This window comes from Wenzhouxiangella sp. YN9 (assembly GCF_056324165.1).
In genome coordinates this window covers 1-56,764 of the sequence record NZ_JBJNIP010000089.1, presented here as the reverse complement: position 1 = coordinate 56,764, position 56,764 = coordinate 1, and the positions used below count along the sequence as shown (strand labels likewise).

The 56,764-nt window shown below is 63.8% G+C and carries 51 protein-coding genes and 1 tRNA gene; 37 read left to right on the top strand and 15 right to left on the bottom strand.

The features are described 5' to 3' along the window. Nucleotides 1-33 precede the first annotated feature (33 nt). Nucleotides 34-1,956 carry a threonine--tRNA ligase gene (thrS, locus tag ACEWQ0_RS06420; RefSeq protein ID WP_476484873.1) on the bottom strand — a complete coding sequence of 641 codons (1,923 nt, stop codon included), beginning with the start codon at nucleotides 1,954-1,956 and terminating at the stop codon, nucleotides 34-36. A gap of 480 nt (nucleotides 1,957-2,436) precedes the next feature. Next, a tRNA-Val gene (locus ACEWQ0_RS06415) sits at nucleotides 2,437-2,513 on the bottom strand. A 179-nt stretch (nucleotides 2,514-2,692) separates the two neighbouring features. Here ACEWQ0_RS06415 and mfd point away from each other — a divergent pair. Both mfd and putP read left to right on the top strand, forming a co-directional pair. Then, nucleotides 2,693-6,115: a transcription-repair coupling factor gene (gene mfd, locus ACEWQ0_RS06410; RefSeq protein ID WP_476484872.1), complete on the top strand. Its 3,423-nt coding sequence runs from the start codon at nucleotides 2,693-2,695 to the stop codon at nucleotides 6,113-6,115. A gap of 369 nt (nucleotides 6,116-6,484) precedes the next feature. Then, on the top strand, nucleotides 6,485-7,999 hold the full coding sequence (gene putP, locus ACEWQ0_RS06405) for a sodium/proline symporter PutP (RefSeq protein WP_476484871.1): 1,515 nt from the start codon (nucleotides 6,485-6,487) through the stop codon (nucleotides 7,997-7,999). A 225-nt stretch (nucleotides 8,000-8,224) separates the two neighbouring features. On the opposite strand, the gene ACEWQ0_RS06400 is transcribed toward putP, so the two are convergent. From ACEWQ0_RS06400 to ACEWQ0_RS06390, 3 genes are all read right to left on the bottom strand, one after another. Beyond that, on the bottom strand, nucleotides 8,225-9,199 hold the full coding sequence (locus ACEWQ0_RS06400; RefSeq protein ID WP_476484870.1) for an HlyD family secretion protein: 975 nt from the start codon (nucleotides 9,197-9,199) through the stop codon (nucleotides 8,225-8,227). A 68-nt stretch (nucleotides 9,200-9,267) separates the two neighbouring features. Then, entirely contained in the window at nucleotides 9,268-10,527 is a 1,260-nt protein-coding gene (locus ACEWQ0_RS06395) for a glycosyltransferase family 2 protein (protein ID WP_476484869.1), read from the bottom strand. After that, nucleotides 10,511-11,479: a TackOD1 domain-containing metal-binding protein gene (locus ACEWQ0_RS06390; protein WP_476484941.1), complete on the bottom strand. Its 969-nt coding sequence runs from the start codon at nucleotides 11,477-11,479 to the stop codon at nucleotides 10,511-10,513. The genes ACEWQ0_RS06395 and ACEWQ0_RS06390 overlap by 17 nt, the downstream gene beginning before the upstream one ends. Here ACEWQ0_RS06390 and ACEWQ0_RS06385 point away from each other — a divergent pair. After that, on the top strand, nucleotides 11,366-11,998 hold the full coding sequence (locus ACEWQ0_RS06385) for a hypothetical protein (RefSeq protein WP_476484944.1): 633 nt from the start codon (nucleotides 11,366-11,368) through the stop codon (nucleotides 11,996-11,998). The two genes, ACEWQ0_RS06390 and ACEWQ0_RS06385, sit on opposite strands and share 114 nt — an antisense overlap. 112 nt (nucleotides 11,999-12,110) lie before the next feature. Here ACEWQ0_RS06385 and ACEWQ0_RS06380 read toward each other — a convergent pair whose 3' ends face one another. Then, nucleotides 12,111-13,475: an FAD-binding oxidoreductase gene (locus tag ACEWQ0_RS06380; RefSeq protein WP_476484868.1), complete on the bottom strand. Its 1,365-nt coding sequence runs from the start codon at nucleotides 13,473-13,475 to the stop codon at nucleotides 12,111-12,113. 43 nt (nucleotides 13,476-13,518) lie between these two features. On the opposite strand from ACEWQ0_RS06380, the gene serA reads away from it, so the two are divergent. The 17 genes from serA to ACEWQ0_RS06295 all read left to right on the top strand — a co-directional run bounded on the left by serA (nucleotide 13,519) and on the right by ACEWQ0_RS06295 (nucleotide 30,905). Continuing rightward, nucleotides 13,519-14,751, top strand: coding sequence for a phosphoglycerate dehydrogenase (gene serA, locus ACEWQ0_RS06375; RefSeq protein WP_476484867.1), 1,233 nt, complete (start codon nucleotides 13,519-13,521; stop codon nucleotides 14,749-14,751). 13 nt (nucleotides 14,752-14,764) lie between these two features. Then, nucleotides 14,765-15,055 (top strand): GNAT family N-acetyltransferase, encoded by a 291-nt coding sequence (locus ACEWQ0_RS06370; RefSeq protein ID WP_476483086.1) that lies wholly within the window; start codon nucleotides 14,765-14,767, stop codon nucleotides 15,053-15,055. 99 nt (nucleotides 15,056-15,154) lie between these two features. Further along, entirely contained in the window at nucleotides 15,155-15,610 is a 456-nt protein-coding gene (locus ACEWQ0_RS06365; protein WP_476484866.1) for a c-type cytochrome, read from the top strand. Nucleotides 15,611-15,628: 18 nt separating this feature from the next. Beyond that, nucleotides 15,629-16,990, top strand: a complete 1,362-nt coding sequence (locus ACEWQ0_RS06360; RefSeq protein ID WP_476484865.1) for a cbb3-type cytochrome c oxidase subunit I — start codon at nucleotides 15,629-15,631, stop codon at nucleotides 16,988-16,990. After that, on the top strand, nucleotides 16,983-17,789 hold the full coding sequence (locus ACEWQ0_RS06355; RefSeq protein WP_476484864.1) for an AAA family ATPase: 807 nt from the start codon (nucleotides 16,983-16,985) through the stop codon (nucleotides 17,787-17,789). The genes ACEWQ0_RS06360 and ACEWQ0_RS06355 overlap by 8 nt, the downstream gene beginning before the upstream one ends. A gap of 10 nt (nucleotides 17,790-17,799) precedes the next feature. Next, nucleotides 17,800-19,740 (top strand): nitric oxide reductase activation protein NorD, encoded by a 1,941-nt coding sequence (locus ACEWQ0_RS06350; RefSeq protein ID WP_476484863.1) that lies wholly within the window; start codon nucleotides 17,800-17,802, stop codon nucleotides 19,738-19,740. 101 nt (nucleotides 19,741-19,841) lie between these two features. Beyond that, a complete protein-coding gene (locus ACEWQ0_RS06345) occupies nucleotides 19,842-20,228 on the top strand; it encodes a hypothetical protein (RefSeq protein WP_476484862.1) in 387 nt (128 codons plus the stop codon). Between the two features lie 105 nt (nucleotides 20,229-20,333). Beyond that, nucleotides 20,334-21,659, top strand: coding sequence for a TolC family protein (locus tag ACEWQ0_RS06340; protein ID WP_476484861.1), 1,326 nt, complete (start codon nucleotides 20,334-20,336; stop codon nucleotides 21,657-21,659). Then, nucleotides 21,656-23,098, top strand: a complete 1,443-nt coding sequence (locus ACEWQ0_RS06335; protein ID WP_476484860.1) for an efflux RND transporter periplasmic adaptor subunit — start codon at nucleotides 21,656-21,658, stop codon at nucleotides 23,096-23,098. The genes ACEWQ0_RS06340 and ACEWQ0_RS06335 overlap by 4 nt, the downstream gene beginning before the upstream one ends. After that, nucleotides 23,095-26,226: an efflux RND transporter permease subunit gene (locus ACEWQ0_RS06330; protein ID WP_476484859.1), complete on the top strand. Its 3,132-nt coding sequence runs from the start codon at nucleotides 23,095-23,097 to the stop codon at nucleotides 26,224-26,226. The genes ACEWQ0_RS06335 and ACEWQ0_RS06330 overlap by 4 nt, the downstream gene beginning before the upstream one ends. 30 nt (nucleotides 26,227-26,256) lie before the next feature. Beyond that, nucleotides 26,257-27,270, top strand: a complete 1,014-nt coding sequence (locus ACEWQ0_RS06325) for a c-type cytochrome (protein WP_476484858.1) — start codon at nucleotides 26,257-26,259, stop codon at nucleotides 27,268-27,270. Then, entirely contained in the window at nucleotides 27,260-27,763 is a 504-nt protein-coding gene (locus ACEWQ0_RS06320) for a DUF411 domain-containing protein (protein WP_476483076.1), read from the top strand. The genes ACEWQ0_RS06325 and ACEWQ0_RS06320 overlap by 11 nt, the downstream gene beginning before the upstream one ends. A 3-nt stretch (nucleotides 27,764-27,766) precedes the next feature. Beyond that, nucleotides 27,767-28,087: a P-II family nitrogen regulator gene (locus ACEWQ0_RS06315; RefSeq protein ID WP_476484857.1), complete on the top strand. Its 321-nt coding sequence runs from the start codon at nucleotides 27,767-27,769 to the stop codon at nucleotides 28,085-28,087. 105 nt (nucleotides 28,088-28,192) lie between these two features. After that, nucleotides 28,193-29,128, top strand: coding sequence for a cation diffusion facilitator family transporter (locus ACEWQ0_RS06310; RefSeq protein ID WP_476484856.1), 936 nt, complete (start codon nucleotides 28,193-28,195; stop codon nucleotides 29,126-29,128). After that, nucleotides 29,128-30,063, top strand: a complete 936-nt coding sequence (locus ACEWQ0_RS06305; protein ID WP_476484855.1) for a DMT family transporter — start codon at nucleotides 29,128-29,130, stop codon at nucleotides 30,061-30,063. The genes ACEWQ0_RS06310 and ACEWQ0_RS06305 overlap by 1 nt, the downstream gene beginning before the upstream one ends. Nucleotides 30,064-30,115: 52 nt before the next feature. After that, entirely contained in the window at nucleotides 30,116-30,559 is a 444-nt protein-coding gene (locus tag ACEWQ0_RS06300; protein WP_476483072.1) for a hypothetical protein, read from the top strand. Between the two features lie 115 nt (nucleotides 30,560-30,674). Continuing rightward, nucleotides 30,675-30,905, top strand: coding sequence for an SHOCT domain-containing protein (locus ACEWQ0_RS06295; protein WP_476483071.1), 231 nt, complete (start codon nucleotides 30,675-30,677; stop codon nucleotides 30,903-30,905). A gap of 78 nt (nucleotides 30,906-30,983) precedes the next feature. Here ACEWQ0_RS06295 and ACEWQ0_RS06290 read toward each other — a convergent pair whose 3' ends face one another. Continuing rightward, complete coding sequence (locus ACEWQ0_RS06290; RefSeq protein WP_476483070.1) at nucleotides 30,984-31,379, bottom strand: DUF302 domain-containing protein; 396 nt, start codon at nucleotides 31,377-31,379, stop codon at nucleotides 30,984-30,986. A 152-nt stretch (nucleotides 31,380-31,531) separates the two neighbouring features. On the opposite strand from ACEWQ0_RS06290, the gene ACEWQ0_RS06285 reads away from it, so the two are divergent. The 8 genes from ACEWQ0_RS06285 to ACEWQ0_RS06250 are packed head-to-tail and all read left to right on the top strand — an operon-like array spanning nucleotide 31,532 to nucleotide 39,324. After that, complete coding sequence (locus ACEWQ0_RS06285) at nucleotides 31,532-31,876, top strand: NADH-quinone oxidoreductase subunit A (RefSeq protein WP_476483069.1); 345 nt, start codon at nucleotides 31,532-31,534, stop codon at nucleotides 31,874-31,876. Beyond that, a complete protein-coding gene (locus tag ACEWQ0_RS06280) occupies nucleotides 31,873-32,745 on the top strand; it encodes a hypothetical protein (RefSeq protein WP_476483068.1) in 873 nt (290 codons plus the stop codon). The genes ACEWQ0_RS06285 and ACEWQ0_RS06280 overlap by 4 nt, the downstream gene beginning before the upstream one ends. Next, nucleotides 32,742-33,635 carry an NADH-quinone oxidoreductase subunit H gene (locus tag ACEWQ0_RS06275; RefSeq protein ID WP_476483067.1) on the top strand — a complete coding sequence of 298 codons (894 nt, stop codon included), beginning with the start codon at nucleotides 32,742-32,744 and terminating at the stop codon, nucleotides 33,633-33,635. The genes ACEWQ0_RS06280 and ACEWQ0_RS06275 overlap by 4 nt, the downstream gene beginning before the upstream one ends. Further along, nucleotides 33,632-34,234, top strand: coding sequence for an NADH-quinone oxidoreductase subunit J family protein (locus tag ACEWQ0_RS06270; protein ID WP_476483066.1), 603 nt, complete (start codon nucleotides 33,632-33,634; stop codon nucleotides 34,232-34,234). Before ACEWQ0_RS06275 ends, ACEWQ0_RS06270 begins: the two co-directional genes overlap by 4 nt. A gap of 10 nt (nucleotides 34,235-34,244) precedes the next feature. Further along, nucleotides 34,245-34,550, top strand: coding sequence for an NADH-quinone oxidoreductase subunit NuoK (gene nuoK / locus ACEWQ0_RS06265; protein ID WP_476483065.1), 306 nt, complete (start codon nucleotides 34,245-34,247; stop codon nucleotides 34,548-34,550). After that, nucleotides 34,550-36,445 carry a proton-conducting transporter transmembrane domain-containing protein gene (locus tag ACEWQ0_RS06260; protein WP_476484854.1) on the top strand — a complete coding sequence of 632 codons (1,896 nt, stop codon included), beginning with the start codon at nucleotides 34,550-34,552 and terminating at the stop codon, nucleotides 36,443-36,445. The genes nuoK and ACEWQ0_RS06260 overlap by 1 nt, the downstream gene beginning before the upstream one ends. Before the next feature lies 1 nt (nucleotide 36,446). Further along, nucleotides 36,447-37,925: a complex I subunit 4 family protein gene (locus ACEWQ0_RS06255; protein WP_476484853.1), complete on the top strand. Its 1,479-nt coding sequence runs from the start codon at nucleotides 36,447-36,449 to the stop codon at nucleotides 37,923-37,925. 1 nt (nucleotide 37,926) lies between these two features. Further along, nucleotides 37,927-39,324 carry an NADH-quinone oxidoreductase subunit N gene (locus ACEWQ0_RS06250; protein WP_476484852.1) on the top strand — a complete coding sequence of 466 codons (1,398 nt, stop codon included), beginning with the start codon at nucleotides 37,927-37,929 and terminating at the stop codon, nucleotides 39,322-39,324. A gap of 377 nt (nucleotides 39,325-39,701) precedes the next feature. Here the strand turns inward: ACEWQ0_RS06250 and ACEWQ0_RS06245 are convergent, their stop codons facing one another. After that, nucleotides 39,702-41,042 (bottom strand): HNH endonuclease signature motif containing protein, encoded by a 1,341-nt coding sequence (locus tag ACEWQ0_RS06245; protein WP_476484851.1) that lies wholly within the window; start codon nucleotides 41,040-41,042, stop codon nucleotides 39,702-39,704. Between the two features lie 220 nt (nucleotides 41,043-41,262). On the opposite strand from ACEWQ0_RS06245, the gene ACEWQ0_RS06240 reads away from it, so the two are divergent. Then, a complete protein-coding gene (locus ACEWQ0_RS06240; protein ID WP_476484850.1) occupies nucleotides 41,263-42,714 on the top strand; it encodes a phospholipase D-like domain-containing protein in 1,452 nt (483 codons plus the stop codon). 66 nt (nucleotides 42,715-42,780) lie between these two features. On the opposite strand, the gene ACEWQ0_RS06235 is transcribed toward ACEWQ0_RS06240, so the two are convergent. Continuing rightward, a complete protein-coding gene (locus ACEWQ0_RS06235; protein WP_476484849.1) occupies nucleotides 42,781-42,915 on the bottom strand; it encodes a hypothetical protein in 135 nt (44 codons plus the stop codon). Here ACEWQ0_RS06235 and ACEWQ0_RS06230 point away from each other — a divergent pair. From ACEWQ0_RS06230 to ACEWQ0_RS06220, 3 genes are all read left to right on the top strand, one after another. Then, on the top strand, nucleotides 42,915-43,388 hold the full coding sequence (locus tag ACEWQ0_RS06230; protein WP_476484848.1) for a lysoplasmalogenase: 474 nt from the start codon (nucleotides 42,915-42,917) through the stop codon (nucleotides 43,386-43,388). The genes ACEWQ0_RS06235 and ACEWQ0_RS06230 overlap by 1 nt on opposite strands. Continuing rightward, on the top strand, nucleotides 43,385-44,854 hold the full coding sequence (locus ACEWQ0_RS06225; protein WP_476483058.1) for an SLC13 family permease: 1,470 nt from the start codon (nucleotides 43,385-43,387) through the stop codon (nucleotides 44,852-44,854). Before ACEWQ0_RS06230 ends, ACEWQ0_RS06225 begins: the two co-directional genes overlap by 4 nt. 87 nt (nucleotides 44,855-44,941) lie before the next feature. After that, nucleotides 44,942-46,993, top strand: a complete 2,052-nt coding sequence (locus ACEWQ0_RS06220) for a M13 family metallopeptidase (protein WP_476484847.1) — start codon at nucleotides 44,942-44,944, stop codon at nucleotides 46,991-46,993. A gap of 49 nt (nucleotides 46,994-47,042) precedes the next feature. On the opposite strand, the gene ACEWQ0_RS06215 is transcribed toward ACEWQ0_RS06220, so the two are convergent. Then, nucleotides 47,043-47,954, bottom strand: coding sequence for a LysR family transcriptional regulator (locus ACEWQ0_RS06215; protein ID WP_476484846.1), 912 nt, complete (start codon nucleotides 47,952-47,954; stop codon nucleotides 47,043-47,045). A 120-nt stretch (nucleotides 47,955-48,074) separates the two neighbouring features. Here ACEWQ0_RS06215 and ACEWQ0_RS06210 point away from each other — a divergent pair, with 120 nt between their 5' ends. From ACEWQ0_RS06210 to ACEWQ0_RS06195, 4 genes are all read left to right on the top strand, one after another. Continuing rightward, nucleotides 48,075-48,770: a pirin family protein gene (locus ACEWQ0_RS06210; protein ID WP_476484845.1), complete on the top strand. Its 696-nt coding sequence runs from the start codon at nucleotides 48,075-48,077 to the stop codon at nucleotides 48,768-48,770. 104 nt (nucleotides 48,771-48,874) lie between these two features. Further along, nucleotides 48,875-49,246, top strand: coding sequence for a DoxX family protein (locus tag ACEWQ0_RS06205; RefSeq protein WP_476483054.1), 372 nt, complete (start codon nucleotides 48,875-48,877; stop codon nucleotides 49,244-49,246). Between the two features lie 108 nt (nucleotides 49,247-49,354). After that, nucleotides 49,355-49,729 (top strand): MliC family protein, encoded by a 375-nt coding sequence (locus ACEWQ0_RS06200; protein WP_476484844.1) that lies wholly within the window; start codon nucleotides 49,355-49,357, stop codon nucleotides 49,727-49,729. Between the two features lie 63 nt (nucleotides 49,730-49,792). Next, entirely contained in the window at nucleotides 49,793-50,353 is a 561-nt protein-coding gene (locus tag ACEWQ0_RS06195) for an NADPH-dependent FMN reductase (RefSeq protein WP_476483052.1), read from the top strand. A gap of 1 nt (nucleotide 50,354) precedes the next feature. Here the strand turns inward: ACEWQ0_RS06195 and ACEWQ0_RS06190 are convergent, their stop codons facing one another. From ACEWQ0_RS06190 to ACEWQ0_RS06175, 4 genes are all read right to left on the bottom strand, one after another. After that, nucleotides 50,355-51,776: a pyridoxal phosphate-dependent decarboxylase family protein gene (locus tag ACEWQ0_RS06190; protein ID WP_476484843.1), complete on the bottom strand. Its 1,422-nt coding sequence runs from the start codon at nucleotides 51,774-51,776 to the stop codon at nucleotides 50,355-50,357. A gap of 10 nt (nucleotides 51,777-51,786) precedes the next feature. Next, nucleotides 51,787-53,472: an NAD-binding protein gene (locus tag ACEWQ0_RS06185; protein WP_476483050.1), complete on the bottom strand. Its 1,686-nt coding sequence runs from the start codon at nucleotides 53,470-53,472 to the stop codon at nucleotides 51,787-51,789. Nucleotides 53,473-53,524: 52 nt separating this feature from the next. Further along, nucleotides 53,525-53,908 carry a DUF6394 family protein gene (locus tag ACEWQ0_RS06180; protein ID WP_476483049.1) on the bottom strand — a complete coding sequence of 128 codons (384 nt, stop codon included), beginning with the start codon at nucleotides 53,906-53,908 and terminating at the stop codon, nucleotides 53,525-53,527. Between the two features lie 67 nt (nucleotides 53,909-53,975). Continuing rightward, nucleotides 53,976-55,613, bottom strand: a complete 1,638-nt coding sequence (locus ACEWQ0_RS06175) for an ABC1 kinase family protein (RefSeq protein WP_476484842.1) — start codon at nucleotides 55,611-55,613, stop codon at nucleotides 53,976-53,978. 121 nt (nucleotides 55,614-55,734) lie between these two features. Between ACEWQ0_RS06175 and ACEWQ0_RS06170 the strand changes: the two genes are divergently transcribed. Continuing rightward, nucleotides 55,735-56,367, top strand: coding sequence for a transglycosylase SLT domain-containing protein (locus ACEWQ0_RS06170; protein ID WP_476483047.1), 633 nt, complete (start codon nucleotides 55,735-55,737; stop codon nucleotides 56,365-56,367). Here the strand turns inward: ACEWQ0_RS06170 and ACEWQ0_RS06165 are convergent. Further along, the gene (locus tag ACEWQ0_RS06165) at nucleotides 56,298-56,606 is read right to left on the bottom strand and encodes a hypothetical protein (protein ID WP_476484841.1); all 309 of its coding nucleotides are present in this window, start codon (nucleotides 56,604-56,606) and stop codon (nucleotides 56,298-56,300) included. The genes ACEWQ0_RS06170 and ACEWQ0_RS06165 overlap by 70 nt on opposite strands. Between the last annotated feature and the right edge of the window lie 158 nt (nucleotides 56,607-56,764).

Genomic DNA, 56,764 nt, shown 5'->3' with positions numbered 1-56,764 from the left:
CTGCTCCTTCGTGAACTCAATACAAGTGAATCATCAATTATCGGCGATAGGGCCACGCCGTGTCACCTCTTCGGACAATCGCGCGACCAAGTCGTTGATCGACATGGCACCGAGGTCGGTTCCGTCGCGCAAGCGTACCGCCACCTGGCGATTTTCGACCTCGCGATCGCCCACGACCAGCAGATACGGAATCTTCTCGAGGGTGCGGCCGCGAATTTTATAGCCGATCTTCTCGTTGCGCAAGTCCGACTCGACGCGAAAACCCTGCTGTTTCAGGGTGTTGGTCAGCTCGCGGACGTAATCCGCCTGGGCGTCGGTGATGTTCATCACCACCGCCTGTACCGGCGCCAGCCACAGCGGCAGATCGCCGGCATGGTGTTCGATCAGCACGCCGATAAAGCGCTCGATCGAGCCCAGAATTGCGCGGTGCAGCATGACCGGCACGCGGCGTTCGCCGTGCTCGTCAATGTACTCCGCACCCAGCCTTCCGGGCATGGAAAAGTCGACCTGCATGGTACCGCACTGCCAGACCCGGCCGATGCAGTCGGTCAGCGAAAACTCGATCTTGGGGCCGTAGAAAGCGCCCTCGCCCGGCTGCAGTTCGTATTCGATATCGGCCGCCTCGAGGGCGTCGGCCAGCGCCTTTTCGGCCTTGTCCCAGACCTCGTCGGAGCCAACCCGCTTTTCCGGGCGCGTCGAGAGTTTGACCGCCACGTCGGTAAAACCGAAATCGTTGTAGACCTCGAAGACCAGCTGGTTGAAGGCCAGCACCTCCTCGCGAATCTGGTCTTCGGTGCAGAAGATATGGGCATCATCCTGCACGAAATTGCGCACCCGCATCAAGCCGTGGAGCGCGCCCGAGGGCTCGTTGCGATGGCAGGAGCCGAACTCGGCCATGCGCAGCGGCAGGTCGCGATAGCTCTTGAGGCCCTGATTGAAGACTTGCACATGGGCCGGGCAGTTCATCGGCTTGATCGCATAGACGCGGTCTTCCGACGAGGTGATGAACATGTCATCGCCAAAGTTTTCCCAGTGGCCGGATTTCTCCCACAGGCTGCGATCGATGATCGAAGGCGTGTGGATTTCCTGATAATCGGCCTTGCGCAGCCGCTCACGAATATAATTCTGCAGCGCCAGGTAGATGCGCCAGCCACGGTCATGCCAGAACACCATGCCGGGCGATTCGGGCTGAATGTGATACAGATCCAGGCGCGCACCGAGCTTGCGGTGGTCGCGCTTCTCGGCCTCCTCAAGGCGCTTGAGATAGGCCTTGAGCTGCTTCTTGTCCGGCCAGGCCGTGCCGTAGATGCGCTGCAGCATCTCGTTGTCGGAGTCACCGCGCCAGTAGGCTCCGGCCAGCTTGGTCAGCTTGAAAGCACCAAGCTTTCCGGTCGAGGGCACGTGCGGCCCGCGGCACAGGTCGATGAAGTCGCCCTGACGATACAGCGACAACGTCTCCTCGGCAGGAATGTCTTCGATGATGCGGGCCTTGTATTCTTCGCCCTGTTCGCGAAAGAACTCAATCGCCTCATCGCGCCCCATTACCGAGCGCTCGACCGCCAGGTCCTCGGCGACGATTTTCGCCATTTCCTTCTCGATCTTCTCGAGATCCTCGGGATGAAAGGGCTCTTCGCGCGCAAAATCGTAGTAGAAGCCGTCATCGACGACCGGCCCGATGGTGACCTGGGTCTCGGGAAACAATCGCTTGACCGCCTGCGCCATCAGATGCGCGGTGGAGTGCCGGATCATGTCCAGGCCCTCTTCATCGCGCGCGGTGATGATGCGCAGATCAGCGTCGCGATCGATCCTGAAGCCGACATCCACCAGCTCACCCTCGACCTCACCGCCGAGCGCCGCCCTGGCCAGGCCCGGGCCAATGGACGCGGCCACCTCATGTACTGTCACCGGGTGATCGAAATCCTTCCGGCTACCGTCTGGAAGCGTAATCTGAACCATGGTTGCGAATTCTACCGTCACTCAGCCCCGAAGGTTGGGGCAAATTCCGCAAATTTGAAGGTTTGGCGGCCATGCAGCAAGCCCCGGCTTCGATACCGGGTCGATGCGGGTGGGCGCGCTTCAGTTCGACGCAGTGGCGAGGCCTTCAGCGCGCCCACCCGCATCGACCCTGCCCGTGCAGCCAGCTTGGCTGCGCAAACCAGGCCCCATAAGGCTAACCGCGGCAAAAGAACATTTGGATCAGCGGTAACCCCCTGCAAATCAAGTCCGGTGGCAAACTCCCTCCGGCCCCGAAAGCACGCGCCGGATCGACCTCAAACCCACTATCGAACCGAAATGCTTTCCAGGGTTTTCTGAATTCGTCGATTTCGGTGACGCGCGGAGCGGAGCAACCGCAGTGTGCCTTTATGGCACATGAGGATTGCGAGCACCGAACGGCTCCGAAAGCGGCGGATTCAGGGAGGACTGGAAAGCATTCGGTGGTGGGCGATGCTGGATTCGAACCAGCGACCTCTGCCATGTCAAGACAGCGCTCTAACCAACTGAGCTAATCGCCCCTAACATCAAAGCCGGGTAGTTTACTCGAATTTCCCGTTTGCAACAAGCATCGGGCCCATTTACCGGCTCGAAGCCGGCATTGTCACCGCTCCGGTCAAACCCTCACGCCTGCAGCGCTTCACCGAGCGACGATGCTGCGGCTTGGTAAAATAGCGGGTTTTCCAGACTCCGGTATGACATGTCCGAGCGTTTCTCCGTATTCAATCCGCCCCGCGACGGCGATGGTCGCATCGACTGGCCACTGCTCGAAAGCCTGCCGCTGGCGCTCGCCGTCTCGAACTATGCCGCGCGCAAGGGCGGGCCGGTGCTGGTTGCAGTAGCCGACGGTTATGCTGCACGCAGCCTGCGCGACGACATCAATCAGCTCGGATCGGTGACCGCCGAGCTGTTTCCGGACTGGGAGATTCTGCCCTATGATCTCTACTCGCCCCACCCCGACCTGATCTCGCGGCGCTTGGAGCTGCTGGCGCGGCTACCGGGGATGGACTCGGGCGTGGTCATCGCGCCGATCACCGCGCTGATGCAGCGCCTGCCGCCGGTCGCCTGGGTGCAGGGCCAGAGCCTGGATCTGGCGCTGGGTCAACGCATCGACAGCAACGCTTTTCGCGGCCAGCTGCACGCGGCCGGCTACCAGACGACCGAGCAGGTCTGGCAGCCCGGTCAGTTCGCCGTGCGTGGCGCAGTCATGGACCTGTGGCCGATGGGGCGCCCGGAGCCTTATCGCCTCGAGCTGTTCGACGATGAAATCGAGTCGCTTCGCACCTTCGATGCCGAAAGTCAGCGCTCGACCGGCAAGATCGATCGCATCGACATGCTGCCGGCGCGCGAATACCCTTTCGACGAGGACAGCCGCCAGATCTTCCGGCGCGCCTTCCGCAACCGCTTCGATGTCGACCTGAGGCGCGCCCTGCCCTATCAAGAGGTCGGGGAGGGCTACCACAGCCAGGGCCTGGAGCAATACCTGCCGCTGTTCTACGACTCGACCGCGAGCCTGACCGATTACCTGCCGAGCCCTCACCGCCTGGTGCTTCTGCCCGGCGTCGTGGAGGCAGCGCAGGAGTATTGGCGCGAAATCGAGCATCGGCACGAGCAGCGCCGCGGCGATATCGAGCGGCCGATACTCGACCCCGGCGAGCTTTTCATCCCGGCCGGCGACCTGGCGCGCACCATGGAGGCCGATGCCACTGTGCGCGTCACGCGCCGCAAGCCGGCCGCCGAAGTGATCGCCCCGGCGCCGACCCTCGATCTGGATGCCGACACCGAAGCGGCCACGGGCAAGCTTCGCGACATGCGCGACCGGGTGCTGATTGCTGCCGACACAGCCGGCCGCCGCGAGTTGATTCACGACGCCCTGCGCGCCGGCGGCCTGCCGCCCAGACCGCTCGATTCCTGGTCGGCGTTCGTCAGCGGCGATGATGCGCTGGCGGTGACCGTCATGCCGGTCTCGGGCGGTTGTCGCCTGGGCGAGCGCGGCATCACCGTGCTGACCGAAAGCGAACTGTTCCCCGGGCACGCCCGCACCATTCAGCGCGAGCGCCGCAGCGGCCAGGACCCCGAATCGATGATCAAGAGCCTGGCTGACCTGCAGCCCGGCGCGCTGATCGTGCACCTGGAGCACGGCATCGGCCGCTACCTGGGGCTGGAAGTACTCGACGCCGGCGACACCACCGCCGAATACCTGTGCCTGGAGTATGCCGGCGGCGACAAACTCTACGTGCCGGTCACCGATCTGCACCTGGTCAGCCGCTATACCGGAGTCGACCCGGAGCTGGTGGCCCTGCACAAGCTCGGCTCCGAGCGCTGGCAGCGCACCCGCCGCAAGGCCGCCGAAAAGGTGCGCGACGCCGCCGCCGAGCTGCTCAACCTGCAGGCCCGCCGCGCCGCCCGCCAGGGCCAGAGCTTCGAGATCGAGCGCGGGCTGTATGCGCGCTTTGCCGCCGGCTTCGAATACGAGGAAACCGACGACCAGCAGGAAGCCATCGACGCGGTGCTCGATGACCTGGCTTCGAGCGAGCCGATGGACCGCGTGGTCTGCGGCGACGTCGGCTTCGGCAAGACTGAAGTCGCCCTGCGCGCGGCTTTTGTGGTCGCCAACTCCGGCCGCCAGGTCGCGATGCTGGCACCCACCACCCTGCTGGCCGAGCAGCACTACCGCAATTTCGCCGACCGCTTTGCCGACTGGCCGATCAACGTGCGCCTGCTCTCGCGCACCGGCGCGGCCGCCGGCAAGACGCTGGAAGGCCTGGGCGACGGCACCGTCGACATCGTCATCGGCACCCACCGCCTGCTGCAGAAAGACATCCGCTTCAAGGATCTGGGCCTGGTGGTAGTCGACGAGGAGCAGCGTTTCGGTGTGCGCCAGAAAGAACGGCTCAAGGCGCTGCGCGCCGAGGTCGACCTGCTGACGCTGACCGCCACGCCCATTCCGCGCACGCTCAACATGTCGATGGCCGGCCTGCGCGAGATGTCGATCATCGCCACCCCGCCGGCCCGGCGCCTGGCGGTTCGTACCTTTGTTTCCGAGTGGGACTCGACCACGATTCGCGACGCCGTAACGCGCGAGTTCCAGCGCGGCGGACAAGTCTACTTCCTGCACAACGAAGTGCGCACCATGGCGCGCCAGGTCGCTGAGCTCGAAGAGATGTTTCCCGGTGCGCGCATCGGCATGGCGCACGGACAGATGCCGCCCGGCGAGATGGAAAAGACCATGCGCGACTTCTACTCGCGCCGTATCAACCTGCTGGTGTGCTCCACGATCATCGAAAACGGCATCGATGTACCCACGGCCAACACCATCATCATCAACCGCGCCGACAAGTTCGGCCTGGCCCAGCTTCACCAGCTCAGGGGTCGCGTTGGGCGCTCACACCACCTCGCCTACGCCTACCTGATCTCCCCGCCGTGGAAAACGCTCACGCGCGACGCAAAGAAGCGGCTGGAAGCGATCCAGTCGCTCGAAGAATTGGGCGCAGGCTTCACCCTGGCCAGCCACGACCTGGAAATCCGCGGCGCCGGCGAACTGCTGGGCGAAGACCAGTCCGGCCAGATCGAGGCGATCGGTTTCTCGCTCTACTCCGACCTGCTCAACCGCGCCGTCGAAGCGCTGAAGAGCGGCGAGGAGCCGGATCTCGACGAGCCGATGTCGATCACCAGCGAGGTCGACATGCACATCACGGCCATGATTCCCGAAGGCTATCTGCCCGACGTCCATCAGCGCCTGGTGCTATACAAGCGCATCAGTCAAGCCGACACGACCCAAAGGCTCCACAACCTGCAGGTGGAAATGATCGACCGCTTCGGCCTGCTGCCGGCCGAGGTAAAGAATCTTTTCGCCACCGCCGAGCTGCGGCTGCGCGCGAAGAAGCTGGGCATGAAACGGCTCGAGGTCGGCCCCGCCGGCGGCCGCCTCGAATTTCAGGCCAGGCCCGATATCGACATGGGCGAACTTTTGAAGATGATTCAGAAGGAGTCCCACACCTTCGAGCTGCCCGCCAACGACAGATTGCGCATCAAGGGCGAATTCGAGGAAGTCGAAGACCGCTTCCACCTGGCCGAGGAACTCCTCGAGCGCCTGGCGCCGGAGACACGTGCGGCGGCTTGAGCATTGATTTGAAAAGCCCTTGACCGCAAAGAAAGCAAGGCAAGAAGGGGAGTGGGAAAAACCGATAACCCACGGACGGGACGCCCCGGAATTACATGCGAAACTCACGAACCAAGCTCTTTTCCGTGATTTTCCGGGTCTTCCGTGGTTCCGTTGTCCTGAGCATTTCTGGTGCCCTTTACGGTTGTAGCGCCCCGTGCTCAGGGCTTTATCATTATCATTATCATTAACTTGGCAACAATTCAGAGTGCACCCGGCCAGGTTGTTGAAGCCTGATCACCTGCCGGCCATGTCACAAGCAGAATTGCTTTCGCCTGTCACTCTGTTGCAGAATCAGGTGAAAACTGACGCAATATTTGAGGGAGCAACATGGATATCGGCGTGTGGATCAGCCTGGGACTCTATTTTATCTTGATGCTCGGCATCGGCTTTTATGCCATGCGCCAGGCGACCTCGTCGTCGGAAGAGTATCTGCTGGCCGGCCGTAACCTGAACCCGGCCGTGGCCGCGCTGTCGGCCGGCGCGTCGGACATGAGCGGCTGGTTGCTGCTGGGCCTGCCCGGTGCGATCTTCATCTCCGGCCTGCACGAAGCCTGGATCGGTGTGGGCCTGTGGTGCGGTGCGCTGATCAACTGGATCGTGGTCGCTCCCCGTCTGCGCGAGCAGACCCGACGCTATGACAATGCCCTGACCATTCCGGCGTTCCTCTCCAGCCGCTTCCCGACCCGCGCACAGTCGCTGCGGATACTTTCGGCGATCGTGATCGTGATCTTCTTTGCGGTCTACACCGCCTCGGGGCTGGTCGCCGGCGGCAAGCTGTTCGATATGGCCTTCAGCGACGTGTTTTCATTCAGCGGGCTCACCGATTATCAGATCGGCATCTGGCTGACGCTCATCATCGTGCTCGGCTACACCTCTCTGGGCGGCTTTCTTGCCGTGAGCATGACCGACTTCGTTCAGGGCTGCATCATGATGCTGGCGCTGATCGTCATGCCGCTGGTCGTGCTTTATGGCGAAGGTGGCGGCGGACTCTCGCAGGCAACGGAAACATTGTCAGATCCTGCCATCGCCGAAGGTTATCTCACCTGGACACACGGCCTGGGCTTCATCGCCTGGCTGTCGGCGGTGGCCTGGGGCCTGGGCTATTTCGGCCAGCCGCACATCATCGTGCGCTTCATGGCGGTGCGCTCCGTCAGGGAAGTCGCCACGGCGCGCAATATCGGCATGTCGTGGATGTTCGTTTCCCTGACCGGCGCCATTGCCATGGCCATTTTCGGCCGCGCCTATGCCATCCGCAACGGCCTGGATATCGGTGACCCGGAAACGATCTTCATCGTGCTGGCCAACCTGCTGTTCCATCCGCTCATCACCGGGTTTCTGTATGCCGCCCTGCTGGCCGCGGTGATGAGCACCATTTCCAGCCAGCTGCTGGTGGCATCGTCCTCACTGACCGAGGACTTCTACCGCCTGTTTCTGCGCAAGGAAGCCACCGAGCGCGAAACGGTGACAGTCAACCGCGTGTGCGTGGTGCTGGTCGGGCTGGTGGCCGCGTTCATCGCCCGCGACCCCAACTCACAGGTTCTCGGGCTGGTCAGCCACGCCTGGGCCGGATTCGGCGCCGCCTTCGGGCCGATGATCCTGCTCTCGCTTACCTGGTCACGCATGTCGGGTACCGGCGCGGTGGCCGGGCTGGCCGTTGGCGCCGCCACCATCATTGTCTGGATTGCTGCGGGCTGGAATCAGGACTTCTTCGGGCTCGGCGGCGTGTACGAAATCATCCCGGGCTTCGTTTTCTCGCTGCTGGCAATCTTTGTCGTCAGCCGATTGACCGAGACCCGGAACGAGTTTCGCGCGGGCGACAGACAGCCATCGACCCAAGCCTGAGCGGCCGGGCATCTGCAGCAACAGCGGCAACGGCGGGCCAACGGGCCCGCTGGCCGCCGGCGTTAGAGCAACACCGGTTGGCATTGAAGCGTAGTCAACCCGAAAACCACGAGGCCTCGGAGCACGTAGCAAGAGTTTCCGAGGCCTTGTTTTCTTGGCGTTCGTTGTCTTCCGTGCGATCGTTACAGCAAAGCCTTGCGGCGTCTGCTGCGTCCGACTCCCCACTCACTCGCTCGAGTTCACAAGCGAGCCTGCCAAGCGTTTCGCTTGCGCCAGCCAATTGCGGGACGAACGCACCGTTAGCTTGGTGAACACCGGTGGCACCTGCCCGTTGCCCAGTTGGATACGTATGATCTGCGAGCGCTCGCGTGGCTGAAATGCTCGCTGAAACTCGGCCGGCATCTGAACGGTCAGGGGCAGAACCTCACTCACGGTGCCGCCCATCTCTCGCACGCCATACTGCAGGGTCACCGGGTCACCCACGCGGATCTCGTAGAGCGCCCCGGGGCGGATATAAGCCAGCACGTGGGGTTCACCCACCAGCAAATCCATCAGCCGTCCGCTCTGTTCGGTGCTGCTGCCAACGTTGACCTGCAAATCGGCGACGATACCCTGCTCGGGCGCCCGCACCTCTCCCTGGCCGTACTGTTTTCGCAGGCGCTCGAGAGATGCCGTAAAGTCAGCGATGATGGCGTCGAGTCCCTCAGCCTCTTCATCGAGAGCATTGCGCTCGGCGACCAGCTCGGCAACCTCTCTGCGGTTGGCGTAATCGGCCTGGAACAGTTCATGTAGCGTCAGGTTGGTGGTCAGCCCTTCGCGCAACGCGCCCTCCCTGGATGAAAGCAGATCCTTGATCGCCTGCGCATGCTCGCGGGCAACGGGCAGCGTCTGGTCGATTACCAGCCGGCGGGCAACCAGTTTCTGGTGGCGAGCGCGGAACTCCGCCAGCCGGGCGGACAGATTGGCCACATCCTGAATGACGGGCAAAGAATCCACCGTTGCCAGCAGCTCGCCAGCACGTACACGACTGCCCTCACGTACCGCAAGCCCCTTGACCACGGCAGGAAAGCTGAGGCTGATGGCCTGGCGCTCCCGGGTCACCATGCCTTCTGCCGAAAGGTAGAGCAAATCGCCCACGAAAAGGTTGATCAGCCAGATCATCAGCAGCCCCAACAACCCGAGATAGATCCAGCGCCCCACGCGCCCACGACTGCTGCGCAACTCGGTGTGAAGACGGTCTTGTCGTATTTGCTTGCGTAAACGGCGCATCAGAATCGATCGGTTGCGGCTCGTACCTTGGTCGGCACATAAGGGTCACGGAAGGAACGGCGGAATATCAGCTCATCGACGTAGGCCAGCATGCGTACGCCGCGCTGAATGAACGTTGAAAACAGGATTTGACCGGGCACGAACCACAGATAACGCAGTGGCGCCCGACGCCGATAGAGCACATGCGCAATCAGATAAACCAGAATGCCCTGAGCAATATAGATGATCGTGGTCGCGCCCAGGATCAGCAGTGCGCCATGACTCCCAAGAGTCCAGAACAGCCAGCCAATATAGATATAAAAGCTGATCGACAGCACCACCTGGTAGAACAGAATATTGGTCATTGCCGCCATATTGGCAAAAGAGAAGCCGGCCGATAAGGGATTGAACGCACCGCGGTACTTGCGCATCCGGAAGCGGATGACACTGCGGTTCCAGCGCAAGCGCTGCCGGGTAAACCCCATCAGGGTTTCTGGAACATCGGTCATGGACCAGGCATGCGGTGCGAACTCGATAAGCCAGCCCGATCGCCGCAGTTTGTCGGTGATGTCAGCATCCTCGCCGGGCCCGACATCCCACCCACCGACCTGGCGAATGGCGCTACGCCGAAACACGCCAAAAGCGCCCGATACAATCGACAGAATGCCCAGTGCGGAAGCAAACCGGCGACCAATCGAGATGCTCATCAGGTATTCGATGCACTGGAAGCGAGCCATGAGACGTGCGTTGGCGTTACGCACCCCCAGATTTCCCGACACCGCACCCATGCGCGGATCGGACATGGGCGCAATCAGCTGCTGAAATGCATCACGATCGAATGAAGTGTCAATATCGACAATGCTGATGAGCTCATGGCTGGCGTACTGCATGCCCAGATTGATGGCGCTGGACTTGCCGCCACGGATTCCGCTGGAAATAACACGATGCAGAAGCCCTCGACTTTGCAGTTCGAGGCCGGTTCTGCGCATCTGGTCGACAGACCCGTCGTCGACCAGGATCAGCTCCAGCGAATCGTGTGTCTGCTCGTGCAAGGAACGAACCGATCGACGCAGCGCAGCGGATTCATTGAAACCTACAAGCAAGACGCTGACCGGCTCGCCGCAGTGCCCGGAATCGGTGCGACGTGCCCATGGCGCTGCCAGAAGCACCGCCACTATGCTCAGAAAGTAGCGGGAAAAATCAAAAATCACGTAGAACCAGAACAGGTGAACGAAGGCCCACAGATCCAGCTGGAATAACAGATCAATCGAAGACGGCATCGCCTTCGCTCCCGATCAAGTCTGCCAGCAGTTGCTCCATGTGCTCGACATCGTGCAGATGGCTTATTTCCACCTCCGGATACACGGCCATGATCTCACCGGCACGCTTTTCCAGACGCTGCGACAGCAGCTCGGTATACCTCGATTCAGTTTCGGGCAGAAGTACGTACAGCGTATGACCCCGGGCTGCCAGTGCATCGCTCTGGCGCAGCCCGCGGGCCAGAATTTCAACCAACAGATGCAGGGCCTGCGCAACATCCTGTCGGCCAGCGGTCCGCGCCAGCTCGTCGATATTGTTGACCGTGAGCGTCATCGCCGCCAGCGGTCGTTCATAGCGCCGGGCTTGTGCCAGCTGAAAGCGGAACAGCACGATGAAATCACGCAGAGCATAGCCGCCGGGCTGGCCGGCAACGTTCTCTTCCAGGCTCATGCGCGGCAGCGCGCCGCTTCTTGCCGCAGCCACGCCATCGGGCGTCAGGATGAAGTGATGCCACTTTCTCAGAGGCATCTGCTCCCCATCGGTATGCTTTTCGCAGTCCATGCAGACAAACCCGACCAGCGGGTCGCTGTTGGATTCCCTGCACGAGCGGCAACTACTGACTTTGCCCGGCTTGTCGTAATCAACGCCGTAATGCCGCAGTCTGCGGCGGCACTTCGGGCAAACCAGCTCGCTGCCCTGAAGGAACTCCTGCTCCGGCGCCTGGTAGGCACACCGGTAGTGGTGGATCAGCTCGCTGTCTTCCAGGTAGCTGCCGCGGCAGGCAACACATTCTTCGCGTACGTTCAGGCGTGAACCACTGCAGCCGGGACAGTAGTGGAGCAGGTCGAAACGACTGCGTTGCAGCAGACCCAACACCGCCATTTCTTCCAACTGATCCCGCACCGGGGCAACAGCCCCCAGCACTGGATAGGCAACGGCTTCCGGTTGCTCCGGTTGCCAGCATGCGCGAATCTCGCGCTGCCGCGAGTAGGCCCAGTTCAGAGCGATCAGTGCAGCCTGATCCGGAAGCCCTGCCGGATCAGGAAGCTCACGCAGCCGTCGAACGACGGGCGCCGCGGCCGCAACTCCTTGCTCCAGCGACTGCAAACTGGGGGCCGCATCATGCCAGAGCGCTTCAGGAAAGCTCTGGGGCCGCCCGGAGAAATCCAGAAGTGGCAGCAGGCAAATGTCTGGCTGATTGAAATGGGCTCGTGCCTCGTCTGCTGCATCCGCAAGCACCAGCGCAATATCCGCCTGCCCGGGCGCAGCCACAAGCTGATGCTCGGGTATCCCGGTCAGATACTTCTGATGATTGCCGATCACCCAGAAGCGGAAGCCTCCGAAAGGCTCCGATCTGTCTGTCGTCAAAACGTTCCCCTTTGGTTTGCAAGCGACTGCCGGATAGATGTGGGCAGCAATACGCGCAAGAAGAATGCGCGTGACAAACGTCAGTCACATTCAGATGAACCACTATCACTTTATTATAAATGAAAGTAGACGGACAGCACAATGGGCCAGCGCAGACCACGTGCCGGGACAGCGGCTGGCGTGGCTTACGGCGAGCTGCTGTTCTGTCCTGCCAGCCGCTCTGAGCCGCCGGAACTCAAGCAGGAATGACCTTGCCGGGGTTGAGGATGCCGTCGGGGTCGAAAGTCGCCTTGATTTGACGCATCAGTTCGATCTCGGCTTGTGAGCGGCTGTAGTGCAGGTCATCGCGTTTGAGCAGGCCGACGCCGTGTTCGGCCGAGACGCTGCCGTCAAACTCTTGCACCAGATCGAATACACGTGGACTCAAGCGACGGACGGCGACGCGGAAGTCCTCGACCGACCAGTCCGACGGCTTCAGCACATTCATGTGCAGGTTGCCGTCGCCGATGTGGCCGAACCAGACGACTTCGAATTCAGGGTAGTGCTCAGCCACCAGCTGGTGCAGTGATGCGAGAAACTCCGGTACCCGCGGGATGCGCACCGACAAGTCGTTCTTGTAGGGCGTGTGCGCGCTGATCGATTCGCTGATCGCCTCACGCCAGCGCCACAGCTCTTCCGCCTGGGTCAGCGACTGGCTGATGGTCCCGTCGGCAACGTGCCCGCTCTCTGCAAGGCGCTCGAACAGCTCGAGCGCCCGCTGCTGGCTGGCCTGTCCGGGGTCGTCGAATTCAACCACGGCGTAATACGGGCACTCGCCGTCGAGCGGAAACGTCTCGCCGGTTGTCTCGGCAACGTAGTCGAGCGAACGCCGGTCAAAAAACTCGAATGCCGACAGGGTCAGCCCGGCACGAAATTCGGCGAAAGACGGCATGATGGCAGCCAGGCCGGTAAAACCGACCAGCAACACGGATTGTTCGACAGGCGGCTGCGTCAGCGCCATGGTTGCCTCGGTGATGATGCCCAGCGCGCCTTCGGAACCGATCATCAAGTGGCGCAGATCAAAGCCGGTGTTGTTCTTGACCAGGCCGCGATTGAGATGCAGCACCTCGCCGGTGCCGGTAACCACGGTCAACCCCCGCACCCAGTCGCGCGTCATGCCGTATCGGAGCACGCGAATTCCGCCGGCGTTGGTGGCGATCGAGCCGCCGAGCTGGCTCGAATCGGCCGCCGCCCAGTCGACTGGATAGCACAACCCCGCTTCAAGCGCGCGACGCTGCAGTTCACCGACCGGCATGCCGGCCTGAGCAGACAGGCTCGGCTCGGTCGGATCGATGTCGATGAGCTGGCGCATTTTCTCGAGCGAAACCACCACTTCGCCCCGAGCAGCCACAGCGCCGCCGGAAAGGCCCGTGCGCCCACCACTGGGCACCAGCTTCAGGCGCTTGCGACGTGCAATGCCAATCAGCTCGACCACCTCTTCGGTGCTGCGCGGAAACACCACGGCTTCTGGCTGCGCGGGCCAGAACCGGGTCCAGTCACTGCCGTAATGGGCCAGCGATTCGGGGTCGGACAGGGATTCGATCGGATCAAATAGACTCATGGCGTTATTATCGCTGTTTTACCCCTGCAATCGAATCACGAATATGCCATCCAAGCACTCCCTGCCGAAAAACAAGATCCGCTTCCTGCTGCTCGAGGGCGTCCACGAGCGGGCGGTCGAGAGCATTCGCGCCGCCGGCTACGAACAGCTACAGGTCGAAGATGCCGCCATGCCGCCCGACCGCCTGGCCGACGCTCTCGCCGGCGTCCACTTTCTGGGCATTCGCTCGCGCACACAGGTCACCGAGGAGCTGCTCGATCGCGCCGACAAGCTTACCGCCATCGGCTGTTTCTGCATCGGCACCGATCAGGTCGACCTGGCCGCGGCCCGACGTCGCGGTATCCCGGTGTTCAATGCGCCTTACGCCAACACCCGCTCGGTAGCCGAGCTGGTGCTGGCTGAAATCATCATGCTCATGCGCGGCATTCCCGAGAAGAACATGGCCGCCCATCGCGGTGAATGGCTCAAGACCGCTCGCGGCTCGCACGAAGTGCGCGGCAAGACGCTGGGCATCGTCGGTTTTGGCCATATCGGCTCACAGCTCGGCATTCTCGCCGAAGGCCTGGGCATGAACGTGATCTTCCACGACATCGTCGACAAGCTACCGCTGGGCAATGCCCGCCAGACCAGCGGCCTGAGCGAGGTTTTGCAAACGGCCGACATCGTCAGCCTGCACGTGCCCGACACCGAGCAGACCCGCGGCATGATCGGCGAGCGCGAGCTGGCCACAATGCGCGCCGGCAGCCATCTGATCAACGCCTCGCGCGGCAAGGTGGTCGACATCGCGGCGCTGTCGGACGCGCTGCGATCCGATCACCTTGCAGGCGCCGCCATTGATGTGTTCCCCGCCGAGCCTTCCGGCCCGGACGAGCCTTTTGTCAGCGAACTCAAGGGGATGGACAAGGTTCTTCTGACACCACATATTGGCGGCTCCACCCGGGAAGCCCAGAAGAACATCGCTCTTGATGTGGCCGGCAAGCTGGTGCGCTATTCCGACAACGGCTCGACCATGGGCGCGGTCAACTTTCCGGAGGTCGCCCTGCCCGACCATGACACCGCCAGGCGCATTCTCCATATTCACCGCAACGAGCCCGGGGTGCTGCAGGCAATCAACTCGGTGTTTTCCCGGGCCGATGTCAACCTCGCCGCCCAGTATCTGCGCACCCTGCCGGACCTGGGCTACGTCGTGATGGACGCCGAAACCCATAATGCGACCGGTATCATCCGTGCCCTGGAGGCCATTCCCGAAACCATCCGCACCCGTTTTCTCTACTGACAGGATCACCGCCATGAACGATTCGGAAATTCATCTCGACCCAGAGGCTGGCACCTTCGAAACCGTCGTCGATGGCCAACGCTGCGTACTCGAGTTCTCGCTTGAAGAAAATGGCCGGGTCGTCAGCATGGATCATGTGCGCGTACCCGATGCGGTTGGCGGGCGCGGCATTGCCGGCAGGCTGACCCGACATGCGCTCGACTGGGCCGATGGCCAGGGACTGAAGATCCGGCCGCGCTGCCCCTACGTGGCCCGCTGGATCCAGCGCCATTCCGAATACCAGGGGCTGCTTGCGCAAGCTTGACGCCGCCCGCGTACTCATCTTGCGGACAACCGTCGCGCAGCTGTGGAATTGATGCATGATAAATGGTAATTTAGCTTGTTCGAGCTTGAGGAGGGTCCAATGATCGAGGGTCTTAGCCGCAACGCCGCACGCAACATCTTTCTGGGCGGCTCCATTCTCTTCTTCATCATCTTTGTTGCGCTGACAGTGCACAGCCACAATCACATCGTCACCCAGTCGACCGACCATGCGGGGCTGAGCGAGGAGGTGCGTCAGGGCAAGCACGTATGGGAGAAGGAGTCCTGCATCAACTGCCACAGCCTGCTTGGCGAAGGCGCTTACTTTGCGCCCGAGCTCGGCAATGTCTGGCTGCGCTACGGCGGGGCCGAAAACCCCGAAGCAGCGCACCAGGGCATCAAATCCTGGATTCGCCTGCAGCCCCTTGGGGTACCGGGCCGCCGCCAGATGCCGTCTTATGATCACCTCAGTGATGAAGAGCTCGACGCCCTGGTCGAGTTTTTCCGCTGGACGAGCACCATTGACACCCAGGGCTGGCCGCCGACGATTTCGGGATAACCAGGGAGACAAGCAAGAATGAAATTTCAGACGCAAAAAGTCGCCTACCCTTTCTTTATCACCGCGCTGATTCTGTTTGCCGCCCAGGTGACCTTCGGGCTCATGGCCGGGGCAGTTTACGTGTGGCCGGAGTTCATGGCCGAAGCCATGCCCTTCCATATCATCCGCATGAGCCACACCAGCCTGCTGATTGTATGGCTGCTGATCGGCTTCTTCGGCGCAACCTATTATCTTCTGCCTGAAGAGGCTGAAAACGAACTGCACAGCCCGGCCATCGCCTATCTCCAGCTCGCGCTATTCGTTTTCGCCGGCGCCGCAGCGCTGATCGGCTACCAGTTCGGCATCCACGAGGGTCGCGAGTTTCTCGAGCAGCCGACCTGGGTCAAGGTACTGATCACCATCGCCTTCTTGATGTTTCTCTACAACTGCTGGCGCACCCTGTGGCCCGGCCGGCGCACCGCCATTTCCACCATTCTGCTCGCCGGCTTGTCGCTGGCGGCTGTCTTCTGGCTGTTCGCCTTCTACAACCCGGCCAACCTGTCGCTCGACAAGCTCTACTGGTGGTACATCGTCCATATCTGGGTCGAGGGCGTATGGGGGTTGATCCTGGCTTCACTGCTGGCCTATCTGTTGATCAAGATGACCGGCGTGGACCGCGAAATCATCGAAAAGTGGCTCTACGTCATCGTCGGCCTGGTGCTGTTCGCCGGCCTGCTGGGTACCGGGCACCACTATTTCTGGATCGGCACGCCCGGCTACTGGCAGCCCATCGGCAACATCTTCGGGGCGCTCGAAGTGGTGCCGCTGTTCGCCATGGTGGCCTTCGCCTTCTACATGTTCTGGCGCGGCAGCCGCAACCACCCAAACAAGTCAGCCATCCTGTGGACGCTCGGCTGTGCCGTGATGGCCTTCTTCGGCGCCGGCGTGTGGGGGCTGATGCACAACATGTCCTGGGTCAACTACTACAGCCACGGCACGCAGATCACCGCCGCACACGGTCACCTGGCCTTCTACGGTGCCTACGTCATGGTCAACCTGGCGATCATCGCCTACGCCATGCCGCACCTGCGCGGCAAGCGGCCCTACAACCAGATCCGCAACATGTGGAGCTTCTGGCTGATGACCGCCGGCATGTCCTTCATGACCTTCACGCTGACTTTTGCCGGCGTGGTGCAAACGCATCTGCAGCGCGTCATGGGCGAGAATTACATGACAACCCAGGATCAGATCACGATCTTCTATGTCATGCGCTTTGCCTCCGGCGTGGTCGTGGTCCTCGGCGCCCTGCTCTACCTGTGGGCCATCCTGGGACCCGCGCGCGAACAAGTGCCACGCGGCGCGCCGCACATTGCCGCCGATGTCGACGTTGCCAATGAGTAATGTCGCCACTGCCAGGCAAGCCCCCGAGCATGCGCCCTGGTACCGCGAGACGGCTGGCGAGTGCGCATTTTTTGAGGCGGCCTACAAACACCGCCTGCCACTGCTGCTCAAGGGGCCGACAGGTTGCGGCAAGACCCGCTTCGTGGCCCACATGGCCGCTCGTCTCGGGCGGCCGCTGTACACCATCGCCTGCCACGACGATCTGGCCGCCGCCGACCTGACCGGCCGCTATCTGCTCTCCGGCGGTGAGACGAAATGGGTTGATGGCCCGCTCACGCGCGCAGTGCGCGAGGGCGGTATCTGCTATCTCGACGAGGTAGTCGAGGCGCGCAAGGACGTCACCGTCGTCTTGCACCCGCTGACCGACGACCGCCGCATCCTGCCGCTGGAGCGCACCGGCGAAGAGCTGCACGCGCCGCCGGAGTTCATGCTGGTGGCCTCCTACAACCCGGGCTATCAGCATTTGCTGAAAAGCCTCAAGCCGAGTACGCGCCAGCGCTTCGCCGCACTCAACTTCGATTTTCCGCCGCCGGAGGTTGAAATCGAGATCGTGGCCAACGAAAGCGGCCTGTCGAAGGATCTGTGCGCCGGCCTGATCAATCTCGCTCGCCAGATCCGCGAGCTCAAGGGCCAGGACCTGGAAGAAGGCGTCTCGACGCGCCTGCTGGTCTACTGCGCCAGCCTGATCGCCGGCGGCATGGCCCTGGAGACGGCCGCACGCGCCACGCTCATCCAGCCGCTCAGCGACGACGAAGACGTGATCGCCGCGCTCGAGGAATTGCTCGCCCACAGCTTCTGATGCGGCCACCATGACCGCCTGGTATGAATTCGAGGAAATCGCCGGCCGCTGGTGGCACGGCTGGGCAGCGGGCGCGGTCAGCTATCCTCTACACGACGACGCCGCCGTGGCCTTCGACGCGCTGCGCGACGTGCTGGCGATCTATTTCCGGGCGCTGGGCGGCGGCGCCGGCATCGAGCTGACCACCGCGCGCAGCGCCGAGCAGGACCACCGCCTGAGCTGGCGCCAGCGCCTGGGCCTGACGCGCGAGCCCATGGAGCTGGCCCGATTCGACGGCGAGCACGTGATCCTGCCGGCTGTGCAGGCACTCTATCCCCGGCAGGAAGACAACCGCCGGCTCTACTTCTGGCAGACGGCCTTCCTGGCGCACAGCCGCCTGGTTGCCACAACAAGCGACCCGCTCCAGCGCGACCTGCTCGAGATCGCCGAGGCCACCGCCACCACGCGCGCCCTGCTCGACGAGCTGCCCGGCTGGCGCGCCCCGTACGCGCGCCTGAGCGCCGAGCTGCTGGCACTGCGGCCTGCCCGCCGCCTGCCCGAACACGAGCAGGCCGTCGAACAGCTCATCTGCCACCTGCTCGACGATGCCCGCCCGCTCGATCCGCTGGCCGCGAACATGCATCGGGCGGTGACCGAACAGCCGGCAGCGATCGCGCAATTCAACGCGCCGTCAGGTTACCGCCCGCCCCTGCCGGTACCGCTGTGGCCGCAGGCCGAGCCCGCCCGCCCGCCGACGGCGGACGATGAACAGAAACCGGACGACGACGAAGAAGAACCCGGCGGTGACGGCAAGGAACTGGGCGAAAAGAAGTTCCGCGCCCGCCGACGCCGCCTCGACCAGAGCGAGCGCGACGATCCGCTGATGCTCAACCCCTTCGAGAAACTCATCTCCTGGGCGGAAATGGTCAACGTCAACCGCGCGGTCGACGACGATGACGAGGAAGACGCGCGCAAGGCGGCCCACGAGCTCGAAGAGCTGACCATCAGCAAGCACCGCCGCAAGGCGGCCACCCGGCTGAAGATGCAGCTCGAAATCGCGCCCGAAGCGGTCGCCGAGGGACGCGTCCTGGCCGAGCACACCCAGCCGGAGTGGCACTACCGCCGCCGCAGCCTGATGCCCGACTACTGCGCCATCCAGATCATCACACCGAAAACCAGGGACCCCGACTGGCAGCCTGACGCCGACATGCGCAGGCAAATCCATCGTGTTCGCCGCCAGTTCGAAGCCCTTCGCCCCAAGCGCGAAATGCTGCGCGGACAGCTCGACGGCGACGAGTTCGACACCGACGCCCTGGTGCGCCGCCAGGCCGAGATTGCCGCAGGTCACACCGGCAGCGACCGCGTCTACACCTCCTGGCGTGATCTGTCGCGCGATCTGGCCGTCAGCCTTCTGGTCGATACCTCACTATCGACCGACGCCTGGATGGACGACCGGCGCGTGCTCGATATCGAAAAGGAAGCGCTGCTGGTGCTCGCCCACGGCATCGACGCCTGCGGCGACGAACTGGCCATCAACACTTTCAGCTCGCATCGGCGAAAGCGCGTGGAAATCACCCCGCTGAAGCGCTTTTCCGAAGACATGGGCGCAAGAATCGAGCGGCGCATCGCCGCCCTCGAGCCCGGCCGCTACACCCGCATGGGCGCGGCCATCCGCCAGGTCACCGACGAGCTGGCAAAGCGCGACAACGGCCATCGCCTGTTGCTGGTACTCACCGACGGCAAACCCAACGACACCGACCACTACGAAGGCCGCTGGGCCATCGAAGACACGCGCATGGCCGTACGCGCTGCGCGCCAGAAGGGCCTGACCGTCTTCGGCGTGACCATCGACACCCGCGCTCGCCAGTACTTCCCGCTGATCTTCGGCCGCGCCGGCTACGCCATCGTCCCGCGCGCCGCCGCGCTGAGCCGCGCCCTGCCGGCCATCTATCGCCAGCTCATCGGACACTGACGTCGATCGAAGGCCATCTTTGGGAACTTCGAAGCGATAGCCGAGGTCACATCCATGTCCATGAATGCGTCGCCATTGACTTGCTGCTAGAGTAGCCGCCCGTGAAATCGTTCCTCGCCATTGCTTTGCGCTCGCTGCTGGCCCTCGCCCTTCTCGGCGGCGGGCTGTCGAGCTGGACGATGGCCGGGACCACGATGGCGGCCAGCGCCGCAGTGCAGGATCACGACAGCCAGTTCGGCCAGTGCCATCACGCGCCGAGCCAGGATGCCGATCATGCACTCACGCATGGCGCCGGCAGCGATCACTGTGGCGACAGCGACGACTGCGACAGTGCCTCGTGCAATCATCTGTGCCTAGCCGCCGGCCTGGCCGTACCCGTGCGCGCGCACTCGAGCGTCTGGCCGTCCGCCACCTGCCCGCCGGTGGCGTTCGCCGCACCGTCCCCGCACAACCACTCCAGCCCGCCAAAGCGCCCGCCCCGGGCCTGAACCTCAAGCTCGTCCGTTCTTTTTGAGAAGCCGACCGCCTGCGACCAGGCCGTCGCCGGCCGCGCTTTTCCGTGAAGTTTCGTAAACGACACTACGAGGTTCATCATGCCCGATGGCATATTCAGCCGCGCGCCAAGCGCCGGCATTCGTGCATGGCCGTGGCTGTGCATCTTCGCCGCGCTGGCACTGCCCGCAGCCGCGGCTCTGGCCGACGACTCTGAGAGCGAGCCGGCGCCGGAAAAGGCCCGGCGCACCGCCGTTCTGACCATGGATCAAGCTGTCGCCATGGCCACGGCAGCTTCCGACCCCGAGGCGGTGCGGTTCGCCGCGCGCGCCCGGGCGCTCGACAACGAGGCCGTGGCCGACGCCCAACTGCCCGACCCGATGATCACGGCCCAGGTGGCCAGTGTCCCGACCGACAATTTCAGCCTGGATCGCGACGGTATGACCCAGCCCCTGCGCCTTGGGCTGCGCCAGGAATTCCCCGCTGGCCGGTCGCTGGCCGTTCGCGGCCGCCAGCGCCGCGCCGAAGCACAAGCCCAGCGGGCCCGCAGTGACGAGGCCCTGCGGCGCATTGCCCTGGACACACGACAAGCCTGGCTGGAACTGGCCTGGCAGCAGCGCGCCGTCGGCATCCTGCAACAAAGCCGCGATCGGATCGAGGAGCAGATCGAGTCGCTACAGTCGCGCTTTGCCACCGGCAGGCTAAATGCGCAGAGCCTGCTGCGCTCGGAGCTCGAGCTGTCGTTGCTCGACGACCGCATCGCCGAGCACCGCCGTATGGCCGACCAGGCCCGGGCAACACTGGCCCGCTATATCGGCAGCGAAGCCTTTCGCAAGGTGCCGGATGCCATACCCGAGTTCGGGCTCGATTCGACCCGCCTTGAGGTGCTGCAGCGGCGCCTGGTCGATCACCCCGCCGCCCGCGCCCGGCAGGCGATGATCGAGGCCGCCGATGAAGGCATCGAGCTGGCGCGGGAAGCCTACAAGCCGAAATGGGCCGTCGAGGCTGGCTATGGCTTGCGGTTCGACCGCCCGGACCTGGCCAGCATCGGCGTGAGCCTGTCGGTGCCGCTGTTTACCGACAAACGCCAGGACAAGCGCCATCAGGCAGCCGCCCAGCGCAGCCGCGCAGCGCAGTTCGAGCGCGACACCGTATTGCGCAATCTGAGACAACAGCTTGACCAGGCCCTGGCCGACTGGCGGCGCTACCGCGAACGCCAGACGCTCTACGAGCAGGTCGTCGGGCAGCGCGCCGATCAAACCGTCGAGGCATCGGTCACCACCTACGCCAACGGCCAGACCGATTTCGCCGAGCTGATTCGCAGCCAGCTTGCCGCTCTGGATACGCAGATTAAACGAGTCGAACTCACGGCCCTGGCCGGCAAAGCCTGGGCACGCGTCACCTATCTGGTGGGAGAACAGTCGTGAACAAAGTACAAGTCATCATCATCGCCGCGCTGGCCGCCACGGCCGGGTTTCTGGGCGCCTGGTTCCTGACCGGGCAAGGCGACGGCGAAGCCGGGCAGACAGGCGAAGCCGAGCGCGAGATTCTCTACTGGGTTGCGCCCATGGACCCCAACTATCGGCGCGACGAGCCCGGCAAGTCGCCGATGGGCATGGACCTGGTGCCGGTCTACGCCGACGAGGCCGGACAGGCCGCCGACAGCGAGCCTTCGATCCGGATCAATCCGGCGGTCATCAACAACATCGGCGTCAAAACCGCGCCGGTCGAGCGCCGCGACCTGAACCGTCAAGTAGAAGCTGTCGGCCTGGTGACAGCCGATGGCGGGCGCATTTCGCACGTGCACGTGCGCACCGAAGGCTGGATCGAGGAACTGCATATCAAGACGCAGGGTGATCGCGTCAGCGCCGGAGACCCCCTGTTCGAAATCTATTCGCCGGCGCTGGTCAGCGCCCAGGAGGAGTACCTGCAGGCCAGCCGCATGGGCAACCAGTCGCTGCTGCGCGCCGCGCGCATCCGGCTGGTCGCCCTGGGGATGAGCGACAGGCAGATCGAGGCGCTTGGCCAGCGCGGCAGCTCGACGCGACGATTCACGGTGCAGGCGCCCAGCGACGGCTACGTGATCGAACTCAACGTTCGCCAGGGCATGTACGTGCAGCCGGGCAACACCATCATCAGCATTGCCGATCTGACCCGGGTCTGGGTGGAAGTCGACCTGTTCGAGGGTCAGATCGCCTGGGTCGACACCGGGCAGACAGCGACCATGACCCTGCCCTTCTCCGCCACCGATCGCGAGTGGGACGGTGAAGTCGACTATGTCTATCCTACCATGCGCGCCGAGACCCGCACCGGCCGCGTGCGCCTGGCCTTCGACAATCCCGACCTGGCGCTCAAGCCCAATATGTACGCCAGCGTCGAAATTGCCGCCGCGCCGCACCGCGAGGCCCTGGCCGTGCCCACACAATCGATCATCCGCACCGGCGACGGCAAGCGCGTGATCCTGGCGCTTGGCGACGGCCGCTTTCGTCCGGCCAGGGTCGAAACCGGCCTCGAGGTCGACGGCATGACCGAGATTGTCGCCGGGCTCGATGAAGACGAGCGAATTGTCGTATCCGGACAGTTCCTGATCGATTCCGAAGCCAGCGTCGACGCCAGCCTGCTGCGCATGATCGGCGAGAGCGATGGTCACGGTGATATGGATCACGGCGAAATGGAACATGGCATGGACCACGAAGCCATGAATCACGAGGACATGGACCACGAGGACATGGACCACGGGGATATGGATCACGAAGCCATGAACCACGGCGACATGAACCACGAAGGCATGGATGAGGAAGCAATCGACCACGAGGCCATGATCCATGTCGATGCCGAAGATGACATCACGGGAGGCCGGCAATGATCGCAGCCATCATTCGCTGGTCGATCAGGAACCGCTTCCTGGTGCTGATGCTCGCCGCCCTGCTCGCCGCCTGGGGCACCATCGCCATGTTCCGAACGCCCCTGGACGCCATCCCCGATCTGTCGGATGTCCAGGTGATCGTCAAGACCACCTATCCGGGTCAGGCGCCGCAGGTGGTCGAGGATCAGGTCACCTACCCGCTGACCACGGCGATGCTCTCGGTGCCGGGCGCAAAGACGGTGCGCGGCTACTCCTTCTTCAACGACTCGTTCGTCTACGTCATCTTCGAAGACGATACCGATCTGTACTGGGCCCGCTCGCGCGTGCTCGAGTACTTGAGCCAGGTCGCGCCCACCCTGCCGCCCGAGGCCCGACCCGCGCTCGGCCCGGACGCCACCGGCGTCGGCTGGGTCTATCAGTATGCCCTGGTCGATCGAAGCGGCGATCACGACCTGGCCGAGCTGCGCTCGCTGCAGGACTGGTTTCTGAAGTTCGAGCTGCAGACCGTCGAAGGCGTCTCGGAGGTCGCCGCCATCGGCGGCATGGTGCGCCAGTACCAGGTGGTCGTCGACCCCGACAAGCTTCGGGCCTACAACATTCCCCTGTCGAAGGTCAGCGAAGCGATCCGCAGCGGCAATATGGAAACCGGCGGGCGCGTCATCGAGATGGCCGAGGCCGAATACATGATCCGCGCCACCGGCTATGTCGATTCACTCGAGGATCTCGAGGCCATCCCGGTGCGCACCACCGAAGACGGCGTACCGATCCGTATCCGCGATATCGCCCGTGTCCAGTTCGGGCCGGATCTGAGGCGCGGCATCGGCGAGCTCAATGGCGAAGGCGAAGCGGTCGGCGGCGTGATCGTGATGCGCTTCGGCGAGAACGCCATGGCCACCATCGAGCGGGTCAAGGACAAGCTCGAAGAGCTCAAGAAAAGCCTGCCAGAAGGCGTCGAGATCGTGGAGACTTACGACCGGTCCTCACTCATCGGCCGGGCCGTGGACACGCTCACCGAGAAGCTGATCGAGGAGTTCATCGTCGTCGCCCTGGTGTGCCTGCTCTTCCTATTCCACTTCCGCTCGTCGCTGGTCATCGTGCTCAGCCTGCCGCTCGGCATTCTCTCGGCGTTGATCATCATGCAGATCCAGGGCATCAACGCCAACATCATGTCCCTGGGCGGCATCGCGATTGCCATTGGTGCGATGGTGGACGCCGCCATCGTCATGATCGAGAACTACCACAAGCATCTGGAAAGACACGGCGACTCGCTGGAAGGCGAAGCCCGCTGGAACGCGCTGGCCGACGCGGCCGTGGAGGTCGGTCCGGCGCTGTTTTTCGCGCTGTTGATCATCGCCCTGAGCTTCGTGCCGATCTTCGCGCTCGAGGCTCAGGAAGGGCGCATGTTCAAGCCCCTGGCCTTTACCAAGACCTACGCCATGGCGGCGGCGGCCGGCCTGGCGATCACCCTGGTGCCGGTGCTGATGGGCTATCTGATCCGCGGCCACATCACGCCGGAGCACAAGAACCCGCTCAACCGCTTCTTGACCTGGATCTACCGACCGGTTCTGGCGGCAGCGCTTCGCTTCCCGATCCTGACCGTGGTCATCACGCTCGCCATCCTGGCCAGCGCCTGGCTGCCCTACAGCCGCCTGGGAAGCGAGTTCATGCCCGAACTCGATGAAGGCGACCTGCTCTACATGCCCAGCGCCTATCCGGCGGCTTCAGCCGGCAAGATGACCGAAATCCTGGGCCAGACCAACCGCCTGATCATGTCGGTGCCCGAAGTCGAGACCGCCTACGCCAAGGCCGGACGCGCCGACACGGCCACCGATCCGGCACCCCTGACCATGGTCGAAACCACCATCCGGCTCAAGCCCCGGTCCGAATGGCGCGACGGCATGACCATGGACAAACTGAAGGCCGAGCTGGATTCCCTGGTGCAGGTTCCCAGCCTGACCAATACCTGGATCATGCCGATCAAGAACCGCATCGACATGCTGGCCACCGGCATCAAGACTCCGGTCGGCGTCAAGGTCGCCGGGCCCGATCTGGAGGTCATCAACCGGATTGGCTCGGACATCGAGCGCGTCATCGAAAACGTTTCGGGCACGGCGTCGGTCTACGCCGACCGGGTCACCGGCGGGCGCTACGTCACCATCGACGTCCAGCGCGAGCAGGCGGCCCGCTTCGGGCTCAACATCCGCGACGTGCACGAGATCGTGCGCTCGGCCGTGGGCGGCATGACGATCAGCCAGAGCGTCGAGGGTCTCGAACGTTACCCGATCAACATCCGGTACCCGCGTTACAAGCGCGAGTCGGTCGAGGAGTTGCGCGATCTGACCATCGTCACGCCGCGCGGCGAGCAGATCCCCTTATCGGCCGTGGCCAATCTTCAGGTCGAGACCGGGCCCGGGGTGATCCGCACGGAGAACGCGCGACTCAACGGCTGGATCTACGTTGACGTCAACGACCCGGATCTCGGCGGTTACGTGCAGCGTGCGAAGGAAGCGGTGGCCGAGCAGGTCGAGCTGCCGCCCGGCTATTCCCTGGGCTGGTCGGGCCAGTACGAATTCATGCAGCGCGCGGCCGACCGGCTCAAGCTGGTCGTGCCGGCGGCGGTCGGCATCATCATCCTGCTGCTGTTCATGAACTTCCGCAATCCGATCTCGGTACTGATCATCCTGGGCACCCTGCCGCTGTCGCTGGTCGGCAGCTACTGGCTGCTCTATCTGCTGGGCTACAACATGTCGGTGGCCGTCGGCGCGGGCATGATCGCCCTCGCCGGCGTGGCCGTCGAAATCGGCGTGCTGATGATCGTCTATCTGGACCAGTCCCTGGCGCAAAAACACGGTGAGGTGGCCGGGGAAGGACAATCGATCCGCAAGGAAGATGTCATGCAGGCGGTTACCGACGGCGCCCTGCTGCGCGTGCGCCCCATCATGATGACGGTGGCCGTAATCATCGCCGGGCTGTTGCCGATCATGCTTGGCCACGGCACCGGCTCGGCAATCATGCGCCGCATTGCCGCACCCATGGTCGGCGGCATGGTCAGCGTGACTGTGCTGACCCTGCTGGTGGTGCCGGTGATCTATTACCTGTGGAAATCAGTCGCCGCTCGGTCAGCGTAGTATCAAAGACGTCTTCAAGGAAACCCAACCATGAAAGCTATCCCCGCCGTCATCAAGACCCTGGTTGCCGTCGCCATCCTGGCGACCCTGGGCGTCTTCATTTATGTCTGGAGCGGACTGTATCCGGTTGCCGTCGGCTCCGGACACAGTGCGCCGGTCACCTGGCTGCTCAAGACCACCCGAGAGCGATCCGTTGCCGTGCGCGCAGCCGACCTGGTCGTGCCAGACGATCTCGATTCGCCCGAGCGCGTTGCCGCCGGCGCCGCACACTACGATGCCATGTGCGTCGCCTGCCACGGCAAGCCCGGACAGGAACCGGCCGATGCGTTCGAGCCCGCCCCGCCGGCGCTGTATCGAAAGCGACTCGAGCCGCGCGCAGCGTTCTGGACCATCAAGCACGGCCTGAAGATGACCGCCATGCCCAGTCACCTCGACCACAGCGACAAGGAAAACTGGGACACGGTCGCCTTCGTCCAGGCGCTGCCGGATATGAGCAGCGAGAGATACCAAAGCCTGACCGAGAATGCCAGCCACGACGACGACGGGCATTCCCATGACCAGGCCGAGCCCACAAGCGAACTCACAAGCGGGACCGATCCGGATCACGAACCGATGGCCGAGACCCCGCAGCAGGCCATCGACGGCTTCACCCATGCGCTGATCGAAGGCCGCGGCGAGGCCGCCCTGGCCTGGCTGCACCCCAAGGCCACGATCATCGAGGGCGGGCATGTCCAGTCCATCGACGAATACGCCGCCGGCCATCTCGACAGCGACATGAAATTTCTTTCGCAGATCGAGATCGAGACGATCTCGCGCGACATCCAGGTTACGGACGGTCAAGCCACAGTCGAAACCCGTTCGCGCTTCAGCGGTCAGGTCGACGACCGGAAAATCGACCTGGAAAGCACGGAATTCGCCACCCTGATCGAGACCGAAGATGGCTGGCGAATCAGCCAGATCGCCTGGAGCTCGCAGCCATTTTCAGACGACGAGAACGAAACCCCCAAGTCACATACCCAAGGAGACAACGACCATGACCATTAATCGCATTCTTTTCACCGGCGCGCTGATTGCCGGCGCCTTTCTGATCTCCGCCTGCCAGGCCCAAACACCGGGCAGCGATGCATCGGCCGATTCGGCATCGATGACAAAGGAGATGACGGTCTACCACGACCCCAACTGCGGCTGCTGCGGCAAGTGGACCGAGCACATGCGCGCCAACGGCTTCACGGTCGAAGAGGTACCGACGCAGGACATGAGCAGCGTCAAGCGCGAGCTTGGCGTGCCGCGCGATCTACCCTCCTGCCACACAGCCGTGATCGGTGACTACGTCATCGAAGGCCATGTGCCGGCCGAAGACGTCAAGCGCCTGCTCGCCGAACAGCCCGACGCCCGGGGCCTGAGCGTACCCGGCATGCCGATGGGCTCGCCCGGCATGGAATACGACGGCCGGCGCATGGCCTTTGATGTGATCCGCTTCGATGACGACGGCGCCACCTCGGTGTTCAATCACTACGAAGCCATCGAGCGGGACTGACCGATGCCCATGCGAAAGATCGAAGCCATCATTCGCGTCAGCGCTCTGGAGCCGGTAGAAGAAGCGCTCAGAAACGCCGGCGTCAGCGGACTGACCATCAGCCGCGTACGCGGCTTCGGCGCCTACCGCAATTACTTCCGTGACGACTGGACGCACCGCTACGCGCGCCTGGAAATCTTCACCTCGCGCGCTGCGGAGATTGCCGACCTGATCGTCGATTCGGCGCACACCGGCCAATCGGGCGACGGCATCGTGGCCATCGAACCGGTGGACAAGGCCATCCGGATCAGAAGCCGGAAAGTCATTACCAATGGTGAGAGCTGACAACTGAAGCCTGATCGATGCTGTCGCTTCGCTGGTCGCAGTAAACGAGCCACGGCAATTGACAGCAATGCACCGCATGTAATTCGCATACAGGAGCACATGGAAATGTCGAATCACAGCGCACACGGACACGCCGACCACATGCCTCAAAGCGGGCGAGGACTGGCAATCTCCGCCTGGCTGACCGGCATCTACTTCGTCATCGAAATGGCTATCGGACTGTGGACCGGCTCGATTGCCGTCATCTCCGATGCCTTTCACACCTTTTCGGCCGTTGGCGGCGTGCTGGTCGCCATCGTGGCGGCCCGTCTGGCCCGCCGGCCGGCCGACGAGAGCCGCAGCTTTGGCTGGTATCGGGCGGAGCTGCTCGGCGCGCTGGTCAACGGCGGCTTCCTGCTGGCCATGGCCGTGTTCGTGGTTGGTATGGCCGCCATGCGCCTGGCCGATCCCATCGAGCTGCCTCCGGGGCCGATGCTGTGGGCCGCAGCCGGTGGCCTGGTCACCGAGATCATTTCGCTTGCCCTGATCTGGAAGCAGAGCCAGAGCGATCTCAACGTCAAGGGCGCGCTGTGGCACATCATCCAGACCTTTGTCGGCAGCCTGCTGATCATCGTCACCGCGCTGGTCATCAAGTTCACCGGCTTTCTCCTGATCGACCCGCTGCTCGGCATGGCGTTCGGTTTCGTGTTGCTGTGGGCGAGTTGGGGCATTCTCAGGGATTCGATGCACCTGCTGATGGAAGGCACGCCCGCCGATGTGGACCTGGCCGATATCACCGACGCCCTGGAGAATCTCGAAGGCGTCGAGGACGTGCATCACGTTCACGCCTGGGCATTGACCAGCGGCCGCCATATATTCTCGGGCCATCTCCGGGTTCGGGAAACAGCCGATCCGGATTCGATCCTGAAAGCCGCTTATCGCACACTCAAGTCGGATTACGGCTTCTTCTTCTCGACGCTGCAGATCGAGCGGCAGTGCCTGGATGAATCCGGCGCCGAAGACATCGACATCACCCGGACCGAAGATCCCGGAGCAAGCTGATGAAGACCCTTTTACTGCTGGCGCTCATCACGGTCTCCGAAGCCACCATCGGCGTGTTCGTCAAGCTTACCGACGGGCGAATACCGATCCACACGCTGACTTTTTATGCCATGAGCTTTGCAGCGATCTTCCTGTTCGGCGCACGCTGGCTGGCAGCCAGAAAACGGCCACGCTTCCCGGCCGGCAACGTCAAGGACACGGTCATCATCGGAATGCTGATTGCGGCCCAGGGCGGCTTCTTCAATTTCGCCATGTCGCTGGTACCCATCGCCAACGCCGTCATCTTCTGGAGCATCGCCCCGTTCTTCGTTTTCATCTTCTCGTGGGCCTTTCTGGGCGAAAAAGCCAAACCGTCCTACATCCTTATTTTCGGCCTGGCCATGATCGGCATCGTGCTCGCCAATCCGCTGGGAGGCGGCTATCTTCTGGGCAACCTGGTGGCCTTGTCGACAGGCGCCATCTATGCCGCGATGATCACCTACATGCGCCACGAGGGCATGACCGAAACCGGCAACGATATCGCATGGTCCCTGCTGGCTTCAGCGCTTGTGCTCTCACCATCACTACTACTTTCCGGGCCGGGGGCGCCGTTCGAAACCATTCACTACCCGGATCTCGGCGGTGTCGCCCTGCCCGTCCTCACCTGGGCCCTGGGCCTGGGCGTGATCTCCACCGGCTTCGCCTATTTCGGAATTTCCATCGTACTCAAGTCGATCAGCGCAAACGTTTATTCGCTGGTCGACATCATCGTCTCCCCCGTGGTCGCCGCGACCTTCGGCTGGCTGATCTTCTCCGAGGTGCCTGGAGATCGCACGATCTACGGCGGCGCTTTACTGCTTGCCGCAGGTTTCTGGCTGACACGGAAGATGAGCAAGGGCAAGGAACACGCACCCGTCCACCCTTGTCATATCCAAGAGGGTGCGAACAAATGCTGAAATCCACAGGACAGCATCCGTCAACTCACGCTCGATCAATAGGAGAGCAACCATGAAAAAGCTTATTACGATCACGATCCTCGCGATGACTCTCGCTGTGCCGCTCGCCATGGCCAATCAACAACACCACGAAGGGAAGAGCCAAAAAGCGCAAAAAATGGGCATGCAGGAAGGCATGATGGGTGAAGGTGACATGATGAACCACGACGCCATGCAGAAACGCATGCAGGCCATGCGCCAGACCATGAAGAAAATCCAGGGCACGCAAGACCCCGCCGAACGGCAACGCCTGATGCAGAAGCACATGCACCAGATGCGCGATGCCATGGGTCAAATGAGTGGCATGGGAATGCGTCATGGCGGCATGCGCCAGAATATGGATGGCGAGCGCTGCCAGCAAATGATGAAGATGCACTCGGAAATGATGCAAGGCATGATGGAGCAGATGGATGCCCGCATGCAGATGCAGCAAGGCAAACCCGGCGGCAAGAACTGAGTGATCGATCGGCGCGCACAGGCCGCGCATCACGCACGAACGGACGCGCAGCCTGTGCGCTTTCTCTCTCGATGCCTTACGAAACCCTGGCGCTTACCAACAGGAGAACGAATCAATGGAATGGATGGGATCACATGGATGGATGGGGATCGGCTGGATTTTCATGCTACTTTTCTGGGCGCTGATCATCATCGGCATTATTGCAATCATCCGCTGGCTGTCGACAAGTGATCAGAACCGACGCGAGTCCGGAAAGAGCGCGCTCGAAACGCTGAAGGATCGCTACGCAAAAGGCGAAATCGATCGCGAAGAGTATCGACAGAAGCGGGATGATCTCGAACAGTAAAAAGGCAGCACGCCAGGCGTGAATGCCGGTTCATATTCCCGGCGGCGCGACTTGATAGACACGCCGCCGGAAAAGCGTTCAGATGGCCTCACATGCCTGAACCATTCGCTCGCGCACCTCGGCCGCAAGTTCATGGACGGCGGGATTGTCCACCAGCTCGAGTACCGATTGCGGATCCATGAAGTCCACGCGCATGGTCTGGTCTTCCTGCTGTCGGACGACGACGTTGCAGGGCAGCAATACCCCGATCCGCGGTTCGGCTGTCAGTGCCCGGTGCGCCAGCGAAGGATTGCAGGCGCCGAGAATGCGGTAGGGACGGGTGTCCTCATCCAGCTTCTTTTTCAGCGTCGCCTGCACGTCGATCTCGGTCAGTACGCCAAAGCCCTGATCCTCGAGCGCTACGGTTACCGCCTCGATCGCGTCTTCAAAGCCCATTTCGACCGTCTTGCCAAAACTGAATTGTTGACTCGTCATGAGACACCTCGCTATCTTGCAAAAAAGGACGGTCATGCAGGCTCGCTGCAGGCCGCGTTGTCGCAGGCGTCTTGACCGCGTAAAGCCGGCCAAGTTCTGGAAGATGCCTGAATGAGCCTGTCCAGACCGCGAAAATCGCGAGGCAAGGACCGATGATTCAGATCGCCATGCCGATCATTCTTGCGCTGTTTGCCGTCGGCCTGGCCGTCGCGCTGCAGCGGGTCGGCCCGCGGGCCGATGCAAGCTGGCCTGCGCGCGCGCCGTTTCTTGGCGGCGGCACGGCGCGGACCCACGCCTGGCAGCGCTTTCACGTTCGCTACTACCCGATGACCCTGCTATTCATCGCCTTCGAGATGGAGATGATGTTCATGTATCCGTGGGCGGTGGTCTATGTGGAAACCGGTTTTCTGGCCCTGGCCGAGATGGGCATGTTTCTCGCAATCCTTTCGGTCGGTATTCTTTACGGCTGGCGCGAGGGGGTGTTCCGGTGGCAATGAGCCTGCTTTCGGCACTGGCGCGCGGCGCCGAGATTCCGGTTTTCCCGGCCATCGGCACGCAGGGCCTCGCCCGGGTCGAGTCGCTACGAAACAGACCGGGTATCCGGCTGGTCGAGTCGCCGCGCCACGCCCGCGTGCTTTTGGTCGCAGGTGAACTCGACCCGCGTCATCGGCGCGCACTGGAGCGGCTGCACACCCAGCTTCCCGCCCCGCGCGGCACGGTGTGGTGGCAGGCCTCGCCCCTGTTCTCGCGCGGCCGCAGCGTGAGCGATGAGGATCCGCTGGCCGCCATCCGCCAGGCGGCACAGGCCGACGAACCCGTTCTGCGCCCGAACCTGCCGCCGCATCCCTGGCAGGGTATCGGGCCGCACGGCCAGGGCGGTCAGGGCATGATGGGCGGCAGCCCGTACGGCCGGCCGATGGCGATGACCGTCGACGATATTCGCGACGGGCTGGCGCTCGATATCTACGACGCGCGCTTCGGCCCGTTTCTGCCGATGCTGCCGCCGGGGCTGACATTGGACCTGAGCCTGCAGGGCGACGTGATCGTCTCGGCTCACGTTGCCTCGCCGCCCTTCGAGCAGGAATCGGCAGACGACGCGCCTGACTTGTGTGCCGCGCGAATGCTGCGGCTGATGGGCATCGAATTGAAGCGGGCGCGTTCGCGCGGCGCGCTGCTGGCCCTGCCTGCGGGATCAGGCACGCACCGACGGCTGGCCGCATGGCTGCGCGGCGAAAGAGTTGCAGAGGATCCTGCTTCACCGTCCGAAGTGCTGCCAGGCCTGGAATGGACCGAGGCGATGCTGTGGCTGGCCAGCTTCCAGCCCTCGCGTCTGCGCGCGATCTGCATGGGAGAGGCGACCACATGATCCTCGCAGCCCTGTCGCTATTCATCGCCCTGCCCCCGCTGATCTGGGCGGCAGCGATCTTCGACCGCGTCGGCAGCGGGCGCGGTGCGACGGTCATCGGCCCGCTGCGCAACGGCGCGGCGCTGATGCTGCGCCCGAATACGCCGACCGAAGCGCCCGATGCCCTCAATCGTCTGCTGGCGCCGGGCTGGTATCTGGCGCTGGCGCTGGTCGGGCTGTCGGTGGTGCCGCTGGCCGAGGGTGTAGTGGCCAGCGAGCTGTCCACCGGCCTGGTCCTGTGGGGCGCCTGCGAGGCCCTCACCATCGTGGTCGTGTTTCTGCACGGCTGGTCGCCCAATTCGCCGCTGCCCTTGATTGGGGCCTATCGCTATGTCGCCATCGGCCTGCCGGCCATGCTGCTGTCGATGTTCGTGCTGATCGCCGCGGCGCTGCCCGCCCAGTCGCTGTCGGTGGTCGAGGTGGTCGAGGCGCAGCGCGGCTTGTGGAACGTGGTCCGCCAGCCGCTGGGCCTGCCGCTGTTCATGGCCCTGGGCCTGGCGATCACGCTGCGCGGGCCGTTCGACTACGCCGACGGGGCCGAGCTTGCCGGCGGCACAACGGCTGAGGAAAGCGGGCCGGCATTGGCACTGTGGCAAATCGCACGCCTGGCGATGCTGGTGGCATTTTCGGCAATGGCGGCAACGGCATTCCTGGGCGGCTATCTGGGTCCGGGGCTGCCGGGACCAATCTGGCTGCTGCTCAAGACGGTGGCGGTAATGGCCGCCACCGTGGCCGCCGGGCGCTGGTTTGCGCGCATGCCGCCGGCGCGGATGCTGACCTTTCTGTGGGTGGTGCTGCTGCCGCTGTCGTTTGCCAACCTGGCTCTGGTGGGTCTGGAGGTGTTGCCGTGACCGACGCGCTGTTTCTTTTGTTTTCCGCGCTGGCGATCTGGTCCGGCTGGCGGGTGTTTCGGGTCGACTCGATGGTGCGCGCATCGTTCCAGCTCATGGTGTCGTTCATCGCCGTCGGGCTGATCGCGGTGCTGCTGGCCGCGCCCTATATCGGCATTGCCACGATCTTCATGATGGCCGTCGAGATGATGGTCATGGCGCTGTTCATGGTCATGTTCATGATGAATCCGGCCGGGCTCAATCCGATGTCGATGGTGCATCAGCACCGCTTTGCCGTGGCCGCAGGGATCGCCGCCTTTGCCGGGCTGGTGCTGGCGGTGCTGCTGTCGGATTTGCCCGCGCAGCCTGTTCCGGCCGATGCCGAGGTGGTGCGCGCGCTGGGGCACGAGCTGCTGGGGCCGTCGATGCTGATCTTCGAAACCGCCGGCGTCACGCTGCTTTCCGCCATGATCGGCGCGGTCGTGCTGTCGGCACACTCGGGCCGGTATGGCGGCTCCGACGCCGGATCCCGGCCGCCCGGCCTGCATCCCGGCGGCGAACCGGCGGGGCGCAAGCCGGACAAGCACGGCGATCACCATCACCACCACGGACATCACTGAGGGCATTGAGATGACGCTGACTTCGGTCCTGATTGTAGCCGCCGCTCTGATCGGCATCGGCTTTTATGGCGCGCTGTCGCAGCAAAGCTTCGTCATGCTGATGATGGGGCTGGAGCTGATGCTCAACGGCGCGATCCTGGCGATCATCGGCTTCTGGTCGTTCTCTCTGGGCGGCATGCCCGAGGGGCAGCTTCTGGCGATTATTGTCATGGCCGTGATGGCCGTCGAGATGGCCGTGGGCTTCGCCCTGGTGGTCGCGGTCTATCGCAAGCGCCAGGCTGATGTAACTGAAGGCTTGACGACCCTGAAACACTGATGCTCTGGACGCTTCCTCTCTTTCCCATACTGGCCGGGCTGACGATCCTGGCCATGGGCGACAGCGGCCGTGTGCGCCTCGGGCTGGCGGCAGGTGGGGCGGCAGCGGTGACGCTCGCGCTGGCGGTGCTGGCCGCCGCACAGGGCTGGCACGGCGCATTTGCCTGGGGCTCAGGGTTGGAACTGCGCCTTGCGCTCGCCCCGCTTTCCGCCGCGGTCGCGATCACCGTTGCGGCAATCACGCTGGCCGTTCTGGTTTTCGCCGCCGCGCATGAGGACAAACGCGGGCTGGCCCGGCTTCTGGGCCTGATGCTGGTCTTCTGCGGCGCGATGGAGCTGGCGATTACGGCCGGTGATCTGCTGTCGCTGCTGATCGGCTGGGAGATCATGGGCTTTTGTTCCTGGGCGCTGATCGGACATCACTGGCGCGACGGCGCCAACCCGGCCTCGGGCCGCTACGCCTTCGTGACGACAAGGCTGGGCGATCTGGGGCTGTACCTTGCGCTCATGGCGACCTGGAGCGGAACGGGTACGCTCGACTATGCCGCGCTGGGGCAGCTCGAGGGCGCGCCCCTGGCGCTGGCCGCCTTCGGCGTGCTCGCCGCCGCCGGCGCCAAGGCCGGCCAGGGGCCGTTCGCGCCGTGGCTGTTTCGCGCGATGGACGGCCCGTCGTCAGTCTCGGCTCTGCTGCATGCCGCCACCATGGTAGCCGCGGGGGCTTATCTGCTCGCCCGGCTGCATTCCTGGTTTGCGCCTGTGCCGGGCTGGAGCGCAATAGTAACTGCACTCGGTCTTTTCACCGCGCTGGCCGGCGGCGCCGTGGCGGTGATACAGGGCCAGGCGAAAAAGCTGCTGGCCGCCTCGACTTCCGCACAACTGGGGCTGATGTTTGTGGCGGTCGGTACAGGTTATCCCGGTATCGCGCTTGTCTATCTGATTGCTCATGCCGGGTTCAAGGCGTCACTTTTCATGGCCGCCGGGATTGCCGGCAAGGCGGGGGGCAGCTTTCGCCTGGACCAGATGGGTTTCATGCGCTCCCTGCCCGGGGTTGCCGGGCTGACGGCGCTGGCGGCCCTTGCGCTGGCGGCCATACCGCCCATGGGTGCCGCCTGGAGCAAGGAGCAGATCGTCGCCGCCGCCACCGGGCAAAACCTCTGGCTGGGCATTGCCGTCATGGTCGCCGGCGCGCTCAGCGCAGCCTATGCCGTGCGCTTCTGGTGGCTGGCCTACGGGCCGGGCGAGGCCGCGCCCGGGGCGAGACCGCACTGGCTCGAGACCGCCGCGCTTGGCGCGCTGGCGCTGGCCGGCGTCGCGCTGGCCCTGCTGTGGCTGCCGCCGGTGCAGGCCTTGCTGCCGTTACGCCTGCCCGAAGGGGGCGCGCTGGAACTCGCCGTCTCGCTCGCCTTGCTTGCCCTCGGCCTGCTGGCCGGGCTGACGCTGGCGCGGCGAGCCGACGCCCCGCAAACGCGGGCCGCCGACTGGCTGGGGCTGCCCGCGCTGATCGACGCTGGCATCGTGCGGCCTTTCGAGCGGCTTGCCGCCGGTGCCGCGTGGCTGGACGATGTCGCGCTCGACGCCATCCCGCGCGGCGCTGCGAAAGCTGCGCGGTATATCGCGCGCGGCGGGCGCCGGCTGCCGGGGCTGATGCAGGCCGACCTGGAACTGTTCGACGCGGCGGTCTGGCGGGTGGCTGCCGCAACCCGCGCCCTGGCCCGACTGGGCGGCGGCCCCGGCGAGACGCTGAGCGACGGTCTGCCCGAAGGTGTCGCGCGCATCACCGGGCGCAGCGGCGCGGATGCGCGGCGGCTGCAAACCGGGCTGTCGCACCATTACTACGCCATCTTTGCGGTCGGCACGGCGCTGGCCATCCTGTTTCTGATTTTCGCTAGGTTCTGACATGCTGACACTCGCCATTGTCCTGCCCTTCGCGGCCGCCGCCCTGCTGGCCTTCGCGCCGGTATCGCCCAAAACCTCGCGCGCCATCGCCATCGTCACGGCCGCGCTGTCGCTGCTGGCCCTGGTCGTCGTCTGGATCGGATTCAGTCCGGGTCAGGGGTTTCAGGCGATGACGGAGATTCCGTGGATTCCGGCACTCGGAGTCGCCTGGCGGGTGGGCGTGGACGGGGTCTCGCTGCCCCTGGCGCTGATGAGCGGGCTGTTGTTTTTGGCCGCCATCGCCTGGCCGATGGAGCGCAAGGTCAACGCGCGCCAGTACTACGCCTGGTTCCTGTTTCTCGAAGGCGCCTCGCTGGGCCTGTTTCTGACCCTCGATCTGCTGGTCTTCTATGTGTTCTTCGACCTCAGCCTGGTGGGCATGTATTTCCTGATCGGCCGCTGGGGGCATGGCCAGGCGCAGCGCTCGGCGCTCAAGTTCTTTCTCTACACCCTGGTCGGCTCGCTGCTGATCCTGCTGGCGATCATCGCGCTGGTGCTCATGACCGATCCGCTCACCTTCGATATGCGCGAGCTCATCGCGCTGCAGGCGGTGGCCGGGATGGATCTGCGCGCCGGGCTGATCCTGCTGGGCCTGGTCATCGGTTTCGCCATCAAGACACCGCTTTTCCCGGTGCATACCTGGCTGCCGCCGGCGCACGTGGACGCGCCGGGGCCGGCCTCGGCCATCCTCGCCGGCGTGCTGCTGAAGATGGGCACCTACGGCCTGGTGCGCATCCCGATGCAGATGATGCGCGAAGCCTTCGCCACCTGGGCGCTGGCGCTGGCCGTTGTCGCGCTGATCTCGATTCTGTGGGGCTCGATCGTCGCCTTCGCGCAGGAGAACCTGAAGCGGCGCATCGCCTACACCTCGGTCAACCACATGGGCTACGCCGTGCTCGGGATTGCCGTTGCCGGCTCGGCGCTGACCGGCCACGAGGCGGCGCGCGAGCTGGCGCTGACCGGCGCGGTGGTCGAGATGGTCGCGCACGGCCTCATTACCGGGGCGCTGTTTCTGATTGCCGGCGCGTTCTGGGCGCGCGCTCAGGATTACGACCTGGCCAATTACGGCGGGCTGGCCGGCAACGCACCGCGGCTGATGGCGGTGACCTGGCTGGCGAGTTTCGCCTCGCTGGGCCTACCGGGGCTGGCGGGTTTTGTCGCCGAAGTGCAGATCTTCATCGGCGCCTTTGCCGTGTGGCCGTGGATTGCGGCCATCGGCCTGCTGGGCCTGATCGTGACCGCGGCGCTGTTTCTGGGCATGCTGCAGCGCCTGTTCTTCGGTGAGCGCCCACCCGCGCTGGACAAGTTCACGGATCTGACCTGGCCCGAGCTGGGCATCCTCGCCGCGGTGCTGGTGCTGGTGGTACTCATCGGGGTCTGGCCGGCCTGGCTGCTGGATCTGATCGGGGCCGGCAATACGCTGACCTTCGGAGGCGGCTGAAATGCCCGTTGCTGATCTCGGCCCCGAGATCGCGCTGATCGCCGGGGCCATCGCGGCGCTGCTGCTGGCGATGGTGCTGCCCCAGCGCCGGCAGGCCTGGTGCCTCGCCCCCGCGCTGGCGGCGCTGGCGGTGGCGGCTGCGTGGGCGCTGGCGCACAACGATGAGACACGGCTGACCTTTTCCGGCGTCTGGGCGCTCGACGGGATCACCCTGTGGGCGCGGCTGATGATCGTTCTCGCCACGGCGCTGTGTCTGATCCTGGCCCCGCGCTGGTTCGAGACCGACCGGCGCCACGGCGAGTTCTACACCATGGCCCTGTTTTCTGCGCTCGGCGCGATGGCCATGGCCGCGGCGGCGGACCTAATGCAGCTGGTCATGGCCGTGCTGTTGTCATCGATCACCGGCTACGTTCTGACCGCCTGGCACCGCGACTGGGCGCTGTCGGTCGAGGCGGGCATGAAATACTTTCTGATCGGCGCGCTGGCCAACGCGCTGCTGGTCATCGGCGTGATCCTGGTGATGGGCATGATCGGGGCCAGCGACTACGCGGCCCTGGAGCAGGCAACCATCACCTCGCCGCTGGGGCTGACCGGGCTGGCCCTGATCGTCACCGGGCTGGCTTTCAAGCTGGGCGCGGTGCCGGGCCACGCCTGGGTGCCCGACGTCGCCGAAGGCGCGCCGGTGCCGGCAGCCGCCTTTCTGACCGTCGTACCCAAGATCGGCGCGGCGCTGGCGCTCTACCGGCTGGTGCAGCTTTTCCCCGAAACCGACATGCTGCGCCCGCTGATCGCCGCGCTGTCGGTGGCCACGATGACGCTGGGCAACCTCGCGGGGCTTTGGCAGAACGACGTGCGCCGCCTGATCGGCTGGTCGTCGGTATCGCAATCGGGCTATGCGCTGATGGCCGTGGCGGTGGCGGATCTGAGCACCCGCGCGCTGCCTTCCCTGATCTGGTTCCTCGCCGCCTACGCGCTGGCCAACCTGACCGCCTTTGCCGTCGTCGCCCACCTGCGCGGGCGCACGGCCCTGCCCGACTACGCCGGCCTGGGGCGCACGCAGCCCCTGATGGCCGCTGCGCTGATCGTGGCCTTCCTGTCGCTGGTCGGCATCCCGCCGCTGATCGGCTTCGTTGGCAAGCTGGGGCTGTTCATCGCGACCATCGACGGCGGCTATACCTGGCTGGCGCTGGCGGCCGTGCTCAATACGGTCGCGTCGCTGTTCTACTATCTGCGCGCCATCGCGCCGATGTACTTCGCCCGCGCCGGTGACGACAAACCGGCAACGCTCGGCCCGGCGAGCGGCGCCGCCGCGGTATCGAGTGCCGCCGCCCTGATCGGCCTGGGCCTGATCAGCGGCCTGTTTCTGGCCCAAAGCGCCGGCATCGTCGCCTTGCCGTGAAGGCAGATTGAAACTGTCAGCGGGTTGCCGGGAGGCCGTAGAAAGCCGGCAGTTGACCGCGACCCAAGGACAGATGATCGTTGCTTTGGGGTACTTGTCAGCGAACGTCGCCTGTAACCGATCAAAGGCCTGATGTGTCGATTCGCGGGTATCGCCCTGCCAAATTTCGGTCGACTCCCGGAACACCTCGTCGATGGCCCGGAAATGCTTGCGTCCGTGGGCATCGCAGCCGATCAGGACCAGCACGCAGCAGCGATCGGTTGGTCGCGCGTTGAGGTCGAGATCCATCTTCAGTAGCGCTGGCAGATGTCGTGAAGATCAAGCTTCAGCTTGACCATGGGCTTGCGGCCACCGATTGGCGGCCGCGGAAATTCGCCCTACCGCTCGCCGAGCGCGAACAGGCTCTCCACCACCAGTTGGTCATCCATCCGTTCCCCGTGCCACTCGGGAATACACGTTTCCGCTGAAACGTCAGCGCCAGCGCGGCGGTTTTGCGTCATCAGAGCAAAGGCGTTACCGCAGAAACGTGTTTCAGGCACGTCGGGAATGCGCCGGCCGCGGCGGTCACGGAAAAGCGGCCGACCGTCACCATCCATTTGCACATCGAACCCGCCCTCGTGAATCGCGCGGTGGTGATGCCGGCACAGGGTGACCAGGTTGTCGAGCTTCGTCTCGCCGCCGTCGGCCCAGTGCTTGATATGGTGGGCGTCGACATACTTGTGCGCCGTGCAGCCGGGAAAGCGACAGCCGCCGTCGCGCCGCTGCAACGCCCGCCGGATCGCCGGCGGAATCGAGCGCGTCCTGCGGCCAACGTCCAGCGTCCGGCCGCCCGTCGACTCCTTCCACGGCACCACCCCACAATCACAAGCCAGGCGCCGGGACGTTTCCGCTGAAACGCTTCCGCCGATCTCCAGCGTGGATTCCGCGCCCTCGCCATCGGCGCGCAGGGTCTCGAGGTCCGTGTGGACATGCACCGTGCAGCGGTCGCCGCCGTGCACCGGGCCGCCATTACCCGAAAGAAAGCCGTCGGCCAGCCGCTCCAGCGCATCGGCGCGCTTCTGCTCGACGGCGCAAGGCATCGGCCTGTCCCTATCCGGCTCGGCAGACGTTTCTGCAGAAACGTCCTTGCGTTCCTCAGCGATTTCATCCGTGGCGGCATCGATCGCCTTCATGATCCGCTCGCCCTGTTCCGGCGTGAAGCGCCCGTGCATCACCCAGCAACCGTCCTCGTCGGTGTGCCAGACCAGGCGGCGGCGTTCGTGCCGCTCGTTCTCGGCCTCCAGCGCCTCGTTGCGGTTGGCCCGCCGAAACTGCCGCACCGCCCGCTCCACGTGCGAGGCGGTTCCGTGCAGCGCGATCATCAGCAGAAACTCCTCGTTTTCCGGCGTTGCCACCCGCGTCATCGCGCGCACCTTGGAATAGCTGATCTCGCCCTTGGAGAACGACGCGCTGATCTTCGGAAGATCCTCCAGCGCGTGCGCCACCCGCACCTTTTCGCGCGCAGCATTCATGCCAATGCCGCATTTCCAGTTCAGCCAATGGGCGCAGGAGCGCAGACCGGGCTCGGCCCAGCCGGCCGATGCGTCGAACCGACGAACCAGCGTCAGCAAACGGTAGCTGGCGGCATGAATATGCGCGGCCAACTCGGTGATCTGGTCCTCGAGTGCCCGGACCTCATGGTCGGCCAGGGCGCAAGTGATCGGGGTCGTCGACGCCATTGTTTTTTCCTCGGCAAGCTACTGTATCAGTATACAGTATTGGCTAATAAATCACAAGGAATCATGGGGTTGGACGTGCCCTGCTCGGTCTGGGCCTGGCCAGCGGCCTGTTTCCAGGCCAGGGCACCGGCGTCATCGCCTTGCCGTAAACATAAGCGCTAGCCGCTCTCGCCCGGAGCAGCGACATCGGCCATAATCCTCACGCATGGGAGAATCCGACATGAATCGAGCGCGGCGAAGATGGCCCCGTGTCGTTCTCGCCGCGATCGCGGCGCTGGCGCTTGTCTATCTGGCCACGGCCGCATGGCATGTGTTCAAGCCGCTGCCCGAGGGGCTGGACATGGCCGGGCCGTGGCGGCCGGCGGCGTCGCTGCGTTTTCATGCCGATTCGACCTGGCTCGACAGCGAGGGCGAACAGTACACCGAGCGGCGGATCTTCGATGCGGCCTTCGCCATGATCGGGCGCGCCGAGACGCTTGTCGTCAGCGATTTTTTTCTCGTCAACCGCTTCGCCGGGCAAGCGGGCGACGGCTACCGGCCGGTTTCCAGCCTGCTGGTTGACGCCCTGGCCGGCGAGCAGCGCGCGCACCCGACACTCGAGGCGGTGCTGATCACCGATCCTTTCAACGATCTCTACGGCGGCGTGCGTCAGCCGCTGTTCGCGACACTCGAGAGCGCCGGCGTTGCGGTCGTCGAGACCGATCTCACGACGCTGCGCGACCCCAATCCGGCCTGGTCGGCGGCCTGGCGCCTCTGCTGCCAATGGTTCGGCAACGATTCCGACGGCGGCTGGCTGCCCAACCCGGTCGGTGACGGTACCGTCACCCTGCGCACCTATCTTGCCCTGCTCAATTTCAAGGCCAACCACCGCAAGACGCTCATTGTCGACGGCGAGAACGGACCCGAGGCCCTGGTCACCTCCGCCAACCCGCACGATGCCAGCAGCCGGCACGACAACATCGCCTTCGCCTTCGACGGCCCGGCCGTGGGCGACCTGCTCAAAAGCGAGCGCGCCGTCGTGCGCTTTTCTGCCAGCGCTGAACCCGACTGGCCGCCGCTGGCATTCGGGAAAAGTGATGCGACCACCGCTGAAGTTCGCGTTCTGACCGAGGCGGCGATTCGCGATGCCGCCCTGGCCATGATCAACGATGCCGATCAGGGCGACTCGCTCGATCTTCTGATGTTCTACCTTTCTCACCGCCCGATCATCACGGCGCTGATCAACGCTCACGAGCGTGGCGCGAACCTGCGCGTGCTGCTCGACCCCAACGAGGACGCCTTCGGGCGCAAAAAGAACGGCGTGCCCAACCGCCAGGTGGCCTGGGAACTGCACGAAGCCGGCGTGCCGGTGCGCTGGTGCAACACCCGCGGCGAGCAGTGCCACGGCAAGATGCTGGTCCTTCGGCCAACGAAAGGACCGGCGCTCGTTCTGGCCGGGTCGGCCAACTTCACCCGCCGCAACCTCGACAACTACAACCTCGAAACCGATGTCCAGCTGCGCGTCGAGGCCGATCATCCGGTGATGCAGACCATCAGCGGTTTCTTCGACGAGCGCTGGAACAATCACCCCGACCGCATCCACAGCCTGCCCTACGCGCACTACGCCGACCACTCACGCCTGCGCTACTGGCAATACCGGCTGATGGAGAGCACCGGCCTGTCGACTTTCTGACGTGACTTCCTCTCGAATCCCGACGGCGGTTCCGGCACGAATTGCGTTTGCCTTGATCGCTGCGGCCTACTGGCTGACGCTCTGGCTGCCTTCGCTGCCCGGTACCTGGCTGCTCAAGGTCGCGCCCATGCTGATTGCCGCCTGGACGATCGCCCGCGTTCTGTCGCCCTCGGCCGCGCTGCCCCTGACGATCGGGTTCATTGCCGCCGCGTTCGGCGATTTCTTTCTCGCCTCCAGCCGTCTGGATCTTCTTCTTCTACGGCCTGGGCTCCTTTCTGATCACCCAGATCGCCTACAGCATTGCCTTCTTCAGCCACCGTCATGACACGCTCGATCGCTGGCCCTGGTGGCTGCCGGTCGTTTTCTTCGGCGCTGTCATATTGGCCTGGATGATGCCGTCGCTTGGCCAGAACCTCTTGCCCGTGACCTTCTACGTGACGGCCCTGACGCTGATGGCCATTGCCGCCAGCGGCGTGGGCGCGCGCCCGGGTCGCATTTTCATCGGCGCGCTGTTGTTCGTGGTTTCCGATGCGCTGATCGGAATCAAGCGCTTTGTCGCCGACTTTCCGTTTTCCGTTCAGACCATCATCGCCACCTACATGATCGCCCAGCTCCTGATCTTCACCGGCGTTCTCGAACGCCTGCCGCGGCGCTCGGGGGATTCCAGCCGATGACAGACCGGCAGCAGCGCTTCCTCAGACAGCGGGTCGGCCTGCTTGCCGGCCCGCTGGCCTTTGTCCTCATGCTGGTGCTGCCGGGGCCGGAAAACCTTGCACCCGAGGCCTGGCGAGTAGCCGCCGTGGCCGTGCTGATGATCACCTGGTGGATCAGCGAAGCGCTGCCGATTCCGGCCACGGCCCTGCTGCCCATCGTCCTGTTTCCGCTGCTGGGTGTGACCGATATCGCCGGCGCGACCACGCCCTTTGCCAACCCACTGATCTATCTGTTCCTGGGCGGTTTCATCATCGCCCTGGGCATGGAGCGCTCCGGCCTGCACCGGCGCATGGCACTGGCGATCATTCGCCGCGTCGGCACTCGTCCGCAGGCCATCATCGCCGGCTTCATGAGCGCGGCCGCTTTTTTGAGCATGTGGGTATCCAACTCGGCCACGGCGATGATGATGCTGCCCATTGCGCTGTCGATCATCGCCATGGCCGAGCATGGCGGGCCGCAAGCCGGAGACGAGAACGGCCGCTTCGGGCTTGTACTGCTGCTGGCGCTGGCCTACGCCTGCAATATCGGCGGCCTGGGCACCCTGATCGGCACCCCGCCCAACGCGCTGCTGGCCGGCTATCTGCTTGAAAACCATGGCATCCGCATCGGCTTTGCCCAGTGGCTTCTGATCGGCCTGCCGCTGGTAATTACCGGCCTGCCGATCGTCTTTGTGCTGCTCACCCGCGTCGTCTATCCGCTGCGCCTCACCGAGCTGCCTGGCGGTCAGGCGATCATCGATGCCGAGCTCTCTCATTCCGGCCCCATGGACCGCGCCCAGCGCCAGGTTGCGATCATCTTTGCGCTGACGGCCATGCTCTGGATCACCCGCCCGCTGATCGACACCTGGCTGCCGGGGCTGTCTGACACCGGCATTGCCGTCTTCGGCGGCCTGCTGCTGTTTGCCTGGCCCGTCGACTGGCGCCGCTGGCAGTTTCTGCTGACCTGGGACGACGCTGCCCGCCTGCCCTGGGACGTTCTGATCCTGTTCGGCGGCGGGCTGAGTCTGGCCGCCGGCATCAGCGATTCGGGCCTGGCCGGCTGGATTGGCTCGGCTTTCGCCGGTCTCGAGGGCGTGCATGCCCTGTTCTTGATCATGCTGGCGGTCACGTTCACCATTTTTCTGACCGAGGTGACCAGCAATACCGCCACAGCGGCTGCTTTTTTGCCCATCCTGGCCTCAGTGGCTCTGGGCATGGGCCTCGATCCGATGATCCTGACTGTGCCGGCTGCCGTCGCCGCCAGTTGCGCCTTCATGCTGCCGGTGGCCACCCCGCCCAACGCCGTGGTCTACGGCAGCGGCCGGATCGGCATCCCGCAGATGGCGCGCGCCGGCCTGGTGATCAACCTGGTCATGATCGGCCTCATCACCGGCATGATGTATCTACTGCTCGGTGCGGTTTTCGGCGTCCGAATGCTTCCCGGCTGAACCCCGGACGCTGGCCACTGTCATTGCTTTTGTTCGCCCGCCATGGCGGGCGGCACGCAACCAACGAATCACACGGGGAAAAACTCAATGAATGGACTCCAGAAGGCCGCCGTGGCCACTGCCCTGATGGCTACGGGCACCCTGCCGCTCATGGCCGACACTGCCAGCGAGCCCGACGCCAGGCTGGGCGAATGGGGTATCGCCACTGCCAACATCAGCCAGTCGGTCGAGCCGGGCGATGACTTCTTCACCTGGGTCAACGCCGGCTGGCTGGAATCGACCGAGATTCCGCCCGGTTTTTCGCGCTGGGGGGCGTTCAACGAGCTGCGCATCCTCTCCGAGGAGCGCGTCGACGAGATCATCAGCGACCTGGGCGACAACCAGCCGCAGCCGGGCAGTCCCTCGCAGCAGGTCGGTGACCTCTACGCCAGCTACATGAATACCGACCGGGTCGAAGCGCTCGGCCTCGACCCGATCCGCGAGAACCTGGATGAGCTGCTCGCCATCGATTCGCGCGAAGCGGCCGCCCGCTGGATGGGCCGCCCGGGCACCGGATCCATTGTCGCCGCCTTCGTGACGCTGGACCAGGGCAATCCGAAGCGTTACCTGACCCATCTCTATCAAAGCGGCCTGGGCCTGCCCGATCGTGAATACTACACCCGCGAAGGCGAGCCTTTTCCGGCCCACCGCCAGGCTTACCGGAACTACATCGCCGCGACCTTCGAGCGCGCCGGTGTCGAAAACGCCGATGCTCGCGCCGATGCCGTACTGGCGCTGGAGATGAAGCTGGCCAAAAATCACTGGACCCGCGTCGAAGCGCGCGATCGCCAGGCCAACTACAACCTGATGACACCAGCGGAACTGGCCGAGCAGGCGCAGGGATTTCCCTGGCAGGCGTTTCTGGCCGAACGCGGCCTGGATGACATCGGCGAAATGGTGGTCGCGACCAATACCGCCATCTACGCCAACAGCCAAGTCTTTTCCGAAACGCCGGCAGAGGACTGGGCGTCATGGCACGCCTTCCACTGGATCAACAACCACGCCCCGCTGCTTTCAAGCGAGTACCAGCAGGCCCATTTCGAGCTCTATGACAAACGCTTGGGCGGCGTGGAGGAACAGCGTGAGCGCGACAAGCGCGGCATCAATTTCGTCAGCTCCCGGCTGGGCGAACTGGTCGGCCAGGTCTACGTCAAGCGTCATTTCCCGCCCGACTATCGCGAGCAGATGATGGAGCTGGTCGAGTATCTGCGCCGCGCCTTTGCCGAGCGTCTGGACACCCTGGCCTGGATGGACGATGAGACCCGCAAGGAAGCCCATCGCAAGCTCGAGGCCTTTCTGCCCAAGATCGGCTATCCGGAGAAGTGGCGCGACTATTCCGACGTCGCCATCGGGGCTGGCGACCTGATCGGCAACAGCCATCGTCTCGGCGAATGGTCCTGGAACGATCAGCTTGCCAAGCTCGATGAGCCGGTGCGCGAATGGGAATGGGGCATGACGCCGCAGACGGTCAACGCCTACTACTCTTCGACGCGCAACGAGATCGTCTTTCCTGCCGCCATTCTGCAGCCGCCATTCTTCGACCCCAATGCCGACCCGGCAGTCAACTTCGGCGCCATCGGCGCGGTCATCGGCCACGAAATGGGCCACGGCTTCGATGACCAGGGTTCCAAGTCGGACGCCGACGGCGTGCTGCGTAACTGGTGGACGGACAACTCGCGCAAACAGTTCGAGCAGCGAACGGGCAAGCTCGTCGAACAGTACAACGGCTTCGAACCCATCGAAGGCATGAACATCAACGGTGAGCTGACGCTTGGCGAGAACATCGGCGACCTGGGCGGCCTGTCGATCGCCCATCACGCCTACAAGATGTACCTTGACGATCACTCCGACGGCAAGGCGCCCGTGCTCGACGGCTTCACCGGCGACCAGCGCTTCTTCATGGCCTGGGCTCAGGTCTGGCGCAACCTCTGGGCAAGCGAGGAGTCGCTGCGCAATCGCCTGATCAACGACCCGCACAGCCCGGCCGAGTATCGCGTCAACGGCATCGTGCGTAATCTCGATACCTGGTACGAAGCCTTCGACATCGGCCCAGACGCCGAACTTTACCTGGCGCCGGAAGACCGCGTGAGTATCTGGTAGCCAATAAAGAAAAGCAGGCGGCGGGCCTGCCCCGCCGCCTTCAATAGGCCTACTGCACCAGATCCCAGTACGGATAAGCGCTGAAACGCTCGGATAACAGCTCGACCAACGCGCTTACCTTGGTAGACAGATGTCGGTGTCGCGGGTAGAGGGCGCTCAAAGTGATGTCGGTTGGCGGGTAGTCGACGAGGAGAGTGCGTAATTCGCCGGTCTGCAGCGCCTCGCCAGCAATAAAGGTAGGCAGCATCGCAATGCCCTGGTGATTGATCGCGGCGTCGCGCAGGGGCTCGGCGTTGTTGGCTGACATGACGCATTGGATAGCATAGGCCTGTTGGCCGTCTGGCCCGTTCAGTCGCCATTTGCTTCCGGAGTCCAGATAGCCGTAGTGCAGGCAGCGATGGCCGGTGAGCTCGGCTGGCGTAGCAGGCTCGCCCTGGCGCTGCAGATAGGTCGGAGAGGCGCAAAGCACGCGCTTGACGGTCACCAACTCCCGAGTCACAAGACTGGTGGTGGCCTGCGGCTCGCCAACGCGAAGCGTGACGTCGAAACCTTCCTCTATTGGATCGACGAAACGATCGTTGAGTATGAGCTCGACATGAACTTCGGGATACAGCGCCATGTACTCGGCAATGACGCGCGATAGATGCAGCGTGCCGAACGACATCGGTGCATTGACGCGCAACGTGCCTGTGGGTTTGCCCTGCAAAGACCTCACGGCCGACCAGGCCTCGTCGAGATCGCTCAAGAGCTGGCGCGCACGATCATAAAAAGCGAGCCCCGTATCGGTCGGTGTAACCTGGCGCGTGCTGCGCAGCAGCAGCTGCGCACCGAGCTCACGCTCGAGATTGATGACGGCCCGATTGACCACCGATCGCGACAGGCCCATCTCGCGCGCGGCTGCGGCAAAACCACCTGCCTCGACGACGCGAATGAACGCCCGCATGCCCTCGAACTTATTCATAGGTCCACCGATTGTCGCTATTTTAGCGACAGTATGTGGCTAAATGATCGTATTGTATCTGATACAGAGCCAAGTCAGTATATTGTCATCAGCAAACGGCGCAATCAAGCGGAGATCATCATGTTGACAATACGTCATGCACAGGAACGGGGCCGGGCCAGTTTTGGCTGGCTCGATAGCCGTCACACCTTCTCGTTCGGCCACTATTACGACCCCCGATTCATGGGTTTCGGCCCGCTGCGCGTTATCAACGAAGACCGGGTACAGCCGGGTCGGGGTTTCGATACCCACGGCCACAAGGACATGGAAATCATCTCCTATGTGCTGGACGGGGAAATGGCCCACAAGGACAGCATGGGAAACGGCTCAGTGATGCGGCCCGGCGATGTGCAGCGCATGTCGGCCGGCACCGGCGTGCGCCACAGTGAATACAACGCATCGACGACCGATCCGCTGCATTTTCTGCAAATCTGGATCATCCCCGAACGCAACGGCATGCAGCCCGGTTACGAGCAAAAACACTTCACCGAGGCCGACAAGCGCGGACAGTTGCGCCTGATCGGCTCACGCGACGGCCGCGAGGGCTCGGTAACCATTCACCAGGATGTCGATCTGTATGCGGCGGTGCTTGATGAGGCCGACAGCGTAACCTGGCGGCTGGTCGAAGGCCGCAAGGGCTGGCTGCAGGTCGCGCGCGGCGAAGTACAGCTTGACGATCGGCCGCTTGCCGCCGGCGACGGGGTCGCGCTTGAAGGGCCAAGCGCCATCACCATGACCGGCCGGGCCGCAGAGATTCTGGCTTTCGATATGGCCTGATCTGGTGACCGGCTGCACCCGCCCCTCAACCACATCAAACGACCCGCCATCCATTTGAATCGACAACAACCAAGGAGCATTAAAATGAATGTCATTTTCCAGACTTGGCAGCCACGAATCCTGAGCCTGCTTCGAGCAGTGACCGGCTTTTTGTTCATGCTGCACGGAAGCACAAAATACTCGGATACCCGGGCGAGCAGAGAGGCTCCTTCGAGCTGTTCACGCTCAGCGGGACTGCCGGCGCGCTCGAACTGGTGGGCGGCTTTCTGATTCTGATTGGACTGTTTACCCGGCCAACCGCCTTCGTGCTATCAGGCCTGATGGCGTTTGCTTATTTCCTGGCGCATACCCCGCAGGGTTTCTGGCCGCTGCTGAACGGTGGTGAACTGGCAGCCCTGTACTCCTTCGTGTTCCTGTACCTGTTTGCAGCCGGCGGCGGCGAATGGAGCCTGGACCATCTGCGCGCCAAATCATGACCGTGCGCTAAAAGATGTGAACCCGGGTGACGCCGGCCGGTCTGATGCGGCCGGCGATCCCCGCTTGCAAGTCAGTTGAACCACGTTACCAATTTAGGAGTCACCTAGATGAAACTCACAACCACCCTGACACTCGCTTCGACACTACTCATTGCCGCATGCGCGACGTCGCAGCGGCAAGGTGACCGGCCAGCGGCATCGAGCGCGGCTGTGCCAGTGACTCATGAATACGTATGCGAAAGCGGCACGACAATCATCGCTTCCTACCCCGACACGGATTCAGCCACGGTGGACTATCAAGATACGACCTATCGCATGCAGATCGCTGTGTCGGCCAGCGGCGCCCGCTACGTGGGCGGCGGCCTGGAGTGGTGGACAAAGGGTTCAGGGCCGGGCTCCCAGGGCACGCTTTACCGGCACAGCGCCGACGGCACGTCGGGCAAGACGCTTGAGTCCTGCGCGGCAAGTGAGCCTGGATCGTAAAGTCCGTCCGTGAGCTCTAAAGAACCAACAGGAATATCCGTTTTTTTTGCAGAGGTAAATCAGATGATGAAACTGACCATTGTTCTCACCAGCACGCGCCCGGGCCGGGTCGGCAAGACCGTTGCCGACTGGTTCCACGACCATGCCCGGGCCAACCCCGCCGGGTTCGAGATCGGATTCGTTGATTTGCAGGAGCTCAACCTGCCGCTGCTGGATGAGCCCAATCACCCTGTCATGCAGCGATACGAGCACGAGCACACACGGCGCTGGTCGAAGATCGTGGATAGCTCGGATGCCTTCATCTTCGTGCTGCCGGAATACAACTACACCGCGCCGCCGTCGTTCATCAACGCGGTCGATTACCTGTACAAGGAATGGAATTACAAGCCGGCCGGCTTCGTGAGCTATGGCGGCGTCTCGGGCGGTATTCGTTCGACCGAAACGGCCAAACACCTTCTGACCACCGTGGAAATGGTGCCCATCAAGCAACAGGTGATGATCCCCATGGTTGCCAGCCACCTCGAGGATGGCACCTTCGTGCCAGCAGATTTGCACGAAAAAAGCGCGCAGACCATGCTCGAGGCCATGGCGCGCTGGGCCAGGGCACTGAAAACCATGCGCTGACTCAGCGAGCTGGCAACCCGTCGGCAGCTTGCCGCACCAGCGCCCAGGCGGCCTCGACATGGCGGCGCTCCACGCGCGTCTGGCCGGGCACGATTCTGAGTGCATAACGGCTGCCAAGCCGGGTGTGGGTCAGATAGAGCTTGCCGCTGTCCTGGATCCGGGCCAGCAAGCGCTGGTTGGCCTCTTCGATGGCCTGCTCGTCGTCCATACCGGCCGGCAGCCAGCGAAAGCACACGCAGTTGAGCGGCGCTGGCGCCAGCCGCTCGAAGGCCGGATCGGCATCGATCATCTCCGCCAGCCACTGGCCGTACTCGATATGACGGCGCAGCATGGCCTGCAGGCCGCTGCGGCCGAAGCTGCGCATCACGAACCACAGCTTGAGCGCGCGCATGCGCCGCCCGAGCTGGATGCCCCAGTCGCGATAGTTGCGCACCTTGTCGTCAACCCGGGTCCTGAGATATTCGGGCTGGATTTCGAAGGTGCGGACCAATGATTCGGCGTCGCGCACGTAGTAGGCGGTGCAGTCGAAGTTGGTCGCCATCCACTTGTGCGGATTGACCACGAAAGAATCGACGTGCTCGGCCGAGCCGAGCATCCAGCGAAACTCCGGCAGCAGCAGCACCGTGCCCGCATAGGCCGCATCCACGTGCAGCCACAGGCCCTGCTCGCTGCAGATCTTGCCGATGGCGTCGATCGGATCGATCGCCGTCGAGCTGGTCGTGCCGAGCGCGGCGACCACGCACAGCGGCGTGATGCCTTCGGCGCGATCGGCGGCAATGCGTTCGGCAAGCGCCTGAGGCTGCATGGCGAGCTCATCGTCGACGGGAATCTTGCGCAGCGCCGCCGAGCCGAAGCCGGCGATGCGGACATCCTTCTCGATAGAGGAATGCGCCTCGGCCGAGCTGTAAACGGCAAAGCGCTGTCCGGAAAAACCCTGACGGTTGATCTGAAACCCGGTGGCGCGTTCGCGCGCGCTCAAGAGCGCACACAGCGTCGCGGTCGAGGCCGTGTCCTGGATGACGCCCTCGAACTCGCCCGGCAGGCCCAGCCAGTCGCGCAGCCACTCCATCACCCGCCCTTCCAGCTCCGCGGCCGCCGGTGAGGTCTCCCAGCTCATGCATTGCGCCCCCAGGGTGGCGGTCAGCATCTCGGCCAGTACGGAAGGGTGCGAACTGTTGGCCGGAAAATAGCCCATGAACATCGGGTGTTGCCAGTGCGTCATCCCCGGCAGGATGGTCGCGCGAAAATCGGCCAGAATCGCGTCCATGCCCTCGCCCTGCTCCGGCCCGGAGGTCGGCAGTTCGGCGGCAATATCTCCCGGCGAGACCCGCGCCCTGACCGGCTGTTGCTCGATGGTTTCCAGGTAGTCGGCCATCCAGTCGACCAGTTCGTGAGCGTGACGACGAAATTCGCTGCTGTCCATTCTTTGCACTTCAGGTATGGGAGCTCGGTTCAGGCGACCGTGCAGCGGCCCGACGCCACCACGGGTGCCTGGCCAGACGCGGCTGGCCGGTGCGCAGATAGTGTACAGCGTCAGGGTCGACAGCCACGGCCCAGATCAGCTCGGCCGAGCGCGGTGTGCCGCAGAAAAGGATGCGGTCGCCCATCGCCAGCGGTTCATCCTCGTCGGGCAGCAGAATCGTTCGATCTTCACGCAGGATCATCAGAACCAGGGCAGCCATCTTCTTGCGGCGGTTGCGGGGGTCGAGCGTCAACATGCCGACCGTGAACGTGTGGCCGGCATCGATGACTTCGGCCAGCGGCGGCGTTCGCTTTTCGCTGACGCGGCTGGACCAGAACTGCAGGCGCTCGTCGCCGAGGCGCGCGCGAATCTGCGCGAGACAGTGCTCGTTCCAGCGCTCGTCATGCTCGAGCACTCGATCAACAAACGCCGGCACTATTGTCGCCTCCAGCACCGGTCGCACGGCTGATGCCACAATGCCGCTGACCGAGCAGACCAGATGACTGCCGGCTTCGGCAAAGAGCTGACGGTTGTGCAGGTGATTTTCACGCGCGATGACGAGCAGGTCGGGGTTGATCATCAGCGCAGTCATGATGGTCGAGAGGTTTTCCGCGTCGCTGGCGTGCGCGGCGACAAGACCGGTTGCCTGTGCCACGCCAGCGCGCTCGAGCACCGGCGCCTCGGAGCTGGGGCCGAGAACACTGCCTGAAGGCCCGTCGCGCTCATCGCTTTCCTCGGCGACGATACGCGTTTGCACCCCACAGCGGTGCAGTTCATCTGCAAGCAGACGTCCAAAGTCATCCTGCCCACAAACCAGCCAGGTGCCGTCGAGCCGGTCGGGGTCGTGATCCCACCGCTGGCGCTGCCCGGCCTCGGAAAGACGCGCGTAGAGCTGACTGGTTTGCGGACGGGTGATGGCCAGAGTGGCCCGGCGCGAAAACTCCTCGGCCGGCCGGATGACGAAACCGGTGTCGAAGGAGGCCAGGTTGCGCGCCGTTCGGCTGGAGTCGGCGCGGGCAACCACCTGGACCTTCTGATTGAGCAGGCGACCGGCCAGCGCAATCTTCAGATTGGTCTCGTCGCTGTCGGTCAGCGCCAGCAGGCCGGCGCACCAGCGGCTCTGCAGCCCGGCCTTGAGCAGGTTGGCGGGCACCGAGGCGTCCAGATGAAAGCCCGGCACGAGGGTCTCGTAATCACGCAGCTGCAGCTCGCGGATCGCCTCCTGGGAGCGATCCACCACCACCACGCGACGCCCGCTTCTGACCAGGTTGTCGACCAGCATGCCGCCAGCACCACCGTAGCCGCATACCAGGTAAAAAGGCGAGCCAATGGCGCGAATCATGCGTTCGAGCCGACGGCGCAGCAGGGCCTCGTGAAACGCGTCATCGCGCACCAGCCCGACCAGGCTGCCAATGGCGAACAGCCAGGCAAAGACGGTCATGTAGATGCACACCACCGTCCACATCCGCTGGGCTTCGCTGAAGGCCATGGGCAGTTCGCCAAAGCCGATGGTGCTGCCGGTGTAGCTGACCACATAGAAGGCGTGCAGAAAACTCATCCGCCAGGGCTCACCGCTGGCGTCCTGGCCGGGCACCAGGGTGTAGCCAAGGATGGCAATACCGTAGACTGCCACCAGCGCCACCAAGGGCAGGCGCATGCGCTGGAAAAGCAGAGACAGCGGCGTGTTCACAACGCGTGGCGCACGTCGGCTAGATCCGGAAGCGGCTGGTCTCGATCAGCACTACCGCCACCGACACCAGGTTGGCCAGCAGCGCACCGCCCGAGAGCGAAACCACCGACGCCATGATGGCCGGCGTCAGACCCGCATCGTTGATGTGCACGCCCACCGCCCAGACGGCGGCTGCGGCCAGCAGCTGCAGATCGGCCACCAGGCTGGAAGCCAGCAGCACCGCGCCGATATGCGTGCGCTCGCCGAGTTTCATCACCGTCGCGATCAAACTGACGATGATGGCCGCAAACAGCTCATAGGCGTTGTGGTGGGCCGGGTTGTCCATCTCGCCGATGAAGAACCCGAAGTTGATCGTCAGCGCCAGCAGAATGAAGAACGCAAATACGATTTTTTCAAGATTCATGCTCGGCCCCCGGCCCTTTGGCAGATCCAGCCTGCACGTTAGCGAACCTGCGTCGGAGCGTCAATTGCTACTCCTTTCCGGAGCGCCAGATCGAAAACAGCAGCCACACGCCGCCGATGGCGGCACCGATAAAGCCGAGGGTTCCGAAGATCGTCAGGCTGGTCGAGTCACTCGCGCCCTGCACGTTCATCACGATGGCCGAGCCGATGATGAGCGCGGCAGTAACAATGCCGAGCGTCAGCCGGCTGGCCGCCTGGTCAAGCTGGTTGCTCACCTCCTTGAGCGCGCGAATATCGACATGTACCTGAATCCGGCCCCGGCTGGCATTGCGCAACAGGCGGCTGAGATCGGCCGGCAGGTCGCCCAGCAGCCGGAGCGTCTGGAACATGCTTCGGCGCATGCGCCGCGCCAGGTTGATCGGCGCATAGTGGCGACGCAGCACTTCCTCGATGATCGGCGCGGCCTCGCCGGCCATGTCGAATTCCGGGTCGAGTCGCCGACCCATGCCTTCCAGAGTGATGAAGGCCTTGAGCATCAGCACCAGATCCGGCGGCAGCACCAGATCGTGCTCGCGCAGTACGCCAGTGATATCCCCGATCATCGCGGTGAGATCAAGCTGCTCGAGCGGCACACCGTGATAGTGGTCGATGAACTCCTCGACGTCCTCGTAGAGCTCGGTGTCGTCGACATCACCATCCTCGCTCCACTCCACGAGAATGCTTGCGGCCGTTTCGGCATCGCGCGAGACCAGGCCGTAGAGCAGTTCGGCAACTTCGTGGCGGCGCTGCTCCGACAGCCGCCCGACCATGCCGAAATCAATCAGGCCGATGCGGTTGTCGGACAAGTAGATGATATTGCCCGGATGCGGGTCGGCGTGAAAGAACCCCTGATCGAGAATCATCAGTAGAATCGCATGAGTCCCGCGCTGGGCAATCAGGTGGGTATCCAGACCGGCGGCGCGAACCGCCTCGACGTCGCGCCCGGGAATCCCTTCCAGGCAGGTCTGGACATTGAGGCGCTCGCTGCTGTATTCCCACCAGGTTTCGGGCACCACAATGCCCGAATCCGGCTCCAGGGATTCGGCAATGCGCTCGGCGTTGCGGCACTCGGCCTGAAAGTCGAGTTCCAGGCGCAACGAGCGCGCAAACTGGCGCACCAGCAGGCGCGGACGATAATGCCGCAGTTCGCTGGTTTCCGACTCCAGTCCGTCGGCCAGACGCTGCAGCAGGCGCAGATCTGCCTCGATGGTCTTGCGGATGCCGGGACGCCGGACCTTGAGCACCACCGCCGTGCCATCGTCAAGCCAGGCCCGATGAACCTGTGCCAGAGAAGCCGCAGCCAGTGGCTCTTGCTCCACCCGGGCGAAAACCTCCTCCGGCGGCGCACCGAGATCCTCGGTCAGCTGGGCCTGGATCTGTTCCCACTCGACGGCCGGGGCATGATCCTGGAGTTTGCCGAATTCCTCGAGCCATTCCGGACTGAACAGGTCCACGCGGGTGGCCAGTATCTGGCCGAGCTTGACGAAGGTCGGGCCCAGCTCTTCGAGCACCCGGCGGACACGCTCGGCCGGCTTGAGCTCGGCCTGCTCTTCGCCTTCTTTCCAGTGAAGAACCTTGCCGGCCCGCTTCAAGGCCCCGGCCATGCCGATGCGCTGAACGACATCCCCGAACCCGTAGCGAATCAGAACCGATGCAATATCCTGCATGCGGCCGATATCCCGTGCTGCACTCAATGCCTGCCAGAACATCCGTCAATCTCGTCTGAATGAGCAAACAGTGTACCGCGATGATACAAAGCCGCCGAGCGGGCGGGGTAGAATCAACGCCATGCGATCACTCACCCGGCTGTTGCTGCTTGGCGTCTCGGCACTCATACTCTCTGGCTGCGCGTCCACGCCACCCAAGCGCCAGGACAATCTCTGCGAGATCTTCGAGCAGGAGCCGGGCTGGTATGACAAGGCCCATGCCAGTGAGCGGCGCTGGGGCATTCCGATTTCGATCCAGATGGCGATCGTGCAGCGCGAATCCTCGTTCCGGGCCCGCGCCCGACCCGAAAGAACGCGGCTGCTTGGTTTCATTCCATGGCGGCGCCCTTCTTCAGCCGCGGGTTATGCGCAAGCCCAGAATCCTGCCTGGAAGGAATATCTCGAGCTGACCGGCCGCTCAGGCTGGTTCACCCGCCGCTCGAACATGGGCGACGCGCTCGATTTCATCGGCTGGTACAACTACACCACCCATCAGCGCCTGGGCATTCCACGCGACGACGCCTATAGCCTCTATATCGCCTACCATCAGGGGCGAACCGGCTACAAGAGCGGCGCCTGGCGCAGCAAGCCGAAAGTCAAGCAGACCGCCCGCCAGGTGGCCGCAAGCGCCGAGCGCTACGCCCGTCAGCTGCCGGCCTGCGAAAACCGATTCCGCTGCGCGGCCTGGTGGAAGTTCTGGCCATTCTGCCGCTGAAACACGACTACGTAGAGCCACCCGCCGAGCGCGCCGGGCAGGCTGATCAGCACCAGGCCCGTCCATGTGCGCGCCGCAGCAATCACCGTGCCCGGCAGCATCACCTCCATCACCAGCAGCGCCACTGCCGGGGCAGCCAACCCGGCCAGCGCGTGAAGCGGGATTGACCGCTTCGGCCAGCGGCGCGCCAGGCCGCCTGCTACTGGCAAAGCCAGCAGCAAACCGGCAGCAACGATCATGGCCCACAGCGGGGCAATGTTAGCCCAAAGCACTAATGTCCCCTTTCCACAAAGTTAAAGTGTCCCCTTTTTGTTCTGACAAGGAGCGGGGCCATGGATCGGGAGACGATTGCCATGAGTCACAGGGAGTTGGATCGGGTGGGTGTCATCCGGAAGGT

Excerpts from the sequence above, each read along its gene's own strand:
- ACEWQ0_RS06165 (WP_476484841.1), bottom strand. The coding sequence starts at position 56,606 with ATGATCGTTGCTGCCGGTTTGCTGCTGGCTTTGCCAGTAGCAGGCGGC.
- ACEWQ0_RS06290 (WP_476483070.1), bottom strand. The coding sequence starts at position 31,379 with ATGACGAGTCAACAATTCAGTTTTGGCAAGACGGTCGAAATGGGCTTT.
- ACEWQ0_RS06285 (WP_476483069.1), top strand. The coding sequence starts at position 31,532 with ATGATTCAGATCGCCATGCCGATCATTCTTGCGCTGTTTGCCGTCGGC.
- ACEWQ0_RS06280 (WP_476483068.1), top strand. The coding sequence starts at position 31,873 with ATGAGCCTGCTTTCGGCACTGGCGCGCGGCGCCGAGATTCCGGTTTTC.
- ACEWQ0_RS06365 (WP_476484866.1), top strand. The coding sequence starts at position 15,155 with ATGATCGAGGGTCTTAGCCGCAACGCCGCACGCAACATCTTTCTGGGC.
- ACEWQ0_RS06310 (WP_476484856.1), top strand. The coding sequence starts at position 28,193 with ATGTCGAATCACAGCGCACACGGACACGCCGACCACATGCCTCAAAGC.
- ACEWQ0_RS06320 (WP_476483076.1), top strand. The coding sequence starts at position 27,260 with ATGACCATTAATCGCATTCTTTTCACCGGCGCGCTGATTGCCGGCGCC.
- ACEWQ0_RS06325 (WP_476484858.1), top strand. The coding sequence starts at position 26,257 with ATGAAAGCTATCCCCGCCGTCATCAAGACCCTGGTTGCCGTCGCCATC.
- ACEWQ0_RS06170 (WP_476483047.1), top strand. The coding sequence starts at position 55,735 with ATGCGATCACTCACCCGGCTGTTGCTGCTTGGCGTCTCGGCACTCATA.
- ACEWQ0_RS06215 (WP_476484846.1), bottom strand. The coding sequence starts at position 47,954 with ATGAATAAGTTCGAGGGCATGCGGGCGTTCATTCGCGTCGTCGAGGCA.
- mfd (WP_476484872.1), top strand. The coding sequence starts at position 2,693 with ATGTCCGAGCGTTTCTCCGTATTCAATCCGCCCCGCGACGGCGATGGT.
- ACEWQ0_RS06235 (WP_476484849.1), bottom strand. The coding sequence starts at position 42,915 with ATGAACCCGATCGTCAGGGGCAGCGCGGCCGAGGGCGACAGAACGCGG.
- ACEWQ0_RS06195 (WP_476483052.1), top strand. The coding sequence starts at position 49,793 with ATGATGAAACTGACCATTGTTCTCACCAGCACGCGCCCGGGCCGGGTC.
- ACEWQ0_RS06200 (WP_476484844.1), top strand. The coding sequence starts at position 49,355 with ATGAAACTCACAACCACCCTGACACTCGCTTCGACACTACTCATTGCC.
- ACEWQ0_RS06330 (WP_476484859.1), top strand. The coding sequence starts at position 23,095 with ATGATCGCAGCCATCATTCGCTGGTCGATCAGGAACCGCTTCCTGGTG.
- ACEWQ0_RS06260 (WP_476484854.1), top strand. The coding sequence starts at position 34,550 with ATGCTCTGGACGCTTCCTCTCTTTCCCATACTGGCCGGGCTGACGATC.
- ACEWQ0_RS06340 (WP_476484861.1), top strand. The coding sequence starts at position 20,334 with ATGCCCGATGGCATATTCAGCCGCGCGCCAAGCGCCGGCATTCGTGCA.
- ACEWQ0_RS06175 (WP_476484842.1), bottom strand. The coding sequence starts at position 55,613 with ATGCAGGATATTGCATCGGTTCTGATTCGCTACGGGTTCGGGGATGTC.
- ACEWQ0_RS06300 (WP_476483072.1), top strand. The coding sequence starts at position 30,116 with ATGAAAAAGCTTATTACGATCACGATCCTCGCGATGACTCTCGCTGTG.
- ACEWQ0_RS06275 (WP_476483067.1), top strand. The coding sequence starts at position 32,742 with ATGATCCTCGCAGCCCTGTCGCTATTCATCGCCCTGCCCCCGCTGATC.
- ACEWQ0_RS06225 (WP_476483058.1), top strand. The coding sequence starts at position 43,385 with ATGACAGACCGGCAGCAGCGCTTCCTCAGACAGCGGGTCGGCCTGCTT.
- ACEWQ0_RS06380 (WP_476484868.1), bottom strand. The coding sequence starts at position 13,475 with ATGAGTCTATTTGATCCGATCGAATCCCTGTCCGACCCCGAATCGCTG.
- serA (WP_476484867.1), top strand. The coding sequence starts at position 13,519 with ATGCCATCCAAGCACTCCCTGCCGAAAAACAAGATCCGCTTCCTGCTG.
- nuoK (WP_476483065.1), top strand. The coding sequence starts at position 34,245 with ATGACGCTGACTTCGGTCCTGATTGTAGCCGCCGCTCTGATCGGCATC.
- ACEWQ0_RS06255 (WP_476484853.1), top strand. The coding sequence starts at position 36,447 with ATGCTGACACTCGCCATTGTCCTGCCCTTCGCGGCCGCCGCCCTGCTG.
- ACEWQ0_RS06190 (WP_476484843.1), bottom strand. The coding sequence starts at position 51,776 with ATGGACAGCAGCGAATTTCGTCGTCACGCTCACGAACTGGTCGACTGG.
- ACEWQ0_RS06180 (WP_476483049.1), bottom strand. The coding sequence starts at position 53,908 with ATGAATCTTGAAAAAATCGTATTTGCGTTCTTCATTCTGCTGGCGCTG.
- ACEWQ0_RS06350 (WP_476484863.1), top strand. The coding sequence starts at position 17,800 with ATGACCGCCTGGTATGAATTCGAGGAAATCGCCGGCCGCTGGTGGCAC.
- ACEWQ0_RS06240 (WP_476484850.1), top strand. The coding sequence starts at position 41,263 with ATGAATCGAGCGCGGCGAAGATGGCCCCGTGTCGTTCTCGCCGCGATC.
- thrS (WP_476484873.1), bottom strand. The coding sequence starts at position 1,956 with ATGGTTCAGATTACGCTTCCAGACGGTAGCCGGAAGGATTTCGATCAC.
- ACEWQ0_RS06210 (WP_476484845.1), top strand. The coding sequence starts at position 48,075 with ATGTTGACAATACGTCATGCACAGGAACGGGGCCGGGCCAGTTTTGGC.
- ACEWQ0_RS06245 (WP_476484851.1), bottom strand. The coding sequence starts at position 41,042 with ATGGCGTCGACGACCCCGATCACTTGCGCCCTGGCCGACCATGAGGTC.
- ACEWQ0_RS06295 (WP_476483071.1), top strand. The coding sequence starts at position 30,675 with ATGGAATGGATGGGATCACATGGATGGATGGGGATCGGCTGGATTTTC.
- ACEWQ0_RS06250 (WP_476484852.1), top strand. The coding sequence starts at position 37,927 with ATGCCCGTTGCTGATCTCGGCCCCGAGATCGCGCTGATCGCCGGGGCC.
- ACEWQ0_RS06185 (WP_476483050.1), bottom strand. The coding sequence starts at position 53,472 with ATGCGCCTGCCCTTGGTGGCGCTGGTGGCAGTCTACGGTATTGCCATC.
- ACEWQ0_RS06315 (WP_476484857.1), top strand. The coding sequence starts at position 27,767 with ATGCCCATGCGAAAGATCGAAGCCATCATTCGCGTCAGCGCTCTGGAG.
- ACEWQ0_RS06305 (WP_476484855.1), top strand. The coding sequence starts at position 29,128 with ATGAAGACCCTTTTACTGCTGGCGCTCATCACGGTCTCCGAAGCCACC.
- ACEWQ0_RS06355 (WP_476484864.1), top strand. The coding sequence starts at position 16,983 with ATGAGTAATGTCGCCACTGCCAGGCAAGCCCCCGAGCATGCGCCCTGG.
- ACEWQ0_RS06220 (WP_476484847.1), top strand. The coding sequence starts at position 44,942 with ATGAATGGACTCCAGAAGGCCGCCGTGGCCACTGCCCTGATGGCTACG.
- ACEWQ0_RS06360 (WP_476484865.1), top strand. The coding sequence starts at position 15,629 with ATGAAATTTCAGACGCAAAAAGTCGCCTACCCTTTCTTTATCACCGCG.
- ACEWQ0_RS06370 (WP_476483086.1), top strand. The coding sequence starts at position 14,765 with ATGAACGATTCGGAAATTCATCTCGACCCAGAGGCTGGCACCTTCGAA.
- ACEWQ0_RS06395 (WP_476484869.1), bottom strand. The coding sequence starts at position 10,527 with ATGCCGTCTTCGATTGATCTGTTATTCCAGCTGGATCTGTGGGCCTTC.
- putP (WP_476484871.1), top strand. The coding sequence starts at position 6,485 with ATGGATATCGGCGTGTGGATCAGCCTGGGACTCTATTTTATCTTGATG.